Source organism: Parapedobacter sp. GCM10030251 (assembly GCF_042666505.1).
Classification (GTDB): Bacteria; Bacteroidota; Bacteroidia; order Sphingobacteriales; family Sphingobacteriaceae; genus Parapedobacter.
The window spans coordinates 2045-59715 of sequence record NZ_JBHTDN010000006.1 but is presented as its reverse complement, the minus strand read 5'-3'; the positions used below and the strand labels follow the sequence as shown (position 1 = coordinate 59715).

The window sequence follows — 57671 nt, the reverse complement described above, 5'->3', positions numbered from 1 at the left end:
TTATGATGCTAGCACTGCAATCCTGTACCAAATACCTCAATGTGGTGCCAGATAATACCATGACCTTGGAGGATCTTTTTGATACGCGGGAAATGGCTTACGAAGCCTTGGCAAGGGTATATAGTTATATTCCTCGCGATGATAACACTCATACAACCACCTGGAGCTTAGGTGATGAATTTGTTGGCCGACTGGATCTCAACAACGTCGTAGGAAACCTACGAGCTATCCGGATTATGCGCGGGTTGCAGAGCGCAACCAGTCCGCAATTGGGTGCCTGGTCGGGCACTGAGGGAACCAAAAGTTTGTACGAAGGAATTCGCCAATGCGATGTGTTTCTGCAGAACATTTCATTGGTACGTGACATGGCCGAGGCAGAAAAGGCAGAATGGGCCGCTCAGGTTAAGTTTTTGAAAGGTTATTATGCATTTCTATTGGTACAACGGTATGGACCCATTGTCTTAATCAAGGAGATGGTTACGCCTGAGGCGACACGAGATCAACTGTTCTTGCCCCGCTCTAAAGTAGAAGAGTGCTTTGCCTATATCCTGGCGCTCATGGACGAAGCGATCCCCGCATTGACGGAGCGGGCAACCGAAAGCAACCTCGGCCAGGTTGATCAAGTGGCGGCCAAAGCGATCAAAGCGCGTGTGTTGTTTTTTAGAGCCAGTCCGATTTTTAACGGCAATCGGGAATATTTTGGCGACTTTATGGATAAAGATGGGCAGCCTTTTTTTCCGCTTGACTATGACAACGAAAAATGGAAGCAGGCCTTGGATGCAATTAACGAAGCGATTGCACTTTGCGAGCAGAACGGCTTGGGAATTTACCATTTCGAGCGCGAGCCGTTTATATATGACCGCCCTGCATTCGAAGAAAACGGCGAAAATATGCGTACGCTGTATGACTTGCGGATGTTGATTTGCGATCCTTGGAATAAGGAACTGGTATGGGGTTATTCAAACCACGATTATTATAATCAAGGCGAACTCGCTCATTCGACCAATATTCGTCTCCCGGCTGGTTACGGCGACGGGGTAATCAATACGGCTGCTTTTTCCTGGCAATGGATGGCAGCTACCTATCAGATGGCGGAGCGTTATTACACGAAGAATGGATTGCCTATCAACGAAGACCTGACATTCAATGTCAATACCATGCATGAACTCACCCGGACGCCCGGATTGCTGGACCCAGAATACAGGGAGCTGAACGGTATCATGCAACCTGGTGCAGAAACGATCAATTTATATTTGAATAGGGAACCTCGGTTTTACGCCAATCTGGGCATCACGGGCGGTTATTGGAGGGCTCATACGGTACGGATCAATACCATAATGTATGCCGGTGCGGATGGGGGATATAACTCATCCACGCACGCAACCGATTTCTTGTCTACCGGGATCGGCATACAGAAATTGGTGCATCCGGAGTCTCAGTCGAACGCCTGGCAACGGGTCATACGGTATCCGTACCCGCTGATCCGTATGTCGGACCTCTACCTTATGAAGGCCGAAGCGATTAATGAATACAGCGGGCCGACGCAAGAGGTATATGATTTGGTGAACCGCGTGCGTGACCGGGCGGGTATACCCCGTGTTGAAGAGGTCTGGTCAGATCCCAGTTTGGCCCGGACGGTCAATAAGCACCTCACAAAGGAAGGCATGCGCGATATTATTCTGGAAGAACGGTCGGTGGAGTTTGCTTTTGAAGGTCAACACTTCTGGGATATGTGGAGGCACAAGCGAGCCGTGGCCAAGTTCTCGTCACCGGTTTGGGGGTGGACGCATACCGGTACCACCGGCGAAACGTTCTTTGTACTTGAGGTAAAGCAGGCCAGACGCTTTACCATTACCGACTATCTGTGGCCCATCGATTTGAACGAATTGAATACGAACGGAAACCTGATTCAAAACCCGGGATGGTAAGCATCCATAACATAGGAGAGTTATGAACATGAAAAAATATGTTGTAATAGGAATGGCTGCATTGCTAATGATTGGTTCCTGCAAGGAGGAAAATCGGTTTGCCAGCCACGTGACCGATGGTGTGCCTCCAGGTAAGATTACCATTGTTAACCAAAAGCCCCTGTACGGCGGCGCACGGTTTTTCTACAATCTGCCGGCCGACGAGGACCTGCTGCAGGTCGAGGCGGTATATGTCGGAAAGAATGAGAAATCGTATACGTTTTCAGCGTCCTATTTTGTCGATTCGCTGGATGTTTACGGGTTCGGCAGCACCGACCCGCATGAGGTGACGTTGTACACCGTAGATCGTTCAGGCAATCGATCTGAGCCGGTCGTCGTTTCGGTAACGCCATTGGAACCGGCATTCAGCCGCGTCGCCTCGTCCATTGAGGTCAAGTCCGGATTTAGTTCCTTTTTCCTCGACTGGAAAAATGAGCTCGAACAAAACGTCAATGTGTATGTCGATTACAATTTTACCCTCAATGGGGAGCAACGGCAATTAACCACCGTTTTTTCATCCAATTTGGCCGAAGACCGTCGGTTTATCAATGATCTTTTCCTTTCACCGCAGGATCAGGTGCGGGTAAGTGTACGGGTAGAGGATCAGTTCGGTAACATCACGGATCCAATTGACAAGGGGGCTCTTTCTTTGTATGAAGACATCGAGATACCCAAAACCAGTTGGATATTGCCAGATGCCAACGACAGCATAGGCGGGGTGCCGATGTGCTTCGGCGACGGCCTGGAAGGTCGTTCGGCTAAGGTGATCGACGGGATCATCGATCGAGGTGATAACCTCAATTTCATGCATACGCACAGCCGTGGACGGACCGGTCGCACGGCCGACGGGAATATGCCCTGGAATTTTATCATCGATCTCGGGGACTATTATGAATTGAGCCGGATCGTTACCGTACAACGGCACTCCGGCGGCCTCTCTAACATCAACAGGGGGCAATATTATCAGTCGGAGAATGTGGGGATGTATAACATGTACGTATGGGACGACGATACGCAGGAATGGGTATTTATCTCCCAGCATAAAATCCCGGTGCCGGTAGGACTCAGCGAGCTCGAATTTGTGCAGGCTGGCGAGGCTGGCGACGAAGCCTACATGTATCCCAACGATCCGCAGTATACGAAACCGACGCGTTGGTTTAGGTATGAGGCGATCAAAAGTTTTAACGGTAATTACACACTTGAAGACGCAAACTGCTTGTCTGAAATCACCCTGTATGGGCGGAGAGCTGATTAATGGTCCGTTTTTAAGAAAAAGCCAATTGACATGTTAAATAGAATAGTATTTTTCTCCATGCTGGCAGCCACCTTATTTGGTGCCTGCAACGGCATGTACGACAGCCTGGATGAGTATTCCGGCGAAGTCGTCTATCCCGCCAAATACGATACCATTGTTGGGCACATCGGTTACGAGCGGGTCGAGATAGATTTAATGAAGGCCGGCCGGGTTCCCAGTAGTCAGATCAAACTGGGTAAGGCTAAAAAGACAGTGGTGGAATATGACGATCAGGTGATGGTGATTGACTCGTTGGTGTCCTGGATAAACATCACGGAGCTTACCCAGCCCAAGCTGTACCGTTTCCGGATTTATACCATCGACGAATTCGAAAACAAATCGGTGCCGCTTGAGATTGCACTCATCCCTTACACGACGAACGATGTCGCTGGCTTGGCCGTGAATACGCCTCGGATTCTTGCTTCGCCAACTGCGGCGGTGGTCGACTGGCCGAACGGGCTTTCTTCCGTTCTCCTCAACTACATCGGCCTGTCGTTCCGTTATACGGATAAGGATGGAGAAGTGCGAACCGGAGAACGGGGAGCGGACTCACGATTTTTTATAGCTAATTTACAGCCGGGGCAGGCTACCACGGTGGAGGTTACGTATCAGGTCGTGCCTAAGGTTAACAACGTGCCGATACGGGATACTCTCGAACTTGTGAAGGAATTGGTAATCAATGTGCCTACGGGAAGCACGCCCTTTTCGCCTTCCGAGCGTGCAATTTTAGAAGCCAATGGAATAACTGAATTCACGGCGGATGGTGTGTCGCAATTCACCAAGTTGGTATATCCCATGCATGCCAATTCGCTGCAGGATATTTTTTATTTCCCTAATCTGAAGGAAATCGACCTTACGGGAGGAGAACTGTTTGAAATGACCACGTTGAGCTATGATCGCAATGACGTACAAGCCACTGTTGGGGGAGGAGATTGGCTCCCATTTGCGCGGAAGGTGGGCGATTTATCGACGGCGAACGCCCAAACGCTTAAAGATTTCTTAGAGTCGGGCATTATTGAAAAGGTTCGTTACGTGCCGAATTCCATGGGATTGGATGCCCTACTGGCCCCTTATGTGGAAAGCGGTATTGTCGAGCTGGTGGAGACTCCAGATGAGGTCTTGATCCCCATGAATTTCTTTCTTGATGGCGTCGTACAAGACCACGCCTGGCGCATGGACATCACCAATCCGGCGACCGACGCACCGGCAGGCACAGGTTTGCAAAATGTGTTGAAGACAATCTTGCGCGACCGAAGTGCCTCTTTTGTTTTCGCGTTACCACGTGAATACCGGTATAATGTTGAAACCTATAAATACCTTCGGTTCAAGGTGTATGCGCCCGCTAAGAGCTCATTTCAGGGTATTTATGCGCCATACCAGCGGCTTTGGCCCCGGTTTATGAATTACATGTGGTCGTTTTCGCAAAACAGTGATTTCGGACAGGAGCATTGGGATACGGGCCAGGACGACTTCCGGATTAACGATGTGGATCTCGAGAAGTGGACGGATGTTACCGTTGATCTATCGCCGGCACGGGGTAAGCATAACCGGGTCATTGTAATCAACGTAGGCGGCGAACCTTCGCTTACATTTAATCCGCCCCAAGATATTACCTACTATTTTGCCAATTTCAGATTCACGAAAGAATAAGCGGTTGTCAAATACAATGCTATGGGCCATTCCTAACGAAGGAATGGCCCATAGTTATTTTCCCATAACCAACCTGGTTTGTGCGCCGCCGTCGGATTGGCGGATGAGCAACGATCCTTCTTTGCGATGATTCCGGTCTATCGCGAGAGTAATCTGATGCGTACCCTGTGCAAGGGATGTTGTGAGATTACCCTCTTGGACAGAAACAGCTTTTGCGTCCACCCAAGCGATAATGCCGTTTGCATCGTTAAAGCCAAATGTGACCTCGCCCGGTGTAAGTACTTCAATCTGGAACTTCACAAAGCTGTAGCGATTCGCTCCATCTGCCTCTATAATCGGTAATTCGTCGATAGGGAGTGCACCGGAAGCTGTGCTGTAGTGAGGAGGTCCACTCAGGCTCTCGTCCTTGGCAATAGTTTCAATGCCACCTTTCGAAATTTTTTCCTTCACGTTGTCATTCGCTGATACAGCCTGCCAGCGCCTCACAAACCGTTCTGCAGGCACTCTAAAGTTGCCGGATTTGCCCAATTTTGAAAGGAAACTTATCAAATCGATAAACTCCTGCTTATCCAAGCTTGCCGTCAGGTTGGGGGGCATGAGCGAGCCTGGTATTTTTTCCCTTGTCCGGATGTTTTCTTTAGGTATAGCCACCTCATGGCCGGTAACGTCTCTCATGACGATCTCGCTAGGTCTATCGGCAACCAGATAGCCCATCATTTCGCTGTCGTCCGTGCGGACCACGCGTTGCAGTTCATAACCTTCTTTGATCGATTCCGTTGGATACATGACGGATTTGATGATCGTTTCAGCCGGAGAACTTGTTCCGAGGCTGCTCAGGTCGGGCCCTATTAATCCACCCGCTCCGCCAATCGCATGGCAGGTCAGGCATGCAAGCTCCCGTTTACGGAATATCAACTCACCGTGGATGGGATTGCCACTTTTTTCCGCTTCGGCGGCCAAACCTTTGATTTGTTCAGGATTGAGATCCTGCGGCATACGTTCTGCCGGTAATACTCCGCCCGATGCTTCCAAGCCCTGGATCAGTAATTTGACATCGTCTCCTTCCCTCCGGTCCCATGGAATTGATGTTTGCAAATGCTGGCGGGCTGCTACTGCTACGACTTCGGGTATGCGCGAAGCCACCAGTTCTTTGGCTAGCGCGTTGGTCCGCCCGCCATCGGCAAGAAACGCGTCAAATATCCCTTGAGCCTGTTCGGGATTATCGAGTTTGCTCAGTAATCCTACGCCGATTTTAGCCGCCGCCGGCGCATTCAGATAAGCCAATTGTGAAACAGCGATCAAACGAAGGTCTAATGGACGTTGTTCGGAGGCCAGGTTCTTTAGGAGTGTTTGCGCTGCTCCCGGATTTATGGCTCCCAACGCTCCCATAGCAGTTTTTGCATAGTTACGGTTTGCATGGTCCAGGAATTTTTTAAGCTCGGACTCCAGAGACCTCACTTTCAGGGCTCCGGCCAGCTTCATTGCCGCGATGGAAGAAGCCTCGTCGGTACCGGCGATGATCAACCTCAGGCGTTCAAGTTGACGATCTGCTGTCACTTGCCGTTTCGTTGCCGCATCTTCAATGGCGGCGAGTTCCTCTGCCACACTGCGCTTTTGCTTAGAAAACTCAGCGACAGCAACGTCGAGGATGTCATTCAGGTCTTTAACTTGTCCACGTTTCGCGATTGCCGATAGCGCATCTTTCCGATATTGTTCGGGAACTTCGCCTTCTTTATAAAGTTGTGTTAAGAAGGCAATGGCATCGGTACTGGCAGCAGACTTTAGTGCATACGATGTCTTCGCGGGATTCCCGAAGAATTCCGGGTCGTTTTTCAAGCTGGCCAACCATTCAGGCTCAAGCTGGCGTAGGGTTTGCCATAGCGCAAAGTTAAGAAACTCATCCATGGGCTGATCCAACACGTCGAGCGCAGTTTTTGCGGCCGTAGCATTGTTTAATTGCCGGAGCGCAATCACGGCCTCAAGGCGTACCTGCGGATGTGTATCTTTGACGGCCCTTTGGAGGATGGCTTCCAAATTTCCGACTTTTTTATGCCAGAGTTGCAATGACCTGAGGGCTCCGCTCCGTACTTCGTGGCTTTGCGCGTTTAGTAAGCTTTCCAAAAGTCCGCCATTGTACGTATTAATCGCTTGGGATACCCATAAACCCTCAAGCTTTAGTCGTTCATAATCGTCGCTTTTTTTATCGAGTTTGTCAATCCATTTTTGCAATGGCGTAGCCACTTCCTGGGCTCCCTTTTCCTTTAGTAACTGCCGGGCTTGCCCACGTGTCCAATCTTCGGGTGCTTTCAATGCGTCCAACAGATCTTCGACAGATGCGTCCACCAATTTAGGTTTTTTTACCAGCGATCTTTTTTTCGCCGTGATACGCCAAATCCGACCCCGCTCCCTGTCGCGTCGGGGGTCATGGAAGTCAACCTCGCCATGCTGGATAATCGGGTTATACCAGTCGGCAATGTAAATCGCACCATCCGGACCAACTGAAATATCAACTGGACGAAAGGCAACATGGTCCGTCCACAGCACGTCGGGCATCTGTTTCGAAGCATATCCGCTGCCTTGTTCTTCGAGTTGGAAACGGTTTACACGATTAGCCCGGAAATCGTTTGTGATCAGGCTACCCGCCCACGACTCCGGCAAATGCCGTCCCGAGACAATCTCCAACCCCGAATGTTTGGGTTGCCCGGGATTCAGTCCGCGAAGTATTTCTTCGGCTCCCGGAGAAGCAAGGAAGGTAGCGCCCGGGAACGCATAGTTGATTCCTTCTTCGCCGGCGCCGTCGGTGAGAAAAGATTGCCCGTATTGATCAAAGCGTAATCCCCATGGGTTTACAAGCCCTTTTGCGTAGACATCAAGTTCCAGCGTATGCGGCTCCAGTTTCCATACACCGCCACCTTCAAGTCGCCTGATTCCCCAAGGCGTTTCCACATGGCTATGGATGTAAATGGATTGGTTGAAATACAACCTCCCTTCAGGGCCCCAGCGGAAGGTATGGATAAGGTGATGCGTATCTGCCGTTCCAAAACCGCTCAATACCCTTCGTCGGGTGTCCGCCTTGCCGTCGCCATCCGTGTCAGACAAGTGCAGGATTTCAGTGGAGTTCGCAACATAAACCCCTCCATCGCCGGGTAGAATCCCGGTAGGTTGAACCAGGCCCTCTGCAAACACGGTTGATTTATCCGCAACGCCATCCCCATCCGTATCTTCGAGGATAAATACTTTATCGCTGGCTTCCTCTCCGGTTTTTACGTGTGGGTACGCAGTGCTGCTGATAACCCACAACCGCCCTTGCGCATCCCAATTCATCTGAATGGGTTTAACCACAAGTGGTTCCGAGGCAAACAGCGATACCTCAAAACCCTCGGCAATATGGAAAGATTCCAGTTCCTTTCTGGGGTCATCGTTTGCGTACTCCTTATGCTCTTCCTGGTTGACCGAGCAGGTGGTCAAAAACAACGCCGGCACGATAAGTAGCCCCGGGAAGGTCGATAACATACGTATCAATTTCATTAACAGATGTTTATTGATTTGAAAAGTTTGTTCTTTAGTTGTCTCGCAGAATCTGCATGTTCAAACTATTACTCATTCAAGGGAGCGAGTTCGTACTTCTTGACGACCGGTTTCCGATGCAGATTAATTTGTCCTTCAAGCCAGGCGATGATGAAATCCAGATCCTTAAGACCTTGTTGGTGTCTTCCCTGTTCATAGGCTCTGAATCCCAAGATGTAAGTTCTGTTCAACGGACGATACTGCTGGAAGAATAATTCGTTCTTCTTGACAATATAGCCACAGATCTTGGCGGCCTGTTCTTGCGAGACCCCATGATCCAGCACAATACCGTTTTCCCAGTCGCCTGCCGATGCCGTTACCAACTGTCGGCCGTTTTCGGTTAATGTGTAAAATCCATCTTTCAATCCGTTTACCTGAATCGATACAGACGCCTGGGCTGCTGGTTTTCCTGAATCGGTTACGGGGAGTGGCAGAATGGGTTCTTCTAGGCTGAAAGCAACTTTGCCTGCATTGCCTGAAATGATTTTAGCCGGACCGGAAGCTGTTGCGGCAGATTTAGATACATTCACCGTTACTTTTGACTCCCGGGGAGGCCACCCGAAAGATTGTTCAAGCACTTGGGCAAGGTAGTAATAGCCCGCATCGTTCAAATGAATCCCGTTGTCAAGAAAGAGATCACTTTTGCTCTCCACTAAGGGCGTATAAAGATCCACATACCTTTTTTTGCGTTTTGATGCGACCGATGAGATAGCCTCGGCATACAGCTTAAGATTTTGGTTTTGAATGGTCGTGTTTTCCGGGCTGCCCGCAAGTTTTACAGGAATTGTCGACAGGAGGATGGTTTGCGCGCCAAGGGCATCGATTGAATCAATAATAATTTCGAGCCCTTTGATAAAATGGTCGAGACCCTCTTTTCCTTTTTGGGACTCGACGCCTCCGTAGGCTATCAGCACATGATCAGGATCGGTGCTTCTGATTTGCTGGAAAAGCTGTTGGTAGGGGCTAGGGGGCGTTGTAAAGGTGCTCCGTGCTTCGGCGTACACGTTGTCGCCAACCCAGCCAAGGTTCCGGAAGGTGAGATCCTTTTCTGGCCAGCGACTGGAAATCGCAAATTCGAGATACCCTTTTTCCAGCTCATTTTCAAAGAGTGAACCGCCCAAAAAAAGGATTCTTTCACCTTGTTTGAACTCCAGTGAAGCACGACTGCCTAACTTTTGAGCCGGAAGGTCTAAGCAGGTGGCGGCCAGCAGCGTTCCGATTATTGCGCTGGCAAACAAAAATAACTTTGTCTTTAACATTCGGGTTTTGATTAATTGTGTATCTGTAATTTATTGAAGCCCTTCATTGAAAAATACCCAGAGGCCGTCCTTTCCGGCCACAATGACGTCTTTTCGGCCGGAATTTCGTAGGTCCGCAACTTGCATATAAATGCCGGTGCCTTTACCGATGCCCGGAGGACCGTAGGCGATGATATGTTTGGAGAACGACTTACCATCCCAAGTGAAGTAGTACAAACCTACGTCGTCATGGGCGCCCGGGTCACCGTCATTGTGTGCTCGGTAGCGTTTGCCGGTAATCAATTCTGGTTTCCCATCGCCTGTAATATCGGTCCAGACCAGTTCATGATATTGGGAAGCTGTGTTGTCGATCAGGTGCTTTTTGAATGAACGCTTTCCTTCGGCATCTACCCGCTGTTCATACCAATAGATGCCGTAGTCGTGTGCCGTACCTGCAATCAAGTCGTTTTTGCCATCGCCGTTCAAGTCGGTTACGATAATGGGGATACTGGCATGTGGCCCCATGTCAAAATCGGGATGAAACACCCACTGCTTATTTCCCCGATTTTCTATCCAACCGTTTCTGACGACGAAATCGCCCCTACCATCTCCATTTATGTCACCGAAACCAAGGCCATGGCTTTTGTAATCGCCAACCTCGTAACGTATAAACTTGCCGGGGCCCTCCAGTTTAAAATAATGAAGTGCTGAATTAGGGGTATTCGGCACAATTTCGATCTGTCCATCGTTATCCAGGTCCCATGCTCTCACTGTTTCTACGTTACCCACTTTGGCAATTTCGTGAGCCGGCCATTGTTCGTTTGTTCCCGGATTTTCGTGCCAACGTAACGCCTCCCCAAACCAACCACCGGTAACAAAATCCATGCGTCCGTCTTTGTTGACATCTAGCGGAATCGTCGCGAAGTCATCAAAATATTCGGCAAATGCAGGCTGATCTCCCAGTCTGTGCCGCTTACGGAAAATGGTTTTGGCGTCGCCTTCATTCAAATAATAGAAATCGCCCGACACAAGGTCAGGTTTGCCATCGTTATTCACATCTATTACGCCGACCGATTCGAAACTTTCAGCGGCGACAAAATACAGTGTAAACGTTGTTTTTTTGGTTTGTTGGGCCCATAAAGATGAGATCATAACGCTGCATAGAAAGACGCATAATGCAGAAATGCGAACAGACATCCGAGCGGGATCACAAAAAACTTTGAACATATTATCACAAAATAGGTAAAACGGAATTTTCTTCGTTGTTCTTTTTATCAACTTCTTTTTTGGGGATTTACCCGCGTTTATAATTTACTTTTTGATGGCGCCGAAAATACTAAAAAATACGTCACTTCAATGCCTACGGTATGGCCTTTCTATTTTTTATCTAATATTTTACAAGGTAGCGGATTGCAAACCGAATGATCGTTCTATCTTTGTCTTCAATAGGACCGAGCACATGAAGGCAAGAATTTCAGTACTAACCATCGGCGTAGACAATCTGGAACGATCTTTCGAATTTTATCATCACGGACTGGGTTTGCCATCGGCCGGTATTACCGGACAGGAATTTGCTTACGGAGCGGTTGCTTTCTTTGACCTTCAAAATGGCGTCAAACTTGCTATTTGGCCAAGAAAGAACCTTGCACATGATACGGGCATTCCGGTTGGACCATCTTCAGCAACCGAATTTACGATCGGACATAACGTTGCCAGTAGGGAAGAAGTGGATGCCGTAATGGCTCTTGCCGCACAAGCGGGCGCAAAAATAATTAAACCAGCAGCGAATACCTTTTGGGGAGGTTATGCCGGTTACTTCCAGGACCCGGACGCCCATCTATGGGAAATTGTCTATAATCCAGCTTTCGTTCCAGAGTAAGGATAAAAAACTAGTCATTTCTCGGGCTCTTCACGGGGTTCTATCCCTTCGGAACTCGTGACTACTTTTTTGATGGTTCCGTCGTCGTTATAGTACATAACGTCAACGCAAACCGATCTTCGATGGCTGCCCCCATTCGGTAAGGCCCCGTTATGGTAGAAAAAATAAGAATTGCCCTTGAAGTCGAGTGTTGCAGGCCTGTTCGTTTCGCAGTTACCAGCAAGCTCATTCACGATGCCTGCAAATTTCCACGGTCCATGAATATCGTCACTCATCGCATATGCAACACGTTCCGGCGACCCATAGCCATACATCAGGTAATAATGTTCCCCACGCTTATAGACGTGAGCGCCCTCCTGAAAGCGAGGCAGCTGTACCTGTCTGATCTCGTCCTCAACCTCGAGGAGATTTTCGCTGAGCTGTGTATAAAAACAGCGGCCATGACCCCAAAATAAATAACCCCTTCCGTCATCGTCTATGATAACACTCGGATCGAGATTAGACTTCTCTTCTGCCACTACGGGTAGCATGTCACCTGTGATGAGCGCTTTACCCTTCGCGTCCCGGAAAGGTCCGATAGGACTTTCCGAGGTGGCAACCCCGATGGCCTTGCCGGGAATTCTCTTGTGCGAAACCGCCGTAAAAAAATAAAATCTTTTATTATGATAAATGATTTTCGAAGCAAATGCATCTCCTGACGCCCACGTATAATCGGTTGCCGCAAGGGGAGAAGGGTGCGCATTCCAATGCACTAAATCCGCAGATGAAAAGCAGAGCCAGTCGTTCATTGTATACTGCTCAAGTCCCGATGGTGGATCGTCGTGCCCTGTGTACAAATACACAATTCCCTGATGTTCTAAGACGGTCGGGTCTGCAGTAAATACCTGTCTAATGATCGGGTTGTTTTCCTTCATGACCGTAACAATCGGCGTATGCCCTCTATTCAGATAACGGCCATGGCGTAAAAAAGTTTATTTCTATTCGCTTTACGGAGATAGTAAATGCATTTTACGATGAAGGATTGGCTTACGCCCGAAAATTAGATGAGGCCGGTGTGCCTACAACGATTCAGACGTACAACGGGTTTATCCACGACTACGGCCTATTGAATTTTTTGAACCATATCGAGGCGGTGAGACTCGCGACAGAACAAGGTGCTTTGGCATTGCACAAAACATTATTTTCGTAAGGTACGGAAGTATTAGATACCACAGATATACGCTTGCTTCTTCCGGCATTCTAGGTAGTAACCCTGTTTCGATAGTCATAATTGACTGTCACTGGGGTGAATAATTTTCGATCTGTAAGAAAACAAATCACCTCATAGGACGTTATGATAACATTACAATGGAAAATCGAGGAAATGCCAAATGGCAAATGGCTGATGCCAGTGTGTTTTGGGGAGAGGTTGCTCCTGCAGAGCATGTCGTTCAGATTTATGAAAGCGACGAATCTTTTATGAATACTTTGGAAGGCTTCGTTAGCAGCGGCCTTGCTGCGGGGGAATGTGTTGTACTGATCGCCACTGCCGCCCATGTCTCCGCGCTGACCGGGCGGTTGTCGGATAGTGGCTTTGCTGTGGCAGACCTGACCGCAGATGACCAGTTGATTCTCCTGGATGCAGAAGAAGTCTTAACACAATTTATGGTAAATGGCTGGCCAGAAGCGAAGTTGTTTAACCAAACCGTAACGAGGATTATTAGACGTGCTACAGATAGAAACCGCCCGGTAAGGGCCTTTGGAGAAATGGTAGCACTTTTATGGGCCAAAGGGGAAAAATCAGCTACTGTACATTTGGAAATTTTATGGAACCGCTTTTGCGAAACGCAGTCCTTTTGTCTGTTTTGCGCTTATCCTAGGAACGGGTTTACACAGGATATCAACTCGTCGGCCTATACAATTTGCTGCACTCACTCTAAAATGATTTCAGGTGAATCTAGGTCAGCGACCAAAATTTTTTATAAAACAGCGCCAGAACAACTGGCTGGAAGAGTGGTTTAAACAGGTATTTCGACAACAAATACGGAACCTGTGCCGATGCCGCTTTCAACAGTCAATTTTCCTTTATGCCGGCTGATAATTTCCTTACTGATATATAAACCTATTCCCAGACCGGAGATATGCGCATCAAGTCCTTCTGCCCGATAGAACCTCGAGAAAATGCGCTCTTGTTGTTCAGGTGCAATACCTATACCAAAATCCTGTATCCTCACGATGGCTTGACCCGCATCTCCGCTAAGAGATACGTTGACTAGGTCTGCGCCCGGCGAGTATTTAATCGCATTGTTAAGCAAGTTGACAATAACCTGTTCCAGACGCTGTTTATCTCCCGATATCATAAAGGAAGCTTTTTTGCTATAAAAGGCTATGTAATGCGAACGGATGGAATATTGGATCTGTTCGACAAGGTCACGCACCAAACTAACCAGATCAAACGAGCTATATGAGAGAGGTAATTGACCGGATTCTATTTTGGTTACGTCTAATAAATCGCCAATCAGCGCAGATAACTTATTGGTTTGGTTTAAAGCCTTATCGACGAAAGGTTTGTTGATGTCCTGGTCGGTCATTCTCTTGCTGATGATTTGCAAAAAGCCTTTCAAGCTCGTAACAGGGGTTTTCAGCTCATGACTAGCTAGCCCGATGAATTCATCCTTTTTCGCATTAAGGTATCGGATCTCCTCATAAAGTTCTGCATTCTCAAGGGCCACACTGGCTTGATTTGCGATACCAACGACAAGTTTTTCGTGTTCCTCGGTAAACCGGTCTATTTCAGAATGTCCATATGAAAGACGACCAATTACACGTCCTAGTTTTGAAATTACTGGAACTGCGAGGTAGCTTACCAACGGTAATTGACCTTTAGCCACGCCATGAGATCGGTTGCATTCAAACCGTGGATCGTTAGTTATGTCGGCGGACCGTACGGTCTCTTCCAAGCTAAAGTTCGGACTAAAAAGGTCGGAATTGTGTGATGTGCCGATTTTTTCAGCAACTTCCGGCAAGACGCCCGAATAGGTAAACAGTGTATTGGACGTACCATGTCCGTCGAGTCGGTTGTAGAAAAAGGCACCAAATGCTGCACCCGTTACCTTGGTGGAAACGTCGGTCACCCTTTGGAGGATCTCTCCAATGTCAAGGCTTTCCGAGACCAACTTCCCCATGGTATTTAAAATCTCCACATTACTGGTATAACGGTGCATTTTTTCTTCAAGTTCCTTCTGCCGGGTAACATCTTCGGTAAACTGTGTGGTGCAGATAATCCGCCCGCTTCCGTTCCGTACGCTTTCTGTTTTTTTCAGTGCAGAGATATCTTGAATAAACAAATATGTCTGTGCCAAGCCGTTCATATCAACAATCATCTGGGAACTAAGCAGCAACCACCGTTCTTCGCCGAGGGGACCTTGGAAAGTTAACTCCATGTTACTAACCGGTTTTCCTGCCAATAATTTTTTTTGATTCGTTTGCCCGGAGGCGAAGGCACCACCAAAAAAAAGAAATAGCGATTGGCCTACCAGTTGTGCGCGTTCACGGCGCAGTAGGTCATTTGCGGCGGTATTGGCATAGGTAATCATTCCGTCAGCATCGATTGCCAATACAGCCATGCCATTAAGGTTATGGATCTGCTGGATGTCCAGATGCGTAAATTTTTTCATCGCTAATTTAAATTGATAAAAATGACTATCATACCCCAGCGGGAAACAATCAATCAACCGACTTCGTGATCGACGCTAACTAAAAGCCACGTATAAGTTCCATTCATAGGTAGTTCAAATTGTTAACCTGTATATGTAATACGCGTTGCAATGAATAACATATACCATGTCCCGCTGGTTCAAGATATTAACTAAAATATAGCTTCTTGTCAATCCTGCAAATACCCCGCCATTTTTGTCTTGGCTATCCTTCTCCTATAGCGCTACCGGTTTTATTTCGAACAAATAAGGCCACATTTTTCCGGTAACATAAAGTGTGCTGTCCTGATTATTGTATGCGATGCCATTCATTTCGTTATCTTGAGCTTTATGATCGTATATTTCAGTGCCGATAGTTCTATTGTCTAAATAATACTGAATTGAATCGACCCCGATCGGGAGCCCCACAATGTCAAGTCCAGCTCCTCACCCGGCACTCTTTTCTCGCCCTCCGCTATATTTGCAAAACGCAGATTCGGGGATCCAGTGCAGGCAAGAAAGAAAAGAACTATGAGATAGTATACGTTTTTGGTTTTCATCGAAATACATTTAGCTGTTGCCAGAAGAAAAGCAATACATCCCTGCCCATTGAAACTAGAAGCCGAAACCCATCCATTTTTCACTCAGATATCCCATTTGCAGTCAGCCTTAGCGGAGTAATCATCATTGATCCGATTGTTGCGAAGCATTTCCTTAGTCGGCCCATTCCCATACACTGCGATGCTTGTTTAATGAGTCTATGTAATCCAGAAACCCACCGTAAAAATCGTGGTGTCCTATGGTGCTACTGTCTCCAATCACAATCAGCTTTTTCTTGGCTCGGGTCATGGCGACATTCATTCGCCTTGTGTCGGCCAAGAAGCCGATTTCCTGTTTTGCGTTGCTTCTTGTCAAACTGATATAGATTACGTCTTTTTCTTGGCCTTGGAAGCTGTCAATGGTGTTCACTTGCAGCCCTTTTATGAAGGGTTTCAACCGATCGTCCAGCGCAATGATTTCACGCAGGTAAAGCGACTGGGCCCGGTAAGGCGTAATGATGCCGATGCTTGGAAAAGCCGGGTCCGCAAGTGGCATGTTTAAGGTTGTTACAAAAGAAGCGAGGTGGTTGCATAAAAAGTGCGCTTCTTCATGATTGGAAATGGCGTAATCAATGACGGTTTCCTCAAATCCGGCACCGGCAGTGTCAATGAACATAATCGGGCTGTCATCGTTGTGCAATGTCCATTGCGCTACGGTAGGCGCTGCCCGTAACCGGTCGGCGTAGAACGCCAGAGACGGGTATTTCATGATTTGGGCATTCATCCTGTACTGCACATCCAGCAGCGATACATGCGTGGGGTGCTGTGCAACCAATTTCTCGAACAAGGTATGGTATAATCCCGCTGTCGTTTGATGGCTGGATTTGACTGTTGGGGGCAGTTGGCAATGGTCTCCCGCCAGAACGACGCGATCAGCTTTCAGGATGGGAATCCAACAGGCAGGTTCCAGCGCCTGTGCGGCCTCGTCGATAATAACCGTTTGGTATTGCCTATCGCGAACGGTATAATGGTTTGCACCCACTAAAGTGGCCGTAATCACTTGGGCCTTGGTAAATACATCCTCAGCAATGTAATCCAGCATCCGATCAATCTCTTTTCGGATTTTCCGGGCTTCGTCAAACAACGCTTTCCGTTGATCCCGCTCTGCCTTGCTGAAATTGCGTTTGTATTTATGCGCCATGTCGATATATGCTCGTGCTTGCTTCTCCAGGGATTTGATGGTTTTAAAGGAGGCGTGGTTGTCCACCCGGGCATCCAACGTGAGCTTTTGTAAGTGATCCGAGACCTTGACCGGATTGCCGATGCGAACCACCGATACGCCCACTGCATCCAGGCGTTCGGTCAGTACATCTACGGCCGTATTGCTTGGTGCGACAATGAGGACCTGTTGCGGCCGCTGTTTCAAGAGCGCTTCTACGGCGTAAATTAGTGTCGTCGTTTTACCGGTGCCGGGAGGCCCATGCAAGATGGATAAGAAATTTTCACTCAATATATGGGCTATCGCCTTATTTTGGCTGGGGTTCAGGTTATCATTTTCAAAGGCCGGGCTGAGAAGGGACTTCCGAACATCGGTTTCGCCCAAGAGCTTCTTTACCAAGTTGCCTTGCGTTTTGTCAATCAGCGCCAGATTCGCTTCGTCCAATGCACGATGCATTTCTTTGTACGAATTTTCATCGAACAACAGGTCAATCCCGAGCCTGCCCCCACGGGTCCATGCAGGAAGTTCGTCTGCCCGGAACGAAATCCGCATGGTGTCCCGGCCGGCAAATGCGACGATCCCGTGAAGTCGGTCCTGCTGCGGATTATGGTTTGAAAACAGGGAGACAGGCATCCCGTATCTAAACTGGTGTCCTTCTTCTGGGTGATTGGTCTTGTTTACCGTGATGGTTAGGTAATCACCCCGGCCTAACTCGCTATTCGTGATCGTAATGGGAAACCAGGTAATACCAAGCGTAATCCGTTCCTGAACGGACCGCTGTAGTAGTAATGCTTCATGCTGTGCTTTATCGAAAGCTTGTTCCTGATTCAGCCACGTTGCCAACTCGTTAAAATATTTCATAAGGGAATCTACGATAACAGCGCCCGCAAAATACGGTCTTTTTTACGAAACAGTCGTATAACATCGCCTTAATTGAAGCATTCTATTCGACGACAAATTATTTCTGAAAAAAAGCAGCGCATGAGCGTAGCCAGTTTTTGAGGTCTCTAAGTTACGTAAATGACCCTGTTATGAGCAAAAGGTTGACGATCCCCTTATAAGGCAAATTCGCGTTATGTGGTCGTCAATAATTTAATATAAGGGTTATATTTATAAAAGAGCTGCTATCAATCCGATTTCAATGCTACGTCTGTTTAATGGCGGTATCAATGCCGGCGCAGATAAAGCAAAATATCGGTATTATTGCTTGCTCAAAATTCTTACGCATATGTATGAGTTTATCGCAATGGGTATTTAACTTATCGTAATTACAGATACAAAAATTAGAAATGAATCCAAAGGACTTATTATTTGTGGGAGTTTTATTGTTTGTAACTTTGAATTTATCAGCACAAACCTTGTCGCCGCGTTTTGGGATAAAAGCAGGCCTCAGTTTGTCATATGCAACGGTAAACGATGCAAGGGGTACCGATTCAAAAACTGGTTTTCATATTGGCGGCACGTTTGAATACCCGCTATCGCCAAGGTTTCTTATTCAATCAGGTTTGCTTTTCTCAACGAAAGGGTCGCAAGTACACGTTCTCAACGGTAGCCACTACATACCCTCACCGCCAGACGACACGCATACGTTTAATGAATCGTATTTAATGCTGCCCCTATATGGGGCATACAAATTAAATCTCACAAGTGATTTCAACATTACGTTTGGCATCGGACCTTATTTGGGATACGGTATTGGAGGGAAAACTAAACAAAAATTAAATAGCGGTTCTTGGTCAGACGGAATTACAGAAATACAGTGGGACACATTTGGAAATGGCATTTATGACGAAAGCCGGGATTGGTTGCGCGGCACTACGTTAAAGAGAACGGATATAGGTTTAGGGGCTAATATTGATTTTGAATATCGTAGATTTATTTTAAGTGTCGGATACGAAAAGGGGTTGAGAAATATAGCCGCCCAAGAAAACACTCACGGTTTATCATACAGAAACAACACGGGCCAGGCTTCTATCGGATACAAATTATAACGAAATAAGACATTATTTCACGTTTCCGCCCGATTCATGCCACGGCTATCGGCGGCTGACCCTGCCGGAGATACCTTAGGCAGGTGCCTATTCTTCAATCCGGTGTTTTCGTTTGTTAATTCAAACTTGAAGTCATCCACGAATTGCTGGAGGTTGCTGTTAAAAGCACGTCGGAGACTATAAGAAATGCAACGTTTCAAGATCGAAAACGCTGTTGATTCACAGTAATTTCTTATTTTAGTCTTGAAAGTTCAATGGCAATGTTTTGTAAAGAATTACCCGTCATTCCGGCCCTAAGGGATTTGGTGCATTGCCTGCTTTTTATTCAACAAGAATCTCCAAAGGACCGGGCGTTGTTTTACTTTCATCCACCCACTCCACAATCCGGAATATGTTTCCATTTTCAACAATCGATTGCGATTTATGAATCCGCTACACAAACATTTATCACCCAACCGCAAACGGTGGTAGTCGGCCCGCAAGTCAATCCAGTATTGATTCATTCCCAAGGGGGATACCGATCCGTGAGGGTGGGATTGCTGCCCGGTGCGTTATACCGGCTCACGGGCATACCCCAAGATCAGATGCTGGATCAAAGTTTTGACGCTGAACTTATTTTCGGGGATGAATTAAAAACGTTGAATCAGGTTTTGGAAAAAACCGCATTTCCAGACGCCGCTTTGCATCTCATAGAGCAGTTCCTTTTAAATCAATTATCAAAATGCCGCGCAAAGCACTCCTTCGATGGTGTGATGCATCATTTATGGTCGCAACCCGAGGTGCTAACGATGCGGCAACTGGCTACGGATAGTGGGTTATGTATCCGTCAATTTGAACGAATCAGTCAGCAGCGCATAGGCATGCATCCCAAGCTTTATTACAAAATCATACGCTTTTCTAAGGCTTACCAAATGGTAGAGAAAGGGGCCTACAATAACTGGACGGACCTGGCTTATAAAAATAACTATTACGATCGGCAACATTTAAAAAAGGACTTTAAATATTTCACCGGCAAAAGCCTGATTGACCTCCATCATGAAGTTATAAATGCCTCTATGCTGATCCAAAGCAAGTTGCATTACGAATGATTTTTTTAAAAATGTCGCTTTTTTACCCCTTTTGAAGCCGGTTGGACGTTAATTTTATCGCTAATTAAAACCAACCCATCATGTCAAAAAAAATAGCGATACAGGACAAACGCTCTTCGCAAACGAAGAGGGTAGAGACGCTGGAAATCAAGAACCAAACCATAGATACAAAAAAAACAAAGATAGCGAAGGTAAAATCAAGCTTACAGCGCGTGGAACCAACATTCAATTTTTCTAAAATAAAATTGAATTTGCTCCACATGCACAAAATCAATTTCAGGGAGAAAGATTCTGTTACCCTCAATTATGGCAGAGACTTAAAGCCTTACACAGAAGTAGCTATAAATAGAATCGGCAACGAAAACGCGCCGGGGTGGAAATGCCATGTTGATAGTACCAACGGCATATGGTCATCAAACCAGGTGGTAGAGATCAATAACGCGATCTCCAAGATATTTTTGGGCGGTGTGTATACCATGAAAGAGCTGGCATCCGGCAATGCGGCTACGGTTCCGTATGCAAGAAAGCCATTATACGTTTTGGTAGATAGCCATCATTTCGAAGATGCAACCGTTAAAGTGGATAACCCCTACAAGCATGAAATGAGAGCAGCCATTAATAAAATTATCCGTAGCAAAGACATGCCCGACATCGCTTTTACCAACGGCAGCATTAAAGAGTTCCATTCTTATTCATCTTTGTTGACTAACTTTAGCGGTAGTGGGCATTTTTTGGGATTCGGCGGTAGCCATAATATTGAATTCGACTCCAGGAAGAAAACGCATAAATTTTATCTGGAATGTAAGCAGCTGTATTATACGGTAAGTGTCAGCAACACCGTCGCTGAGCCGGAAGATTTTTTCTATATCAAAGAAGAAGATCCCGACGTAGATGACGCAGTGAATAGAAGCACGATAGACCCCAATTGGGTCTTCGTAGACTCCGTGGGTTACGGACGTATGTTGTATCTGATTTTTGAAAGTGATGAGAGTTATGAAGGCATGGATATGGATTTAGCGCAGTATGCGGATTATTGGTTGGCGGCTGTTGAATTGAATGAAACAGTAAGGAAAAGAGTCGAGAAAAAAAATGTGTCGCTGCAAGTTCTTGCCATCGGAGGCTCCCCGTTGATTGCGCTGAACTTAACGCAGCGCAACCCTAGCGATATTAAACAAACAATTGCTGACTATATAAAAGGCACCAATGATGAAGTCCCCATCTCTTACTCGCTTTGTACGTTAGACATGCATGCCGTGGGTACCAAGATGTATGTAAATTACGAAAGCCGCAAATGTCATCCCACACCCACTAAGTATAAGGTAATCTGGGAATATATAACATGTGTAGTAAATGATGATGGCGGTGATGGAGAACAGGTACAGGCAAGAGTACGCATCAGAGCGTTTGACAAAAACAATAAAGATGTTATGGATGAAGACCGATTGAACAAGTCCATCGTCGAACACGCCAATTTGGCGACCGGATTTCAATCCAATTTCTGGACGTTCATAAAGGGGAACTCCGATAATCCGCTTTTTTTGAAAGAACGCGCAATTATTCCAATGAATAAATCGATCCGTTTTCCGATGAAGGAAAATAAGGAAATTGTCCGAATCGGTATCCGTGCAGATATCACGGAATATGATTCTGGACCCAATGATAATTTTCTGGATGATGACGTAAGCCTCTTGATAAACGAAATAGATCCCGATACGCCTTATACTTTGACCTGCAGGCATGATGCTTCGGAAATCCTTTTCAGCTTTAAAATAGTGCCGATGTATGACTAAATAATGTTTCGTGTATACGAATGATGTTCCGTATGCTCAAGGCTTTGCTTTCTTCAGGGGAACGAAGTTTAGTTTGCTTTTAGTCATCGTATGGTCTTTTTAACAAAACTTAGCAAATTCGCTGTAATAATCCGGCGCGATCATGCGTTATATAGCCAGTTGTTAGATTTGTCTTTTCATAATTTAGGTTTATAATTGGTTAGTTTGAAAGCCCCGATTCTCCCGCTTCGGGGCTTTATTTTGTCAGCCGTCGCTTTATTGGCTATATCCCATGATTTTACTTTTTTAGGGCCGATAGCAATTCGTCCAATTGCTGAAAATCCACCGTCATACCTTCTTTGAATCCCATTGCTATTTCTTTTTCAAGGTCAGCGAGCGTATCATACGTTAGCAGAATGTCCACTTGTACTTTATCACCTTTGGAGGTAAAGCTGTTCTTCCATAGATTTTGTGGAAACTCAGGATTTATCGTGCCATTTTCATCGCAAAAACCGCCGTGCATTGTAAAAGAACTATCCTTCTTGATGGCAAGAAAGTCGGCTTTGCTCCAGTGCTTTTCGCCTTCCGGGCTTACCATCGCGTAGAGCCAAAAGCCACCTTCACGAAAATCCATCGTCTTGGTTTCGGCTCTCCACGGTTGCGGTCCCCACCATTGGTCGAGTAGTTCAGATGTTGTCCACGCCTTCCAAACCAATTCAAGATTCGCTGCAAATTCACGCGTAATGTGGATGGTTTTGTTTTCTTTGTTGACAATGAAGTCAAATGCTAATGTCGGGTTCATTTTATTTAGTTTTTAATGTTAACAATAAGCTTTATTCTCCCTATGTACGGAAAAGTCAAACAAGGGATTGGTACTCATGGATTCTGTTTTTTGATGGTTGTCAATAAATTATCCAGTTGATTAAATTTCGTTTCCCAAATTTTGCGGAATTGATCTAACCAACGATCTATTTCTTTCATTTTGTCAATTTTTAATTGATAATAGATTTCCCTGCCTTTGTATTCCTGTTTTATCAGTTCACATTCTGTCAAAATACGCAAATGTTTGGATACAGCTTGCCGGGTCATATCAAAGTGTTCGGCGATGGCGTTGGGTGTCATTGCCTGGATTGCGATTAAAGTGATAATCCCCCGCCTCGTCGGGTCTGCAATCGCCTGAAAAACATCTCGTCTCATGTCCGTTCATCTGAGTTTAAGAAACCAATTGATTGCAAATATATATGCAACTTTTCGGTTTCGCAAATTTTTTATTTCTTTTAGTCATCGTATTGTATTTTTAACATATCTTAACAATTCCGCTGTAACAATCCGAAGCTTTCATGCGTTATATAGTCAGTTAGTAAAATTTGTCTTTTCATAATTTAGGTTTATAATTGGTTAGTTTGAAAGCCCCGATTCTCCCCGTTTCGGGGCTTTATTTTATCGGCGTTTGTCTTGTGCTTTTTGTAGTTTCGCTAATCATAACATAAAAAAACACAATGAAGGCATTTAAACTCATCGGACTAAAATTAAACGGAAAAACAAAAAACGAAAACGAGCAATCAGGGAAAGATTGCGGCGAATTGTGGCAGAAATTTGAAGTCGACAAAATTTCCGAACGGATTCCAAATAAAATATCGGACGCTGTTTATGCCGTATATTACGATTATGAAAGTGATGAAAACGGGTTGTTTTCCTACTTCATCGGCTGTCCGGTAGCAGACAATACCAAAGTCCCGGACAATTTAGACGAACTTTTTATACCCGAACAAGTATACCATAAGGAAACAGCCAAAGGTCAGATGACAGGCTGTATTACCGACACCTGGAGAAGAATCTGGCGTTCAAACCTCAACCGGAAATTTGGATTTGACTTTGAGGTTTACGATGAAAGAAGCTACGACTGGGAAAATGCTGAAATAGATATCTATCTTTCTGTAAATGATTAGATCTGTAACGATCCACGCCTTCAATGGTGGGAAGCGCTAGCGTTGGACTTGATCCATTTAGTTCCACCTACCTCATGATGTCGGTGTCCACAGGGGTATATCCCAGATGCCTACTTAGTGATAAAATCTGACCTTTATGGTGGTACTCGTGAGTAATCACATGACTAAATAATTTGATAGGTTCTTCAGACCTTTTCGCACCATTTAGTTCAAATTCTATTTCACCTTCCGCGTCATTCATACGATGCATAAATTCGTCCATAAACAGATCAACATAATCGAATAGGGAGACCACATCCCGAATACTTTTATGCGCCTCGTATTCCGCAAAATCGACCTCTCTGCTTAGAGCAGCTTTTGCAATCCAGAATTCATAGGTGTTAGCAATGTGTACAAGCAAATTTCGTATACTTCCACCGCGACCAAAAGAAGGTGATTCCCTACGGAAATCCTCAACTGAAATTGTTCTACAATAATCAAAAAGAATTTTTCGGGATTCCTGAACGTATGCGTACTGCTTTCTTATATACATGCTTGATACTTGTTGCTTAAATACCTCGTTGAGTTTAAGGTCAATGCAGCTAAACCGGCGATGTTTGTGACATTTCCAATTTTGAGCATTAGCCAATAATCCCTATCTTCGTCTCAGGTTTAGGTTGATAGCCCCTAACCCCATTGGGGCGGATTCCCGTTATCTTTCAGGTAACGGGTTTCTTTTTTGCTGCCTCTTCCTTCGGGAACCGGTAAATCCCCGTACATCACCGCTCTCCCACGTCACAGCCGCCTTGTTTCGCCCGTATGCGTTTGCATTCCTCAGAATCGCAGGCTCGCGAGCTCGATGGATCGCTCCGCCCACACTACCACCGCCCAGCAACGAGGTATTTGCTACGTTTACAACAGCGTCTATCCAAAGTTGTGTGGTATCATCTCTTAGCGATATCCTTTTCATGAGGATAATCGGTTGCTTTTAATGACGTACCTTTTTAACACGTCGGGATTAATAGTATATTTGTATCAAATAAGGGAATACGTTTAATGGTTATAACTTAGTAAGACGACGCCAGGCGCATTAAACTATTCGTATGTACGAGGCCTTTTTTAACTATCTGAATAAATTTAGTTCCGAATCCATTTCAGAAGACGAAGATGAGTTAATCAGACGAGCCTTCACACCCGCTAAGTTAAGAAAAAGGCAGTATTTTTTGCAAGCAGGAGACCAATCCAAGAATTTTGCGTTTATAGTAAAGGGAGCAATGCGTCAATATTCCGTGGACGACAGGGGCGTCGAACATACCGTGAGGTTAGGTGTTGAGGGCTGGTGGATGGGAGATCGTGAAAGCTGGGTTATGCTTTCTCCAAGCCAGTATCACATCGACGCCTTGGAAAACACCGAAATGCTTTTAATCAACAGGGCTAATGCCTTGGAACTCATTAGGAGGGTGCCCGCATTCTGTGAAATGACACGTCAGCTCGACGAGAGAAATAACATTGCCAATCAACGCCGGCTAACTTCATCTATAAGTGCAACGGCGGAAAAACGTTATACGGATTTTATCGCTTGTTATCCCGAGCTAGCAGAACGTTTTCCACAGCATATCATTGCGTCGTACCTTGGTATCACAAAGGACACGTTAAGCCGCATTAAACGTCGACTCTTACAAAAATAACATCGTTAACAAAATAGACTTTTGTCTACTGTTTTTTTCGACCTATATCATCTTTTTCTTTGTATGCGGTTGCTGACCTTTGTGTTTTCAGTTTAAAGCAAAAGACTTTTTTTAAGTCTCCGAACTATTTTGAAAGGAGTAAGTCATGGAAACAATAACATATAAAAACGGGGAGATCACCATCCTATGGAAACCGAAAGCCTGTATTCATTCAGGAGTTTGTGTAAGAACATTGCCGGATGTTTACGATCCCAAGGCCCGCCCCTGGATACGCATAGAGAATGCGACCACGCAGGAATTGATTGATCAGGTCGCCAAATGTCCGTCCGGGGCACTGAGTATTATGAAGGATAACCAAAATAACGGAGTGATCGAATGATGGAAATAGGCATAGACAGTTTCGCTTCAGCAATGTACGGCAGCAATGAGCTGAGCAGCGAAATGGCCATGGAGCAGCTGCTGGATAGAATAGTTAGGGCAGATGAAGCCGGACTGGATGTTTTTGGCATCGGCGAGCACCACAAAAAGGAGTTTCTGGACTCGGTTCCTGCAGTGATATTGGCGGCTGCAGCTGCCCGTACCAAAACGATCCGGCTCATGAGTGCGGTTACTGTATTAAGCACTTCGGACCCTGTGCGGGTGTTTCAACAATTTGCGACACTTGATATCATTTCCAAAGGACGTGCTGAAATTGTGGCCGGCCGGGGTTCAGCGACGGAGGCGTTTCCCTTGTTTGGATATAACCTGAATGATTATGACGCCTTGTTTAAGGAAAAACTAAAGTTGCTGGTGCAGATTCGGGACGAGGAATTTGTGACTTGGTCAGGCCGGTTCAGACCAGAATTAAAAAACCAGCCGGTATACCCGCGCCCTTTGCAGGAAAAGTTACCTGTCTGGGTTGGTGTGGGCGGGACACCTGAATCCTTTGTGCGCGCCGGTATGCTGGGGCTTCCGCTAATGGTGGCGGTCATCGGGGGCGACACGGGGCGCTTTCGGCCGCTGATCGACCTTTATAGAAGATCCGGGGAAGAGGCCGGCTTTGGACCGGATCAACTAAAGGTAGGTCTTCATTCTCCTGGTTATGTCGGTGCGACCAATCGATCCGCTGCCGCAGATTATTATCCCGGTTTTGTGGCGTCTTGGACCAAAATAGGAGGAGAGCGCGGTTGGCCACCAGTTACCAAAGCGCAGTTTGATGCGATGGCCGCACCGAAAGGCGCCCTGGTTATTGGCTGTCCGGAAACGGTCGCAGAAAAGCTATTAAGGCATAGCAAGGCCCTCGGAGGTGTCGATCGTTTTACATTTCAAATGGATATTGCGAGCCTTACGCACCGGCAGCTGATGGAATCGATCGAGCTCATCGGGTCTGAGGTGATACCGCTGATCCGGAGGAATGGCTGATGGCGTCCCATAATCACACGGAGCAATCTTGTTAATAGTTTGAAGAAATCTTAAATTTGAAAGCAGGTTACAAATCACTGCTTTACAAAAACACAGCACGACACGACTATGGGTCTTTCCTCTCCAGCGCAACATATTTTCAACCAAATTAACAATAAAGGCACCAAGCTCGGCGATTTGCGGAACCTTGCCAAAGATATCGGAAAAGACCACCGATTAGCTATGGAACTCTGGGCAACGGGGGCTTATTTTGCGAGGCAGTTGGCGATCCTGATTATGGACAAAAAGCTCCTCTCGCAAGAAATTATCGATAATTTGGATAGGGATATTCAGCAGCATGTGCCGGAGGAACAAACCCAACTGATCGATTGGCTTATGGCCAACCAACTCGTTAAAGATAAGAAGACTGTTGCGTTGATGGAATCCTGGGTAGATAGTTCTTCGTCATTGCAAAGACGGATTTTTTGGTATTATCAAGCTCGACTACGTTGGGTAGGGCAGACTCCTCCTGCCAATAGTGATTACCTACTTTCGCTAATTGAAAAGCGAATCGCATCGGAGAAACCCGAAGTTCAATGGGCGATGAATTTTACTGCAGCTCAAATTGGGATTTTCCAGGAAGAATTTCGTTCCAGATGTATCGCTCTTGGAGAACGAACAGGCCTTTACAAGGATGAAATAGTGGCAAAAAATTGTACACCCAACTATTTGCCAGAGTTAATCGCTATACAAGTTGCTAAGTTGAGGAAATAGCATTGAGTTACCCCTTTCGGTGGGAGACAGTCTTCACCGCTGTCTCTTCCGCCCCCATAGCTTGTCTCCTTTTCCCAGCGTAATTGCCAGGTAGCGGTGTTATCTTTGTACAAACGACGATTAAAACAACACAGCATGGGAAAAATAATTGCAGGAATTAACATAACGCTTGATGGGGTTTGCGACCACAGGTACGGGATTGCAGATGACGAATTGCATCGGCATTACAGTGAACTGCTCAGCAGTGCTGGCACCGTTCTATACGGAAGGATAACCTACCAGCTGATGGAATATTGGCCACCCATCGTTAAAAATCCCACCGGTAACCATGCAATTGACGAATTCGCCGTGATTATGGACAGTATTCCCAAAATTGTTTTTTCCCGGACGCTAAAAAAAGTGGATTGGGAAAGTGCAAGAATCGCAACGCGGAGTTTCGAAGAGGAAGTTTTGGCACTTAAACAACAATCGGATAAAGACATTTTGATAGGCAGCCCGAGTTTAATTGTAACCGCTACGGAACTTAATTTAGTTGACCAATATCAACTCTGTATACATCCTATTATCGCCGGAAAAGGTTTGCCATTATTTAAAAACATAAGCGATATGAAGTTTCTGAAGCTTATAGAGACCAAAGTGTTTGGCTCCGGCGCCATAGTGCTTTATTACGAGCCAACAAAAAGCGCTACCCGATCAGAACATGAAGGATAAATTACGTACCTCGTGCACCGCGGCATTAATCCTCTTTTATTGCCTTGATGGGGTTGCTGCTAGCCGCGATGAAACTACGGACGAAAACGGTTGTTCCCGCGATAATGAGGGTGGCCAGCAATCCTACCATAAAGTGTAGGGGAGTAATTTTAATCTGATAGGCAAATTCCTGCAACCAGCTATTCATTGAATACCAGGCAACGGGTACAGATATGGCAAAGGCTACGAAGATCAATATGACAAAATCCTTTAAGAATAGCATCACAATATTTTGTACCGTTGCACCCAAAACTTTACGTACACCGATTTCTTTGACGCGCTGAACCGCCATTAACGATACCAGTCCAAGTAGACCTACACAACTGATGATAATAGCGACGGCTGTAAAAACCTTAAACGTATTATAAAGTGTTTGCTCCTGTTCATACAATCGGGCAACCTTGTTATCGAGAAATTCATAGTTAAATAACGATTCAGGATTGAGGGCTGACCATTCCTTGCCAATGGACGCGATGGTCTGTTTTATATTATTGGATTGAAGTTTCACGCTTGCCTGATGAAATCTCTCCGGATTGTAATGCAGAAAGCAGGCCCTGATTTTTTTATGCTTGGATTCACTTTGGAAGTCGGCCACTACACCCTGAATTTCCGCCCTGCGGTTACCTACCGTCACTTGTTCTCCTAGGGCATCTGCCGGATTGCCTATGCCCAAACGCGCTATAAACGTTTTATTCACAACGATTTTTAAGGTGCTGTCTGAAATTGCGCTCTTGGCGATGGGCAAACCAGCCAACATCTTAATTTTAAACATCGGTAGATAATTTTCATCCACTACTTTGGCTTCCGTTACATCCACTTCGTTCATGCCCAGATGGGGGGCAGAAAATGGCATATAGTTGATGTTATAAGCCGGTGCAACCGAAGCAAAGCTGAAGTCTTTAACCCCCGGTTGCGTTGAAAGCAGCTGGCGTAGCCCCTCGGGATTTTTTCCTATATTAAATGTTATAATCGATTCTTTATCAAAACCGAGGTCCCGGTTAAGGAAGAAATCCATCTGGTTGGCAACAATAAAAGTACTTATAATAAGTAATTGAGTTACCACGAACTGAATGCCGATCAATCCTTTTTTTAAGGCCGTGTTTCCTTTGGCAGCCGTTGAAAACGACGACTTTAAAATTCGTATTTGGTTGAAGCGCGCCTGTATCATTGCGGGATACAGCCCCGATATCAAGATCGCAAATAGCGAAATAACAAGAAGACCTATCAATACATCAACCTGTAGCAGCTGGGTAGGGGAAATGCGCGTGCCAAAGAATAGTTCTGTATAGGGAATAAATAAGAGCAGACCGCCCAGTGCCAAGACCAACGCAATGATTACCTGCAAGGCTATTTCCGAAAGCGCACTGTTAATAATTTGAATCGACTTGGCCCCGATCACTTTTCGGATACTGACATCTTTAGAGCGCTTGATTGCAAATGCGGTAGCCATGTTCACAAAATTTATACAGGCTATCACCAAGATAAACAAGCCAACGACCGCCAAACCGTAGATGCTCTTTTTTGAGCGGGGCATACTGGTTTGGTTGAGGTATCGTTGGTCGTAGTGAATTTCGGTTAGCGGCTGCAATAGTAGTTTGCCTTCTTTTTCAACCGCATCACCCCAATGCTTTTTAATAAACGAAGGAAACTTTTGCTCAATGTTGCGTGCAGATATATTATCAGGCAGGGTGACGTAGAGGTAACCGCCCTGTATCGACCAATAATTTGTTGTTTGATCGTGGAATGTCGCCCAGGAGACTAACGATTTACAGGTTAGATGGGTATTGCTGGGAAGATCCTTGATAAGGCCGGTTACTTTCAGCTCCCAATCATTATCCATACGGATGGTCTGTCCCATGGGATCCTGGTCTCCGAAATACTGTTTTGCCGTACTTTCGGTAAGCACAATCATATTCGGGGCCTCCAATGCGGAGTTAGGATCGCCCGCCAACCACTCTAAATCAAATATCTTTGCAAATTCGTTATCTGCCGCTCCGATGTCTTTTAGTATGTAACGCTCGTGATTTATTTCGATCATGCTTTCCTGCCAATAATAATATTGTGAAACATGTTCCAATTCCGGAAAATCATTTCTAAGCGCCGGAGCAACGGCAAATGAAACACTGGGATTATAATCTAACCCAAGCGATGTAACCCGATACGTTTTATGTGCGTGTTTATGATAACGATCGTAACTAAGTTCGTTCCTAACAATGAGAAAGATTAATATGCAGGAGGCGAGTCCCAAGGCTAAGCCGAAAATATTAATTGCTGCGTAAGATTTATAGCGGGCTATCGATCGTATCGCCATGCGAAAATAATGCTTGAACATATCCTGTTAATTAGATAGATAAACAAGGCTCAAATAATAAACCAATTATACAAACGGGTCAATAAGGCTGTTCAAGGCCTGTTTTACTTTAAAGCAGTGTTCGAATACGAACAACTGTTGTCCGTTTTTGAACATGACAAATGCGCACTCATAAGATCTTTATCTGATGCCGCCATTCGGGAAATTACATCTTAAGTCCCGCAACATTCTGGAATCTTCGCTGTTTCTCAGGGGTGAATACGAAAAACAGGACGAGGGTTTTCGGGAGGAACTGGCCGCGTTTATAGATAACCGGTAGGTGATGCGTTACCAAACTCAATACCCGTACCGCTTCCCGATTAAATGGTTCGGATTCCGATTGTTCAAAATGGATCGAATCCGGCCGTCCCTGTTCGTCCGTTTCTACCCATAGCACCACTTTCATATCTTTCTTGATGGGCGGGAGAGCCGACCAGTTGATGAGCGAGTCAATCGCGGAAATCAGATTACGACCATCCCACATAGTCCCTGCTGGGGTATTCTAGGACAAAGAATTGTCAAAATATTTCTCGTCTACCTTGCGCCCTTCGACAAATACGAATTCCCACTCATGCTCGTAGATCGCGGAAAACCCCGAATGTTCGTAAAAGATCAATTCACCGCTATAGGCGGTCACCGTATCTGAAAACCAATCGGCATACATGCGATCATCCTGCACTTTTCCCGGAAATAACGTATTCAAGTCTGTCTTAGCGCCCCGGTTGCAGTTGTAAATATTGGTCAGGTACAGCCGGTTGTCTATCACCTCCCAATACGCAATGTATCCGCGCCAGCACGCGGTGTTTATTTCCAGAACGGAATCAGGGAAAAATGGTTTTTGCCAATGGTTTCGTGCTTTCCATTGTTCGAGTGGCAATGCATGCAGGAGCAACGTGTCCTCACCAATCACCAAACGATCCGGAGTCTGTTCGGTGGCGTAACCGGGAAATGAGGCGGTGATCATGCCTAGCATGAATGATAAACCGCCGATAACCGCCGCCCGGATCATCCGCCGAAAAGCGAGCGGACCCCCGCAGTGAACGATGCCGGATGCACAATGGCAAAATAAGCCATTTTAAGCAACCCGGGAATGACTTCCAATGCAGGGACAAGCACCAGCACCAGTAAGTAGGCAATCTTTTTTTGCGGGGGAAAGCGTACGGCGCGTATTGCGGTGATTTGTCGCCATGCTGGCCCGAGGTGCTGTCGGTAATGCCACAATAGCAATCCGACCTAGCAGATGTATGCCATGAGCCGAAAAAAAAGGCCAGTTTGAATGCGTAGGGCATGATCGTCAGGTCGATGATCAAGATGTTGGCGACGATCGGGACAAGCATCAACGCACCGATGACCATCGTACGATTAAAGAGCAGCAGTAGCGAAGCGACAATCTGGGAAATACCGATAAAGATTTTGAAGGGCTGGTGATCGAACAGGTACCACGCGATTTTGAATAGACTGAGTTCCTGGATGGGCGTGGCCAACTCTTGCACCGTCAGATTCCGAATTGGCTGCCAAGTAACTTGGAGGTGCCATACGAAAGGAAGATTAAGGCCAGTAGGATCCGGATGGATAATACCACAAGGTCTTGTGCGGATGATGTTGTAGCTTTTGATGTCATGGCGTATGTACAATGCTTCTGTCTTGCTAGTTGGATGCGAATTATTCCTGAATTCCATAACATGCATCGATCTCCCTGCCGGCTAACTGAGAATCACAGCGATCAAAATAGGTTCAGATTTTTAAATCAATTGAAATCGTGTTTCTGAAAGTCGAAAGGTGCGATTTCGGCTAAGAAAAAAGAGCCATGCAGGCAAACAGATCGAGCCATACAGGCAAATTGCCGATTGCTTTTTGCCACATCTTTGTATCATGAAAACAATTGTTATGACAGGCGCAACATCCGGTATTGGCAAGGAGGCCGTTCAGTGGCTTGCGCAACAGCCCGGTACAAGAATTATCGTCGGTGCGCGCGGACGCGGACGCATTGTACCGGAAGGGACAGAAGTCTTTCCGTTGGACCTCACGTCGCTGGAAAGCGTCCGATCCTTTGCGGCCAGCGTGAAAAAGCAGCTCGGAGACACCACGATTGACGTGCTGGTGCTCAACGCAGCGGTACAAGCAAAAGACAACCAACAGCAGAGTGCAGACGGTTTTGAATTGATGTTTGCCGTCAATCACCTGTCACATTACCTGCTTGCAAGATTGCTCTGGCCCCACATGACCGCTAGTGGCGTCATCGTCTTCACCACCAGCGACACGCATGACCCTGCACTCATTCCGTTCGCGCCCAAGACGCTAGACCCACACAGGCTCGCCAATCCTCAAAAGAAGGAGTGGGGTATGCGTGCGTATGCCGCATCCAAGCTATGCAACTTGTTGACAGCCAGTTCTTTTGCGGCAGTCAGCAAGCGCGAAGGGAGAGATATTAGCGTTATCGCATACAACCCCGGTCTAACCGGAGGCACCTCGCTGACCGGCAAGCCATCCCGGTTCATGCGAATATTGCTGCCCTTGGTGCTCCGCCCGCTGTCCCGCGTGGTGAGCCTGTTCAAACCTCCGTTTTTTGTCGGTACGCCGGAATGCGCCGGTAGTATATTAGCAGACCTAGCGTCTGGAAAAATCCGGTTGCCTGAGGGGCGGGTGTATGCTTCATTGGTTAGAGGAAAGGTTACATTTCCCAACCCTTCCCAGCTCGCCCAGCGCGACGAGGTAAGGGATTTGCTATGGCGAGCGAGTGCCAAGATGGCCGGGTTGTCCGAAAAATAATATCGCGTATCTTTATCCTGATGAAGTATTCTGCTGAAATAGTGCCGGGCCGCATGGTCTATTCGTTCAATACAGAAAAAGAGCGAATACGAGACGGTCTCATCCCCGAAAGCCTGCTGGTACTGCAGATTTCCGGACAGTTGATGCTTGAAACCTCCGGTGAGAAAATGCTAACCCAGGCCGGAGACATGCTGCTCATTCGGAAAAATCAGTTGGCCAAAGCCACCAAAATACCAGGTGAAGACGGCGCGTACCAAACGATACTGTTCGTGCTGAACGGCGATACGTTGAGAAAATATGCGCTGAAGCATCAGGTGGAAGCCACGCATAAATACAAGGGGGCACCCAATATATTTATACCCCAGAATGATTTCCTGAGAGGCTTCTTCAAATCGCTCATACCCTACGCCAATAACCCGAAAGCACCCGCCGCGTGCCGGTTAGGTAGGCTGAAAATCCGAGAGGCCGTGGAGCTCCTACTGGATACGCTGCCGGAACTGAAGCACTTTCTGTTTGATTTTTCCGAACCGTATAAAATTGATCTGGAAAGCTTCATGTGGCAGCATTTTCAATTTAATGTTCCACTGGAGAAATTCGCACGGCTGACAGGGAGAAGCCTTGCCAGCTTTAAACGCGACTTTCATAAAGCGTTCGGCGTGCCCCCGAGGCAGTGGCTGCAGGAAAAGCGTTTGGAGGAAGCCCGCCGTCAACTTGAACAACCGGGGAAGAAGCCTTCCGAGATCTACATGAACCTGGGCTTTGAAAGCCTGCATCACTTTTCGAATGCATTTAAACGTCGGTTCGGAGTGCCCCCAAGGAAGTATAACAGGTGCGCTATTACACGTCAAACGTAAGCAGGGGAAATAAAGCCCGCCTGTTGATAGGTGGCGGACCAATGTTCAAAACAATCCGAGTAAACGAGCGATACTGGGGACCTCCGGCCGACGGAGACGAACCGTTCAACACCTCAAAGCCTATGTTAGGAGTATAGTATACCGAAACAAGTCCTTATCATCCGATTGTCTTTTTAACATATCTTAACAATTCGGCTGTAACAATCCAGGGCTTTCATGCGTTATATATGCAGTTAGTAAATTTGTCTTTTCATAATTTAGGTTTATAATTGGTTAGTTTGAAAGCCCCGATTCTCCCCGTTTCGGGGCTTTGTTTTGATAGATTTTAAAAGCAGACAATTGGAGTTCGGCAAACAAACATTGATGCCAAACGTATCTACGGCGTTGGAGAAGTCGTACACTACTTTTCTTTGATAATTTTACGGTGAAGCAATCCCCATTTTAATAACTGTTCGGCCATGGGGACAAAAGACTTGCCGTATTCGGTAACGATGTATTCCACGGTTACCGGTTTAGTGTCGTGTACTACACGATGAGTTTCCACTTCCCTCCCCAAATCTCAATATTGTCCCTTATTGCAAGCATCGCATCGTTGCATTGTTCAGGCGATACAATTTGATTCACACAATGGGTAGAGTATCCAAAAATTCGAGACCGCGGCAACATTGATTCATGGTTGGACGAGGTGCGAAAAGCATTTATGATTTAGAAAATTTTCTATCAATTTACCAGTGCTATTTCTATTCGAACCTAAAAAAAACACGATTGACCATGCTCAGCCGATTGGGCTATTTTTGTTTTCGAAAAAACATCTACTATCTATATGAGTTATCTGCTATTCCTGCCAGTATTTATTGATCCTAGAACAACTAGTTAACTTGCTATGAAAAAAAAAATACTTGCGTGTCGAGATCTTTCTGTTACGATCAACACCATGAAACCGGTTATTATTCGATGGGAGGCTTATATAAACGTTCTAAGCGGAATTTATGCAACGCTTTTTTCCGAAAGTTTGACAAAGTCCGTTCATCAATATGACAGAAAGCGGTTTTCCAGAGGCAACCAAGGAGAGTAACATAAAGACGGTCATCGTATTTTATTTCCTAGTCAAAAGGTAGCGGACTGTATGTACGGAAGGACAAAGTTGAAAGGTTCTTAAAATAATATTAACGGTGGAGCTAGAGGTAGAAAGCAATAGCTCCTAAACGTTTGGGCAAAGTTAAACGACCATTTAAAATCTAACGCGATTAATCGATTTTCTTATACACAGCTAACTATGATGTCTAAATTAAACACTGTTATTATTGCTGATAATTATGGTATCATGAGGAGAGGCTTGATTGATATCATCCGCGAAAATTGGGGGCATGTCAATATTTTGGAAGCGAAGACGTTTGACCAGGCCTTGCTTTATCTAAAGAAACCAGTGGACTTGCTTATTCTCGACATTAATATGCCAGGATGCAATAGAGTTACGATGCTTGATATGTTAAAAATACAGTCCACAACCAAAATTAAAATCCTAATGTTTTCGTCTGATGACGGAAAGATATTTGCACTCCGATACATGCAGGCAGGGGCGAACGGTTATTTAAATAAAAATTCAGACGAACCGGAAGTCATACTTGCCATACAGACAGTGATGGATGGGCGAAGGTATGTATGCAAGCAGATGAAAGATTATATGCTTAACTCCTTTTTAGCGAATCGTGAACAAAGCACGAATCCGCTGTATCTGTTGTCTGCCCGCGAAATGGAGGTTGCCCATCATCTTTCACAGGGTAAGGGGGTTCTCGAGATTTCGGTGATGTTGAACTTAAAAATGGGAACCATAAGTACGTACAAAGTTCGCACATTTGAAAAGCTTGGTGTAAGAAGCACAGTCGAACTGGCTGAGAAATTGAAGCTTTATGCTGTATTTTAAATGGGGCAAGCCGACAAAATATGGGCATGGTACCTTCCCATATATCAGTTTTGGACTGTCTTTGTATATTGTAACAAATTTGTTGTTGTTAGATACAAATTTTTTTTATATTGTTAGTCATTAATCTGGTTTTCAAATAAATGTGAGTTAAATTTTAAGAATTGACCCGATGTATATAACCAGCGATACGAGTTTGTCTAATTAATACTACAAGCGAAGTTTTTCTGCTGTTATAACTTTACTTCCAATTCTTCTACCAGAGAATCGAAAAAAGCGTAACGACTTTCAATTTAATTAAAACGTGTTAGTCATAACCCGATTTATATGAGACAATTCTACATGAAAAACGTGCTTAACGGTAATTACCCCGTTTCTGGCGATAACGTGCTTTTTAAAGCAGAAAGCGGTTTTGGCAAAACCATGAAACGTCGTCTCCGGATGCTTATGCCTTACGTAACATATATCCTTTAAACGCGGCCTGAGAAGTCAAAGTATAAAGCATTTATATACATGGAATATGTAGGAAGTATTTCATGACATTTAACTAGTTGCCAGATTAACAGGCTGTCGGAAAGCCTAAAGCTTGCAGCGGACACTACCTTATGCATCTACAGATATGAGTAAGCATGTATTTTACCATTTATTGATCAATTGCTATAAGTCAATTGATAATGCGCTGGTTTTTAAGAAATCATCGTTAAAGACGAGCGCCATTTATAAGCGTATATGCTTGATTGTTGTGGTATTATGCTCCGTGAGCCATCAAATGGCTTATGCTGACACGTTTCCCGTCACCAATACCAACGATGCCGGGCCGGGTTCTCTCCGACAGGCCATTCTGGATGCAAACGCGGCAGGAGCGGGGCCTCATGAGATCGTGTTCAATGTGCACGGGCAGATCACCACACAAAGCTCCCTGCCCACCATCACGGCAAAGAAGCTGCTGATAGATGGTAAAAACAGGATCACCATTAACTCGCCTTTTACAAATGCCGTTAACAATCCTTTTGTGATCAACGCCGATAGTGTAACTGTCCGCAATTTCACTTTGACCAATAACGGTGATATCAATGTTGATATTCTCGCTGGTACTAAAGGCGTTACTATTGAAAATATCCGCGCTTACAGCACGGTCGGCAATTTCCTGAACGCGTTCATGCGGGTGCGGGGCGCATCCACCGACTTGACGGTAAGAAATATTCATTCTACCGATGTGGAGCCAGCCGGACCAAGTCCTTATATCGGGCGGGCGTTTTATTTTATGGACGGGATCCAGACCAATTTAGTGATGGAGAATATCCGGCTTAGTACCGCAGGCAATGCGCGTGGAGCTGAAGGAATCGTCTTTAGGGATGCATCAGTAAATGGTTGGACCCTGACCAACAGCGATATCAGCGGCTTTATAAACGGCATCGTACTTAGTACTACGGGCGGGGCCGTTGAGACTGCTAATAACATTACCTTGGATAACGTTACTATTGACTCCCTTCATGCAGCAAACGGTAACGGTTTTTTCTCAAATTTTGTCAATACCAATATCACCATAAAGAACAGCACCTTTGACATGGATGTGGTTACCGGAGAGGATGATGCCGAATATGGGATCCGGTTTGAAAACACAACGAACAACATCATCCTGGACTCTGTATACATCAATGAGAGCGATAGTCATGCGATTTGGTTCAACGGTGCAGCAAGTAATATCACAGTAAACCGTGCAACGATTGAAAATACGGAGTCAGGGCTTTACGGCGGTTCCTCGCATATCAGGTTTGAAGCTGCTGCAAATGGTGTTGATATCAGGAATTCAGTTCTGAACGGCGACAAGCTTGGCAATGCGGATGATGCGGACTATGGGATCTTTTTTGTCAGCAGTTCAAGGGATGTAACTATCGACAATGTCTCCTTCAATGAATTTGATGCCGATGGTATAACGGTAACCGGGGCAGCGACCAACTTCCTGGTCAACAACTCTATATTCACCAATAACAACGACGGTATTGAATTCGGCGGCAACTTTGCCCGCACCAATGTAGACATTGTCAATTCGTCTTTCAGAGACAGCAAGCGGTCGGGCATCGTGCTCAATAGTGCAAATGCCGTATCAGATTATGACCTGACGGGTGATACGATTGCCAACAGTGCCAATCACGCCATCTGGTTTTACGGCGCTGCGGCTGTGACGGATGCGGAGGTGACCGGCTGCGTGATACGTGATAATGGCGGCGCAGGGGTGTATAGTGCTGCTTCCAGCAACGTTGTGATTACCGGTAATTCTATATATGATAACACAGCGCGGGGCATCTATTTCGATACCGGTAACTGTTCTTACACCGCCGCAGCAGGCCGCACGCCGGTATTGGTATCGTCCAGGGCGCTGGGAGGTGGGCAGTACGAGATACAGCTTACCGTTCCTAACATAACAGCAGGCGCACAATACACCATAGATATTTATGCCAATGACCCCGCTACAAGCAAAACAAGCGGGCAATACTTCGTTACGAGCCTAACAGGAGTAGCTGCAGGCACATCTACCCATACCATCACGTATAATACAGGCCCCGGTGCTAGCGGCATCGGTTTCTGGACGGCTACCCTGCGGATTCCTGCTAACAATTGCGGCACTTCCGAATTCGGCAACAGCATCCCAATGGCGATTACCGGCCCGGCTTGTGTGAACAGTGCGGTTGTGGCCTGGTACCGTGCCGACCAGGCGGTGAACGGATCAAACTGGGGCGATATCTCCGGTAATGCCAACCACATGACCGTGATCGGTGATCCGGATGCTACCACCGGCATGGTGAACTTCAACCCCGCTTTCTATTATGACGGTAATGATGCCCACCGTGTACCTGCAACCGCCGCTGAGAACAGTGCTTATACCCTGATGGGTATGGGCCAGCTGGAAGGCTCGCAGACCGGACGCGTATTTACCAGCTCTACCGGTAATAAATTGTTCGGCTGGCACAGTAATCTGGAGAACCGGCTGTTCGTAGAGGCCTGGCTGAATGCCGGAAATGCCATCACCGAAAAATCCAAAATATATTCTTACGAAAGAACTGCCTCCGGAGCTTATGAATTTAGGGGCAATGGCGCGGCAATAAAAACCGGTGCCACTTCTGATGCCGGCGTATGGACCCTCGATGTAGGCGGCGCCTACAACGGGGAATATTCAAAAGTGCTCGTGCCCGAAGTGTTTATCTACGGACGCGACCTGATGCCGCAGGAGATGCAGCGCATAGAATCCTATATGGCGCTGAAATACGGTATTACGCTTAATAATGGTGCCAGCGATTATGTTGCAAGTGACGGCACCGTGCAAATGTATACTGCTTCTGCCAATACCGGCTACGGAAAACGTATCACCGGCATAGGTCGCGACGATTGCACCATACTGAATCAGAAACAGTCCCTGAGCCAGGATCAGGGTATTTTGACAATTGCACTGGGCGATGCCATTGCGCTTTCCAATGCCGCCAATACCTCGGCTTTCACCAATGACAAGTCCTTCCTGGTATTCAGCGATAATGATGGCACAACGAATTATTTTACGGCGATAAGCGGTACAGATGTGACGCACCGGATGGGCCGCATCTGGAAAGTGCAGAAAACAGCGAGCTGGGATGATAGCCAGCAGATAACACTGAAGCTGGATGGCGGCAACCAGGACAACTACCTGGTGATCAGTACCGACGCCGCTTTTGGCACCATAACCCAGGAGTTGAAACTGGACAGCAGGGGACTTGTTACCCTGTCCTCTGCTGATTTGGCCGACGGCGCCTATTTTACTTTTGGCAAGCAGCAACGTTTCCCCGGTGGAGTAGCTACCAATTTGCAGGCATGGGTGAAGGGCGATGCGGGCGTAACCGCGATTGACGGCAAGGCCACCAAATGGACGGATCAAGCGGTGCAAAGAGAATGGCCGGTGGCTAATGCTAATGCGCTTACCCTGGTGCCGAACGCAATCAATTATAATCCGGCCATCCATTTTGCCGGCAATAACTATTTTACAGTACCGGGTTTTGCACATACCTTTACACAGGGTGAGATATTCTCGGTGCAGTTCTCCACCCTGGCGACCAACTCCACGGTGGCAAACTTCCCTTTCGAGTTTGGAGGAGACCCGGCCAATGCCGCGGCGCAACATTATCAGTATAGCAACGGGTATCATTATACACACTTCGGTATCAGTTCCCGGCCGGGTTATTCACTTGGTGGAATTAATATGCAGCGGGCTCACGTGTTGAACAATTGGAGTGCACCGGGCAACTGGGCTGTAAGCTTCGATGGTAAAACAATTGGTAGCAGCACCGCGTACACGGTTGATTTTCGGAGAACGACAACTGGTAATATTGCTAATAATGCCATCGGTGCGGGACAAGCTTCCTACTTCACAGGCCGCATTTCCGAAGTGATCCTGTATAACAGGCGACTGAATGACGACGAGCGGATACGGGTCAACAGCTACCTGGCTTTGAAATACGGATTGACCTTACGTAGTGCAGCAGGGGCGCTCACCGATTATATCGCCAGTGACGGCAGCACCCGGATGTGGACCGCTTCTAAGAACAGCGGATATGGCCAGCGCATTACCGGTGTCGGCCGGGATGATAACGGCACCCTGTTCCAAAAACAAAGCCGTTCCCAGGAGGTCGGCGCAGTAGTAAGCATTACCACAGGAACCGCCTTTTATCCTTCCAATGCAGACAACCCCAGCACGTTCAGCAATGACCTTTCTTTCTTCACGTTTAGCGATAATGGACAAGCTGATACATATACAGAGGCGGTTACCGGCCTCGGCAATATTACCCTGCACAGCGCACGCATCTATAAGATAGACCGTACCAACTGGGCCAAAACGATGATGCGGTTGGCGCTGATGGATGCAGACAACTCAAAATATCTGTTGTTAAGCGCTGACGAAACGTTCGGTGCCGGCGACCAGGTTTACCAGTTGGACGAGAGAGGGCTGGTGACGCTTGACAGCGACCTGCTGCCGGATGGCGCCTACTTTACTTTCGGTACGGCACAAGCTGCTCCAGCCGGTATCGCAGCCGGCCTCAACGTATGGGCCAGGGCAGACACCGGCATTGTAGGCGGCAACAATGTTACGCAGTGGAAAGAGGTAAGCCCCTCTGGCCGCGTATGGCCAAAGGTCAATACCGCCGTGGCAGCATGGAAACCGGCATCTTTCAACTTTAACCCGGGCATCGGCTTTGCCGGCGGAACATATTTCACTGTGCCAGAATTTGCCAATACCCAGACAGCGGGTGAAATATTCTCCGTTCAGTTCTCCAACGTCGATAACAACAGTGCCACTACACACTATCCTTTTGAGTTCGGCGGAACATATGCGAGCAACCAGTCCGTATATACCTGGAGTAATAATAATCACTATACCTATTTTGGCTCCGGCACCGCGCGACGCAACTTTGCCTATCCGGCTACTGTCAATGTGCGCAACCCCCATATGCTGAATATTTGGAGCGCGCCGAATGACTGGGCAGCCGGTATTGACGGCAAGGTTTTGTTAACCGCTGCTGCAAACACGGTAAGTTTCGTTTCTCCTGCAGGCGCCAAAAATTATATCGGGGCAGGACATCTTTCCGTTTTCAACGGTGACATCTCCGAGGTGATCATGTACTCCCGCAAGCTGAGCGTTTTGGAGCGCCAGCAGCTGCATTCTTACCTGGCATTGAAATACGGACTTACCCTAGGTATCGGCACCCCAACAGACTACATTGCCAGTGACGGTACTACCCTCATGTGGTCTGAAGCCGACGGCGGAAGCTACGCCAACCATATCACGGGAATTGGTCGAGATGACAGGGGCTCGCTCTACCAGAAGCAGTCGGTGAGTGTAGACGACAAAACGCTTACCATAGCGCTGGGCCCTGTACTGGCTGAATCGAACAAAGCAAATAGCAGTGCTATCAGCAATGATCTTTCTTTCCTGACCTTCGGTGATAACGGCGCTGCTACCACATACCTTACACCGGTAAGCGGTATTGATGAGGTGAGCACGCGTATGGCCCGTATTTACAAGATACAGAAAACCAATTGGGCCGACCAGGATATTACCTTCAAACTGGCTGGTGCAGCAGATGCAGAAACCTACCTGTTAGTAAGCAGTGATGAGACCTTCGCTGGAGGCGACGCCGCGTATAAAATGAACGAAGACGGCACCATCACCATCGGCAGCAACTTGCTGGCCGACAATGCCTACTTCACCTTTGCCCGCCTAACCCGGGGTCCGAATGGCGTAAAAGACGGCATCACTTTCTGGCTTCGTGCAGACGACGGCAGATCGAGCGGCGGCCGTTGGAGCGACTTTAGCAATTTCGGCAATAACGCCCTCCAGGGCGTAGTGAACGGTCAGCCCGTTACCGATGCGCGCGGCCTGAACTTTAACTACAGCCTCGTGTTCGATGGTACAGACGACTTTTTGGATATCAGCACTACCCGTATAGATCCTGCCAACGCTACCGTATTTGCAGTTGCCGGTGGCTCCGGACTGAATGCCGGCCGTGACCTTATCAGCAGCGGTGCGGTGGGTTCGGCCCAAGGCATGGAATTCCGTATTGGGGCTAACTTCTTGCAGTACTTGGAAAATGCGGCAGCGGTTTCAGCTGTAGCCGGTACTAAAGCGCCCGTAACTGATCGGCCATATATTTTCAGCGCTACGCAGACCAATGGTACTAACGGTGTACGATTGTTTCAAAACTATGCGCTGGATAACCAGGGTACCATTAACCTAACGCCGACTACGGCCAACCTCGTTTCGATCGGCTCGCGCACCATTGGCGCTAGGGCGTTGTATTGGATGGGTAAAATAGGAGAGGTGATCGCCTATGACCGGGTGCTCAACGATACAGAGCGACAGACGGTAGAGTCCTACCTGGGCCTTAAGTACGGTATTACGCTAAACAGTGGCGCTACCAATTACCTCGCTGCAGACGGTACCACCTATTGGACTGCCAATGCTACCTATAAGAATCGCATTACCGGTATAGGTCGTGACGACGCAACTGCGCTGAACACCAAACAATCGCTCAGTGTAGACGAAGGCGTAGTGACGATTGCCTTAGGCGATCGCGTGGAACTGACCAATGAAGAGAACAGCAATACCATTACCAACGATAAATCGTTCCTGGTATTCGCAGATAACGGCTTATCTACCACTTCTTATTCCAACACGGTCGCCGGCACCAATATAACGCGCCGTTTGCCCCGTGTCTGGCAGATACAGAAGACCAACTGGGCCGATCAGAATATCACGTTGAAAGCCAGTGTAACAGGCACAGACGTATACCTGCTGATCAGCGACGATCCTACATTTGCCTCTATTGACCAGGAACTGCCACTGAATTCGGACAAGATTATCACCCTAAACAGCAGCCTGCTGCCAAATGGGCACTATTTCACCTTCGGCGCCCCTGTGAAATACCCGGGTGGCGTAAGCAGCGGCAACCTGATATGGCTGCGTGCCGATATCGGCACTTCCGCTACAAGTGATAACACATCTGTAAGCGGCTGGAATGATCACAGTCCGAACGGAAACGATGTCTCGCAGGCTACAGCGGCGAACCAACCACTATATCTAAACAACGCCGCCAGCAACCTGAACTTTAACCCAGTAGTGAAGTTTAATGGTAGTAACAGCCAGTTAACAGGCGCCTCCTTCCTGAAGAGCGGTACCTATAATGCGGCGTCTGCCTTCGTGGTAAGCAATCAGCAAACTGCTAACCCTGCGGTTATTTTTACCGAGCCTGCAGGTACCACACAGTTTACGCTACATGCCACCTGGTCTGATAATGTCGTTTACTGGGATGCTCCCTATGTTAGCAACAGGCTTACGTATGCGGCCGGAAACATCAACAACCAGACCGTCCTTTGGACAGCCACAAGCGATATTACACTCGCAGCGAACAGGCAGGCCATTTACAAAAATGGTTTCAGAGTGGCCACAGGCAACAATACCAGCGTATTAACCGGCAGTAATAGTCCCTTCCACGTAGGCCGCAATCCGACTACAACTCCGTACAACGGACGTATGGGTGACCTGATCATTTATGCGAATGCGCTTACACCGCTTGAACAACAGCGCGTAAATACCTACCTGGCTATTAAGTACGGTATCACCCTGAACAATGGCGATACCGACTACCTGGCTACCGACGGTACTACAAAAGTATGGGATGCTGCCGCCAACAGCGGTTATAAGAATAATATAGCCGGTATAGGCCGCGACGACGCCGAAGACCTGCAGCAGAAACAAAGCCGCAGTATCAATACCGGCATGCAGCTGGCGATCGGTCTTGATGCCCTGGCAGAAACCAATTCGGACAATGCCAGCAATTTCTCTGCAGATAAATCCTACATGGTCTGGGGAGATGACGGCGCCAGCACCTTGTTCAAAACAGCGATCAGTGGCAACCCAGCGGTGAATTACCGAATGAGCCGTATCTGGAAGGTGCAGGAAACAGGCACTGTCGGCAATGTACAGATAGCAGTGCCTTACGATGCCTTGCCAAACGCGTCAGGGACATACCTGGTTTTGAGCAGTGATGCTACCCTCGACGGCACAGATCAGTTCCTGCCGCTAACAGAGATCACACTAAACGGCGTAAAACATTTTGCTGCAAGTACTGATTTAACCAACGGGCAATACTTTAGCTTTGCTTCTTCTATCAAAGCTCCGGGTGGCGTAGTAGGCACTAGCCTCTGGCTGCGGGCAGATGTAGGTGCTTCCACTACTACGGACAATTCGCCTGTAAGTGGTTGGACAGATTACGCATTTGATTTGAACAATGCTGTTCAGGCCGCTGCGGCCAGCCAACCGGTCTATAAGCATAACGCCGCCGACAATGTAAACTTCAACCCGGTTATGGCCTTTGACGGCAGCAACGATTATATGGACATCGCCAGCAACCTGGGAATCACTGGCACCAATGACTTTGCTTTGTTCGGAATGACTACCAGGGGCTCGACGAATACCAACGATGCCTTTTTCAATCAGCAAGGAAACACAACGGGTGGCCTTTCCTACTATTGGGTGCCCGATGGCAGACTGGTCCTGGCCCCTGTCAATCTTGGCCAGTACGGTGTCGTCACCACCAATAGTTATAATGTCGGTGTTCCCTATCTTCTCTCCGGTATTCGCCGAGGAAATGCTCTCAACCTGCACGTAAACGGGTTGCCGGATGGATCGAATCCAAATACCACTGGCTTTACCCTGAACAACAGCAATTATCGCGTAGGCGACCGGGGGCTTGCTGCCGACCCTTCCAATATGACTTTCCACGGAAACATAGGCGAAATCATTGCCTACGCCAATCCGCTGACCAATGAGGAGATGCAGCGGGTGCATACCTACCTAGCGATCAAGTACGGTATCACCCTGAACAATGGCACTTCCGACTATCTGGCTACTGACGGCACTACCAAAGTATGGGATGCCACCGCAAACGCTACGCATAAGAATAATATTGCCGGTATCGGCAGGGATGATGTAGAAGGCTTAAATCAGAAACAATCCCAGAGCATCAACCCCGGTTTCCAACCCATAGTGGGCCTTGGCGGCATTGCTGAGAACAACCTTGCCAACACCAATGCTTTCACGGCAGACAAGTCATATTTGATATGGGGTGATGACGGTGCCAGCGCTTCATTCACAACCACCATCACTGGTAACCCTTCCGTAAACACCCGTATGGCGCGATCATGGAAGGTGCAGGAAACCGGCACTGTTGGTACGGTTACCATTTCGATTTCAAAAGAACAGATCCCGTTGAGTGCGGGTGCGCCTTACCTGGTCGTGAGCAATGATGCCACATTTGATGGGGCGGACCAATTCATCCAATTATCTGAAGTGGATGTAAACGGTGTTGCCAGCTATTCAACCACCACAGATATTACGACCGGGGAGTATTTTACGTTTGCCAGCCACGTAACCTCACCGGGCGGCGTGCCGGGTGAAATGCTGTGGGTCAAAGCAGATGCGGACCTACAGGTGAACGCGAGCGACCAAGTGGAACAGTGGCTGAACCAAAGCGGCGCCATGGTGACCGAACTGCGTGCCGCCCACCCGGGTCATACCGATGCGATGGTCGCTTCGGCAGACATCGTACGTGTAGCCAATGGGATTAATTTTAATCCAGCGGTTGACTTTTCCGGAGCGTTAGGCAAATCCCTTAAGGGAAATGCGGCGAGTGTTTGGAATTCAACAGCGGACTTATCGATATTCTCTGTGAGTGCTCCTGAAGGCCCTATAGCGAGCTCCATAAGCGGCATCTTCACCACTGGAGGTAGTTGGGCTGCAACGGGTTATACTGGAAGGGGGCTTCTGATGACGAGCCCCGGTAACTATGGGCTTGACGGTGCTGGTTGTGTCGTAGCACAATCCACACCTTCTTATGCCGGACCGATCATTGCCAGGGGTGTGTATGTAAATGCCAGCAATGCATTGGGCGGCAGTACTTGGTTGAACGGCCGTCAAGGACCTCTTGGCACAAACTGTGCACCGGGCGCAGACGGCTCGTTCTTTGAACTTGGCGGCCGTACCGGCGATGGCGCTACATTTGACAACCGGATCTTCAACGGTAAGATCCCGGAAGTGATCGTGTACAAATCGGCACTTACTACAACTCAGACGCAGCAGGTTGAATCTTACTTGGGCATTAAATACGGTATTACGCTCGACCAGACTACACCACAAGACTATCTAGCTACAGACGGCTCGGTAATCTGGAATGCGACGGCCAACAGCACGTATAAATATAACATCTTCGGCATCGGCCGGGATGATGCCGAAGGGCTTGTGCAGAAACAATCCCGCAGCATACATGCCGGATCCATCCTTACTGTTGGAATTCGTTCCATTGCTGCCACCAATGCAGAGAACACCAATACATTCGTTGCCGACAAGAGTTATATGCTATTCGGCAGCAACACCGACGCCCTTACGGTGAGTAATACAGACCTGCCAGTTGGCAGCTGTATTGGCGAGCGCCTGACGCAGGAATGGAAAACACAGATCACCAATTACGATATCACCGCGCAGCCTCTCAGCCTGCAGTTCGATCTGAATGGCATGACCGTCGCGGGAACGGTGGTTGAAGATTTCACGATGATGATTGACCACGACGGTGATGGCGATTTCAGCACCGGAACGGTTACCGAAATACCTGCCACCAGTTTTGACGGAGGGATCGTAAGTTTTGAGAACGTAAACGCGTTGACAGATGGTGTGGTGTTTACCTTAGTTACCAGTTACCCCGAACGCACTGCGAACTTGGTGCCTGACGCAACGGTAAGCACAGTGATTTCTACGTGTATCCTGGATGGAATGCTTTATTTCATTGATCCTTCCGATCCAAATAGGTATATCGCCTCGATCGATCTAAACGGCAACACAATGGATGTATCCGAACTGTCTGCGGTTATAGACGTGAACAGAGATATGGCTGGAGAACTGGGCAGCAATAGCGGTACCGATTATGGCACACAGCTAATGCGCAGGCTTGTACAGATCGCTTACACCGGGGCAGACCTAACGGTTAACGGAGGTGTCACTTTAAGGCTCTTCTGGGACCTTAATGAAAAGGCCAATGCAGAAAGTGCGCTTCGGGATACCCGCGGGGTAAGTGGTCCTCAGCGCTGGGTGTGGTTCAAGCATAGCGGCGACATTGCCACTACACTGGCAGACTTGGGGCCTGAAGGCCTTGCAAATATAACGGAACTTACGCCTACAATGGGTCAGCAAGATGGGCTGGATTATGTGGAGTTCAGCGGTATACAAAACTTTTCTACGTTCGGAGGCGCAACAATTGCCAACCAGGTGCTGAGTGTGCACACGGTACAGGACGGCACCGAAGGCAGCCAGGACGGTGCGTTCAGCATCAGTCTGCCTACCGGAGTTACTGCGACCGAGGATATTACGGTCAACTACACGATTACGGGTACCGCCACTAACGGGGTAGATTATATGGCCCTTAACGGCACCGTAACCTTCCCAATTGGCAGCAACGCCATGACCCTTCCGGTGGAAATTACCGACGATAACGTTATAGAAACAGCAGAGGACTTAACTATAACACTCGACGCGGCCACTGGTGTGACCAGCAGCAGCGCTTACAACATCAGCGCTACACAGGCGTCTGCGACGGTCAATATTACGGACAACGACAACACCGCTGACAACACAGTGCTGATCATAGAAAAACTGTCTGATGGGTCAGAGTCGGGCACCAATCCGTCTTTCAGCATCAGCCTTCCTGCAAATGTAACGGTAGTCGAGCCGGTTACAGTGACCTATACGGTATCCGGTACAGCCATCGATGGGACGGATTACACCGCTTTGAGCGGAACAGTTGTCATCCCTGCGGGCCAGAATAGCATTGCGCTTCCTGTGATGGTGATTGATGACCAGGTGATAGAGGATCTTGAAGTGGTCGTCCTTACCCTCACTGGCGGCAGCAGCACCAGCTTCAGTTTTACGGCAAGTACAACCGATAATACCACCGGTGCTGTTATTACAGACAATGATAATACGGCCGCCAACCGGGTGATCAGCGTATCGAAAACTGCAGACGGGGCAGAACCAGGTTCCAATGGCGCCTTTAACGTAAGCCTTCCTGCAGGTTTAACGGCCTCACAAGACATAACGGTAAACTATACAGTAGCCGGTACGGCCACCAATGGTACTGACTATACCGCTTTGAGCGGCACAGTTATCATTCCGGCCGGAGACAATGGTGTCGCCGTACCGGTGACGGTTTCAGATGACCAGATCATTGAGACAACAGAAACGGTAATATTGACCGTGACCGACGGCACAAGCCCAACGCTGGGCAGCTTTACAGCAAGCCCTAGCGCAGGTAATGCCACGTTAAATATTACAGATAACGATAATACGGCGCTGAACCGAGTATTAAGCATCGCTAAAACAGTCGATGGGGCTGAGCCCACTACGAATGCGGCCTTCAGTGTCAGCCTGCCTTCCGGGGTAACTGCATCAGAAGACATTACGGTCAATTATACGATCGGTGGGACCGCTACCAACGGCACAGACTATACCACGTTAACCGGTAGTGTGGTGCTTCCCGCGGGACAAAACAGTGTTCCTGTTACCGTTACAGTAAGCGATGATCTGATCATTGAGAGCACCGAAACGGTTGCGCTGGCCATCACCGGCGGCACATCCACCAGCTTTAATTTCACAGCAGATGCTACCAACGGCAGCGCAACCGCGAACATCACAGACGATGACGACACGCCTGCCAACCGGACATTGAGCATCATTAAAACCACCGATGGGTCAGAGCCGGCTACCGGCGGTGCATTCAGCATTAGCCTGCCAGCAGGTATTCTCGCTGCTGAGAACATTACCGTGAGCTATACCGTTGCCGGAACAGCAACGGCAGGAACAGACTATGCTGCCTTAAGCGGCGCCGTCACCCTTTTAGCCGGTCAGAATAGCGTGGCCCTGCCGGTAAACGTGATAGACGATAAACTCATTGAGCAAACTGAAACCTTAGTGGTCACCCTTAGCGGGGGTACCGGCGGCAGCTTCAGTTATACAGCCAGCAGTACAAACGGCAATGCCGAGTTAACGATTTCAGATGACGACAATACACCTTCCAACCGCGTGCTGCGCATTCAGAAGCTTGCTGATTTGGAAGAGCCTTCAACCAATGGCATTTTCCGTATCAGTCTTCCAACGGGCATCAGATCGTCCGAACCGGTCACGGTGAATTATACGGTCGGCGGCACAGGCTCAAATGGTACTGACTATGCCACTTTAGGCGGCAGTGTGGTACTCGCCGCAGGGCAGAACTCAGTGCTCCTGTCAATAGATGTGATAGACGACAAAATCATCGAGGGCACAGAAACCGTAATGGCAACCCTTACAGGTGGCACTTCTGCCAACTTTGCGTTCACGGCAGCAAGCGCACCGGATCACGAGGCAACGGCCAATATCCTGGATGATGACAATACCGCTGCCAACCAGGTGCTAAGCGTGAGCAAAGGACTTGACGCGGCAGAACCGGGCACAAATGGTGAATTCACGGTCAGCCTGCCTGCAGGGTACACAGTGGCGCAGGATGTAACGGTAAACTATACTATCGCAGGTACTGCAACCGCCGGCACCGATTACACTGCCTTGAGTGGCACGGTAATATTGCCTGCCGGTCAAAACAGCGTCGCTGTCGAGGTACCGGTGCTCAATGACCAGTTGGTAGAAAGCACCGAAACGGTGATCATGACCCTTACGGGTGGAACAGCCACTGACCTGACCTTTACGGCGAGCACGACCAATGCCAGCGCTACAGTAGAGATAGCCGATGACGAGAATTCGGCAACTAACCGTGTGCTGCGTGTGAGCAATACGGGCAATGGGGCAGAACCCGGCACAAATGGCCAGTTTACCATCAGCCTTCCTGCGGGGGTAGTCCCATCAGAAGATGTCAATGTGACCTATACGATCAGCGGCACGGCCATAGGTGGCACAGACTACACAGCCCTTAGCGGCAGCACGGTACTCCCTGCAGGGCAAAACAGCATTACCCTGCCTGTAACGGTAGCCGATGACCAGATCATCGAAGGTACCGAAACGGTGATCCTTACCGTAAGCGGGGGCAGCAGCGCTAACTTTACTTTTGCAGCAGATGCTACGAATGGCAGTGCTACAGTAGACATTACTGATAACGACAACACCGCTGCCAACCAAGTGCTGAGTGTGAGCAAAACCGCAGATGGGGCAGAGCCGGGTACCGATGGTAGTTTTGCGATCAGCCTTCCTTCAGGGATTACCGCTTCAGCAGACATTGATGTTACGTATAGTATTGGCGCGGGCACGGCTACAAGTGGCACGGATTACCAAGCCATTACGGGCACAATCGTGATCCCTGCAGGCCAGAACAGCGTAGCAATTCCGGTCAGGGTGGTCGACAATACCATTATAGAACCGACGGAAACGGTAATCTTGAACATTACAGAAGGAACCGGAACGAACGGCTTTACCTATACGGTAGCTACCGCGTCAGCAACCGTAGACATTGCGGACAATGACCATGCGGGCAACAGCAACGTGGTGCTGCTCACTAAGGTGTCCGATGCGGTTGAAGGCGGAGCGAACGGGCAGTATCGGATCTCGCTGCCACCTGGGGTGACAAGCTCAGAGGATGTGGTGATCAGCTTTACGCTAGACGGTACCGCGACGGATGTCTTAGACTACACACTGCTAACCCTGAGTGGCGGCAACATCGTGATCCCTGCCGGTGCCAATGAAGTGTTCATCGATGTAGACGCAGGCACCGATGACATTGTTGAAGGCCCGGAAAATGTAGTGCTAAACTTGACCAGCGCTGCCTCAGCAAGTTATCCCTTCACCATTGATCCTTCCGGAAACGGCGCGGTAGTGAACATTGTGGATGCCAATGCCGCCGACCGTAGCCCATTGGAGGTTCTGGCTGGCAATAATGCAGCCGAACCCGCTACGAACGGACAGTTTACTGTGAAGCTGGAAGGTATTACTACTTCAGCCTGGCCAGTTACGGTAGGTTACAGCATATCAGGTACGGCCATCTCCGGTGTAGATTACCAAGCCTTGGGCGAAGTAACCATTCCGGCCGGTGAAAACAGTGTATCGGTGAATCTGTTTGTAATGGATGACCAGATCATCGAGCCCACCGAAACAATGACCTTCACCATTCTCTCGGGCAGTGCCATAGACGACGGGGGCGATGCTTACATCTTCCCTCCTGATCCGGTAAACAACGCCCTTACGGTGGAAATTGCAGACAACGATGCCGATCCTGCGAACCAGGTGCTGAGCGTTGTAAAGACAAACGATGCAGCAGAGCCAGGTGCGAGCGGATCTTTTACCGTCAGTCTTCCGACCGGTTATGTATCAGCCACTGACATCGCCCTGGATTACACGCTTAGTGGCACAGCTGCCAGCGGTACGGATTATGCGGTAAACACCGTTACCCTGCCTGCTTACCAGAACAGTGTGACCATACCGGTAACGGTGACAGACGACAAAATCATCGAGCCAACGGAAACAGTCGTGCTAACGCTGAACGGCGGTACGGATGCGAATGCCTTCGCCTATACGGCAGATCCGGGCAGCGATATCGCAACGGTTAACCTTGCCGATGATGACAATACAGCAGCAAACAAAGTCCTCGTGGTAACCAATACTGCAGACGGTGAGGAACCGGGCACTCCCGGCGAGTTTACCATCAGCCTGCCTGCCGGTTATACGGCATCTGAAGACATCACCGTGAATTATACCGTGGCAGGTACGGCCACGTCAGACCCAACGCCTCCATTTGGGCCGGATTATACGGCCTTGAGCGGAACCCTGGTGATTCCTGCAGGCGATGGCAGTGCTACAGTTGCAGTTCCGGTTCTGGACGATATAAACATCGAAAACACAGAGACCGTGGTGCTGAACATTACAGGCGGCACTTCCCCGGCCCTGGGTGCTTTTGGTCCTGCCAGCGGCGGCGGTAGCGCAACGGTAAACATCAGGGACGATGACAATACCGCAGCCAACAGGATGGTCCGTGTAATCGCCCAGACACCAAGCAGGCGTGAGGATCAGCCCTTCCCGGCGAATTTCCAGATACAGCTACCTGCCGGGGTCCGCAGTGCCGAGCCTGTGACGGTGCGATATACAATGAGCGGTTTGGCTGTCAATGGCACCGATTATACCACGGTAAGTGGTACTGTGGTTCTTCCTGCTTACAACGATTATGTACCGGTGGGCATTATTCCTGTAAACGACCAGATCATCGAAGGCACAGAGCCCGTGATTTTGACCATTACCAGCGCCAGCTCGCCCAGCTTTACTTTTGCTGTCAGCCCAACCGAAGGTAGTGCCTCAACGGATATCCTCGATGACGACGATACCGATGCAAATAGAACGCTCAGCATCGCCAAGGTAAGCGACGCAGCAGAAGCTGGCACAAACGGCACCTTCCGTGTAAGCCTACCTGCCGGGGTAACGGCATCCGAGCCGATTACCGTGGATTATACAGTCGCAGGAACAGCCACTCCGGGCGCAGATTACAGCACACTGACCGGTAGCGTCATGCTGCCGGCAGGTCAAAACAGTGTACTGATACCGGTAACGGTTATAGACGATCAGGTGATCGAAGGTACAGAAACCGTTTCCCTTACCTTAACCGGTGGCAATTCTACCAGCTTTGCCTTTACGGCAAGTGCTACAAATGGCAGTGCTTCGCTCGACATTACAGACGACGACAATACCGCTGCCAATATGGAACTAAGCGTGGTCAGGACCACCGATGCGGCAGAGCCCGGCACCAATGGGGCCTTTAGCATCAGCCTGCCGGATGGCATTACGGTTGCTGAACCAGTAACAGTGAATTACACCGTAGCAGGAACTGCTACCAGCGGCAGCGACTACAGTAGCCTAGGGGTCTCAGTGGTCATCCCCGCGGGACAGAATAGTGTAACACTGCCTTTAACGGTCATCGACGACCAGGTAATTGAAGAGACTGAGACCGTGGTGCTGAGCATAGTCGACGGAACATCTGCCACCTTTGCCTTTACAGCCAGCGGCACAAACGGCAATGCGTCAATGGATATCGTAGACGATGACAGTACACCGCAGAACCGGATATTGAGCGTCGTGAAGACCAGCGATGGCGCAGAGTCTGGAACAGACGGCCTATTTACCGTCAGCCTGCCTACCGGAGTGACCACAACCGGCGACATCACGGTAAATTATACCATTGCTGGTACGGCCACAGCGGGCAGCGATTACACAGCACTTACCGGCTCGGTGCAGATCCCTGCGGGTGAAAACAGCGTCACCATACCGGTCGCTGTCATCAACGATCAGTTGATCGAGAATACCGAAACGGTAATTCTGAACTTAACCGGCGGCAGTTCGGCCAGCTTCAACTTCACAGCCAGTGCAACGAATGGCACTGCCACGGTGAACATCGGCGATGACGACAATATCCCTGCAAACCTGGTGCTGAGCGTCACAAAGACAGCAGACGGCGAAGAGCCGGGTACCAACGGAAGCTTCAATATAAGTCTTCCTACAGGGATCGCAGCCTCCGAGCCCATCACCGTAAATTACTCGATAGGCGGCACGGCCCTTGCTGGCACCGACTATACGGCCCTAAGTGGCACCGTAACAATCCCTGCCGGCCAGAACAGTATTGCTGTACCAGTAGTGGTGAGCGACGACCAGATCATCGAAGGCACCGAAACAGTGGTGTTTACTTTGGTTGGAGGAAGCTCAGCAAGCTTTACCTTTGCGGCGAGCACCACAGATGGCAGTGCCACGGCAAACATTATCGACGATGAGAATAGTGCTGCAAGTAATCTGCTGAGCGTTACAAGCACAGCAGACGGCGAAGAGCCCGGCACCAATGGAAGCTTCAGTATAAGTCTTCCTGCAGGGATCACGGCCTCTGAACCGATCACAGTAAGCTATACCGTGGCAGGATCAGCTGGCAGCGGTACGGATTATACCGCTTTGAGCGGCAGTGTAATTATTCCGGCCGGGCAGAACAGTGTTTCTGTTGAGGTGGAGGTCATCGACGACCTGGCCATTGAGCTTAACGAAACGGTAGAACTTACCCTTACCGGAGGCAGCTCAACCAGCTTTACCTTTGCCCCGGATGGCACCAATGGCACTGCCACGGTGACCATCAAAGATGACGACAACATCCCAGCTAACCTGGTGTTGAGCGTCACTAAAACAGCTGATGGCGCAGAGCCCGATATTGCCGGCGCCTTCTTGGTGAGCCTTCCTGCAGGAGTGATTGCGCTGGAAGATGTAACGGTAGACTATACACTCTCGGGTACGGCGGCAAATGGCACAGATTACACGCTTCCGGGCACGATTGTAATTCCTGGCGGAGCAAACAATGTTACAGTACCTGTGTCGGTAACCGACGACCAGGTGATCGAGAACACCGAGTCTGTGATCCTTACTTTAACCGGAGGCAGCTCAACCAGCTTTACCTTTACGGCCAGCACGACTAACGGCAGTGCTACGGTGAACATTGCAGACGACGATAACACCGCAACAAATAAAGCATTAACCGTACTTAAAACAGTAGACGCGGCAGAACCGGGTACTAATGGCGAGTTCACCATCAACCTTCCTTTGGGGATTACCGTCTCGCAGGACATCACGGTGACCTACACGGTAAGCGGTACGGCCACAGCGGGTAGCGATTACACCGGCCTTACCGGCACGGTAACCATCCCTGCCGGAGAAAACAGTGTTGTGGTACCAGTAGCGGTGAGCGACGACCAGGTGATCGAAGGCACCGAGACGGTGATTCTAACCCTGACCGGGGGCAGCTCAACCAGCTTCGCCTTTACGGCAAGCGGCACAGATGGCAGCGCTACGGTAAACATCACGGATGATGAAAACACACCTGCAACGCTTGTGCTGAGCGTTGCAGGTACTACTGACGGCGCCGAGCCGGGCACTGATGGGGCATTTACCATCGGCCTGCCATTAGGAGTAACCGCAACCGAGGACATCACGGTGACCTATACGGTAAGCGGTACGGCCACGGCAGGTAGCGACTACACCGCCCTTACCGGCACGGTAACCATCCCTGCAGGCCAGAACAGCGTAAGCGTACCAGTAGCGGTGAGCGACGACCAGGTGATCGAAGGCACCGAGACGGTGATTCTGACCCTGACCGGAGGCAGCTCAACCAGCTTCACCTTTACGGCAAGCGACATGGCGGGCAATGCTACGGTAAATATCATCGATGATGAGAATACAATTGAAGGCAAAACACTGAGGGTAGTAACCACTGTCCACGGTGCAGAGCCGGGCACCGATGGGGCATTTACCATCGGCCTTCCTTCCGGGATAACGGCAACCGAGGACATCACGGTGACCTACACGGTAAGCGGTACGGCCACGGCAGGCAGCGACTACACGGCCCTTACCGGCACGGTAACCATCCCCGCAGGCCAGAACAGCGTAAGCGTACCTGTGGCGGTGAGCGACGACCAGGTGATCGAAGGCACCGAGACGGTGATTCTGACCCTGACCGGGGGCAGCTCAACCAGCTTCACCTTTACGGCAAGCGGCACGGATGGCAGCGCCACGGTAAACATCACGGATGATGAAAACACAGATGCAAACCGGATATTGAGCATTACCGGTACGACGGACGGTGCAGAGCCGGGCACTAATGGTGCCTTCAGCATCGGCCTTCCTTCAGGGATAACGGCAACCGAGGACATTACGGTGACCTACACGGTAAGCGGTACGGCCACGGCAGGCAGCGACTACACGGCCCTTACCGGCACGGTGACCATCCCTGCCGGAGAGAACAGCGTAAGCGTACCAGTGGCGGTGAGCGACGACCAGGTGATCGAAGGCACCGAGACGGTGATTCTGACCCTGGCCGGCGGCAGCTCAACCAGCTTCACCTTTACGGCAAGCGGCACGGATGGCAGCGCCACGGTAAACATCGCGGACGATGAAAGCACCGTGCCAGCGAACCTCGTGCTGAGCATTACCGGTACAACGGACGGTGCAGAGCCGGGCACTGATGGTGCCTTCAGCATCGGCCTTCCTTCCGGGATAACGGCAACCGAGGACATCACGGTGACCTACACGGTAAGCGGTACGGCCACGGCAGGCAGCGACTACACGGCCCTTACCGGCACGGTGACCATCCCTGCCGGAGAGAACAGCGTAAGCGTGCCAGTGGCGGTGAGCGACGACCAGGTGATCGAAGGCACCGAGACGGTGATTCTGACCCTGGCCGGAGGCAGCTCAACCAGCTTCACCTTTACGGCAAGCGGCACGGATGGCAGCGCCACGGTAAACATCGCGGACGATGAAAGCACCGTGCCGGCGAACCTCGTGCTGAGCATTACCGGTACTACTGACGGCGCCGAGCCGGGCACCGATGGGGCATTTACCATCGGCCTTCCTTCCGGGATAACGGCAACCGAGGACATCACGGTGACCTACACGGTAAGCGGTACGGCAACGGCAGGTAGCGATTACACCGCCCTTACCGGCACGGTGACCATCCCTGCAGGCCAGAACAGCGTAAGCGTACCGGTAGCGGTGAGCGACGACCAGGTGATCGAAGGCACCGAGACGGTGGTTGTGACCCTGACCGGGGGCAGCTCAACCAGCTTCACCTTTACGGCAAGCGGCACGGATGGCAGCGCCACGGTAAACATCGCGGACGATGAAAGCACCGTGCCAGCGAACCTCGTGCTGAGCATTACCGGTACAACGGACGGTGCAGAGCCGGGCACCGATGGGGCATTTACCATCGGCCTTCCTTCAGGGATAACGGCAACCGAGGACATCACGGTGACCTACACGGTAAGC

General features: G+C 48.5%; 34 protein-coding genes (1 of these 34 cut by a window edge). 18 read left to right on the top strand and 16 right to left on the bottom strand.

Translation table 11 applies throughout. The features are described from left to right. The 3 genes in view from ACFQRK_RS16530 to ACFQRK_RS16520 are tightly spaced (at most 30 nt apart) and all read left to right on the top strand, a layout consistent with a single transcriptional unit that may run on beyond the window. Positions 1-1928, top strand: the 3' portion of a protein-coding gene (locus ACFQRK_RS16530; RefSeq protein ID WP_379008702.1) for a RagB/SusD family nutrient uptake outer membrane protein. It extends 46 nt beyond the left edge of the window; 1928 of the gene's 1974 nt are visible here — the last part of the coding sequence; its start codon lies off the left edge, out of view; it ends in the stop codon at positions 1926-1928. A 22-nt stretch (positions 1929-1950) separates the two neighbouring features. Then, complete coding sequence (locus ACFQRK_RS16525; protein ID WP_379008700.1) at positions 1951-3222, top strand: DUF4959 domain-containing protein; 1272 nt, start codon at positions 1951-1953, stop codon at positions 3220-3222. 30 nt (positions 3223-3252) lie between these two features. Continuing rightward, a complete protein-coding gene (locus ACFQRK_RS16520; RefSeq protein ID WP_379008698.1) occupies positions 3253-4911 on the top strand; it encodes a DUF4998 domain-containing protein in 1659 nt (552 codons plus the stop codon). 54 nt (positions 4912-4965) lie between these two features. On the opposite strand, the gene ACFQRK_RS16515 is transcribed toward ACFQRK_RS16520, so the two are convergent. The 3 genes from ACFQRK_RS16515 to ACFQRK_RS16505 form a co-directional block, all read right to left on the bottom strand. Next, positions 4966-8439, bottom strand: a complete 3474-nt coding sequence (locus tag ACFQRK_RS16515; RefSeq protein WP_379008696.1) for a PVC-type heme-binding CxxCH protein — start codon at positions 8437-8439, stop codon at positions 4966-4968. 68 nt (positions 8440-8507) lie between these two features. Continuing rightward, positions 8508-9737 carry a GDSL-type esterase/lipase family protein gene (locus ACFQRK_RS16510; RefSeq protein WP_379008695.1) on the bottom strand — a complete coding sequence of 410 codons (1230 nt, stop codon included), beginning with the start codon at positions 9735-9737 and terminating at the stop codon, positions 8508-8510. 30 nt (positions 9738-9767) lie between these two features. Further along, complete coding sequence (locus ACFQRK_RS16505) at positions 9768-10868, bottom strand: FG-GAP repeat domain-containing protein (RefSeq protein WP_379008693.1); 1101 nt, start codon at positions 10866-10868, stop codon at positions 9768-9770. 307 nt (positions 10869-11175) lie between these two features. On the opposite strand from ACFQRK_RS16505, the gene ACFQRK_RS16500 reads away from it, so the two are divergent. After that, entirely contained in the window at positions 11176-11595 is a 420-nt protein-coding gene (locus tag ACFQRK_RS16500) for a VOC family protein (RefSeq protein ID WP_379008691.1), read from the top strand. A 14-nt stretch (positions 11596-11609) separates the two neighbouring features. Here ACFQRK_RS16500 and ACFQRK_RS16495 read toward each other — a convergent pair whose 3' ends face one another. Beyond that, complete coding sequence (locus ACFQRK_RS16495) at positions 11610-12509, bottom strand: glycoside hydrolase family 43 protein (RefSeq protein ID WP_379008690.1); 900 nt, start codon at positions 12507-12509, stop codon at positions 11610-11612. Positions 12510-12942: 433 nt separating this feature from the next. Here ACFQRK_RS16495 and ACFQRK_RS16490 point away from each other — a divergent pair, with 433 nt between their 5' ends. Next, the gene (locus tag ACFQRK_RS16490) at positions 12943-13596 is read left to right on the top strand and encodes an MEDS domain-containing protein (protein WP_379008689.1); all 654 of its coding nucleotides are present in this window, start codon (positions 12943-12945) and stop codon (positions 13594-13596) included. On the opposite strand, the gene ACFQRK_RS16485 is transcribed toward ACFQRK_RS16490, so the two are convergent. The 3 genes from ACFQRK_RS16485 to ACFQRK_RS16475 all read right to left on the bottom strand — a co-directional run bounded on the left by ACFQRK_RS16485 (position 13593) and on the right by ACFQRK_RS16475 (position 17888). Beyond that, positions 13593-15251: an ATP-binding protein gene (locus ACFQRK_RS16485; RefSeq protein ID WP_379008688.1), complete on the bottom strand. Its 1659-nt coding sequence runs from the start codon at positions 15249-15251 to the stop codon at positions 13593-13595. The two genes, ACFQRK_RS16490 and ACFQRK_RS16485, sit on opposite strands and share 4 nt — an antisense overlap. Before the next feature lie 255 nt (positions 15252-15506). Further along, positions 15507-15698: a glutaminyl-peptide cyclotransferase gene (locus ACFQRK_RS16480; protein WP_379008686.1), complete on the bottom strand. Its 192-nt coding sequence runs from the start codon at positions 15696-15698 to the stop codon at positions 15507-15509. 285 nt (positions 15699-15983) lie between these two features. Further along, positions 15984-17888 carry an AAA domain-containing protein gene (locus ACFQRK_RS16475; protein ID WP_379008684.1) on the bottom strand — a complete coding sequence of 635 codons (1905 nt, stop codon included), beginning with the start codon at positions 17886-17888 and terminating at the stop codon, positions 15984-15986. Between the two features lie 428 nt (positions 17889-18316). Between ACFQRK_RS16475 and ACFQRK_RS16470 the strand changes: the two genes are divergently transcribed. From ACFQRK_RS16470 to ACFQRK_RS16460, 3 genes are all read left to right on the top strand, one after another. Then, on the top strand, positions 18317-19018 hold the full coding sequence (locus tag ACFQRK_RS16470; protein ID WP_379008683.1) for a porin family protein: 702 nt from the start codon (positions 18317-18319) through the stop codon (positions 19016-19018). 260 nt (positions 19019-19278) lie between these two features. After that, positions 19279-20106, top strand: coding sequence for a helix-turn-helix domain-containing protein (locus ACFQRK_RS16465; RefSeq protein ID WP_379008681.1), 828 nt, complete (start codon positions 19279-19281; stop codon positions 20104-20106). An 80-nt stretch (positions 20107-20186) separates the two neighbouring features. Continuing rightward, entirely contained in the window at positions 20187-21896 is a 1710-nt protein-coding gene (locus ACFQRK_RS16460; RefSeq protein ID WP_379008680.1) for a thiol-activated cytolysin family protein, read from the top strand. A 277-nt stretch (positions 21897-22173) separates the two neighbouring features. Here the strand turns inward: ACFQRK_RS16460 and ACFQRK_RS16455 are convergent, their stop codons facing one another. Both ACFQRK_RS16455 and ACFQRK_RS16450 read right to left on the bottom strand, forming a co-directional pair. Further along, the gene (locus ACFQRK_RS16455) at positions 22174-22677 is read right to left on the bottom strand and encodes an SRPBCC domain-containing protein (protein WP_379008678.1); all 504 of its coding nucleotides are present in this window, start codon (positions 22675-22677) and stop codon (positions 22174-22176) included. Between the two features lie 74 nt (positions 22678-22751). Further along, positions 22752-23072 carry an ArsR/SmtB family transcription factor gene (locus ACFQRK_RS16450; protein ID WP_379008676.1) on the bottom strand — a complete coding sequence of 107 codons (321 nt, stop codon included), beginning with the start codon at positions 23070-23072 and terminating at the stop codon, positions 22752-22754. 302 nt (positions 23073-23374) lie between these two features. Between ACFQRK_RS16450 and ACFQRK_RS16445 the strand changes: the two genes are divergently transcribed. Further along, on the top strand, positions 23375-23824 hold the full coding sequence (locus ACFQRK_RS16445; RefSeq protein WP_379008675.1) for a GyrI-like domain-containing protein: 450 nt from the start codon (positions 23375-23377) through the stop codon (positions 23822-23824). Between the two features lie 67 nt (positions 23825-23891). On the opposite strand, the gene ACFQRK_RS16440 is transcribed toward ACFQRK_RS16445, so the two are convergent. Both ACFQRK_RS16440 and ACFQRK_RS16435 read right to left on the bottom strand, forming a co-directional pair. After that, positions 23892-24356, bottom strand: a complete 465-nt coding sequence (locus tag ACFQRK_RS16440; RefSeq protein WP_379008673.1) for a DinB family protein — start codon at positions 24354-24356, stop codon at positions 23892-23894. Between the two features lie 159 nt (positions 24357-24515). Further along, positions 24516-24773, bottom strand: coding sequence for a macro domain-containing protein (locus tag ACFQRK_RS16435; protein ID WP_379008671.1), 258 nt, complete (start codon positions 24771-24773; stop codon positions 24516-24518). Positions 24774-24906: 133 nt separating this feature from the next. Here ACFQRK_RS16435 and ACFQRK_RS16430 point away from each other — a divergent pair, with 133 nt between their 5' ends. From ACFQRK_RS16430 to ACFQRK_RS16410, 5 genes are all read left to right on the top strand, one after another. Beyond that, complete coding sequence (locus ACFQRK_RS16430; protein ID WP_379008669.1) at positions 24907-25491, top strand: Crp/Fnr family transcriptional regulator; 585 nt, start codon at positions 24907-24909, stop codon at positions 25489-25491. A gap of 145 nt (positions 25492-25636) precedes the next feature. Beyond that, positions 25637-25870, top strand: coding sequence for a (4Fe-4S)-binding protein (locus ACFQRK_RS16425; protein WP_379008668.1), 234 nt, complete (start codon positions 25637-25639; stop codon positions 25868-25870). Then, a complete protein-coding gene (locus ACFQRK_RS16420; protein WP_379008666.1) occupies positions 25867-26892 on the top strand; it encodes an LLM class flavin-dependent oxidoreductase in 1026 nt (341 codons plus the stop codon). Before ACFQRK_RS16425 ends, ACFQRK_RS16420 begins: the two co-directional genes overlap by 4 nt. Before the next feature lie 108 nt (positions 26893-27000). Further along, positions 27001-27645 (top strand): DNA alkylation repair protein, encoded by a 645-nt coding sequence (locus tag ACFQRK_RS16415; protein WP_379008665.1) that lies wholly within the window; start codon positions 27001-27003, stop codon positions 27643-27645. A gap of 135 nt (positions 27646-27780) precedes the next feature. After that, complete coding sequence (locus ACFQRK_RS16410) at positions 27781-28356, top strand: dihydrofolate reductase family protein (RefSeq protein WP_379008663.1); 576 nt, start codon at positions 27781-27783, stop codon at positions 28354-28356. 25 nt (positions 28357-28381) lie between these two features. On the opposite strand, the gene ACFQRK_RS16405 is transcribed toward ACFQRK_RS16410, so the two are convergent. The 4 genes from ACFQRK_RS16405 to ACFQRK_RS16390 form a co-directional block, all read right to left on the bottom strand. Continuing rightward, positions 28382-30727 (bottom strand): ABC transporter permease, encoded by a 2346-nt coding sequence (locus tag ACFQRK_RS16405; protein WP_379008661.1) that lies wholly within the window; start codon positions 30725-30727, stop codon positions 28382-28384. Between the two features lie 184 nt (positions 30728-30911). Next, positions 30912-31229, bottom strand: coding sequence for a hypothetical protein (locus ACFQRK_RS16400; protein ID WP_379008660.1), 318 nt, complete (start codon positions 31227-31229; stop codon positions 30912-30914). A gap of 18 nt (positions 31230-31247) precedes the next feature. After that, a complete protein-coding gene (locus ACFQRK_RS16395; RefSeq protein ID WP_379008658.1) occupies positions 31248-31709 on the bottom strand; it encodes a hypothetical protein in 462 nt (153 codons plus the stop codon). Beyond that, complete coding sequence (locus ACFQRK_RS16390) at positions 31645-32424, bottom strand: hypothetical protein (protein ID WP_379008657.1); 780 nt, start codon at positions 32422-32424, stop codon at positions 31645-31647. Before ACFQRK_RS16390 ends, ACFQRK_RS16395 begins: the two co-directional genes overlap by 65 nt. Before the next feature lie 193 nt (positions 32425-32617). Here ACFQRK_RS16390 and ACFQRK_RS16385 point away from each other — a divergent pair, with 193 nt between their 5' ends. Next, positions 32618-33514, top strand: coding sequence for an SDR family NAD(P)-dependent oxidoreductase (locus ACFQRK_RS16385; RefSeq protein ID WP_379008655.1), 897 nt, complete (start codon positions 32618-32620; stop codon positions 33512-33514). A 20-nt stretch (positions 33515-33534) separates the two neighbouring features. Beyond that, positions 33535-34368, top strand: coding sequence for a helix-turn-helix domain-containing protein (locus tag ACFQRK_RS16380; RefSeq protein WP_379008653.1), 834 nt, complete (start codon positions 33535-33537; stop codon positions 34366-34368). A 400-nt stretch (positions 34369-34768) separates the two neighbouring features. On the opposite strand, the gene ACFQRK_RS16375 is transcribed toward ACFQRK_RS16380, so the two are convergent. Then, entirely contained in the window at positions 34769-34912 is a 144-nt protein-coding gene (locus tag ACFQRK_RS16375) for a winged helix-turn-helix transcriptional regulator (protein WP_379008651.1), read from the bottom strand. A gap of 732 nt (positions 34913-35644) precedes the next feature. On the opposite strand from ACFQRK_RS16375, the gene ACFQRK_RS16370 reads away from it, so the two are divergent. After that, on the top strand, positions 35645-36292 hold the full coding sequence (locus ACFQRK_RS16370; protein WP_379008649.1) for a response regulator: 648 nt from the start codon (positions 35645-35647) through the stop codon (positions 36290-36292). A 616-nt stretch (positions 36293-36908) separates the two neighbouring features. After that, on the top strand, positions 36909-57671 hold a 20763-nt coding region (locus ACFQRK_RS16365), incomplete at its 3' end, for a Calx-beta domain-containing protein (RefSeq protein ID WP_379008647.1).

Excerpts from the sequence above, each read along its gene's own strand:
- ACFQRK_RS16525 (WP_379008700.1), top strand. The coding sequence starts at position 1,951 with ATGAACATGAAAAAATATGTTGTAATAGGAATGGCTGCATTGCTAATG.
- ACFQRK_RS16520 (WP_379008698.1), top strand. The coding sequence starts at position 3,253 with ATGTTAAATAGAATAGTATTTTTCTCCATGCTGGCAGCCACCTTATTT.
- ACFQRK_RS16515 (WP_379008696.1), bottom strand. The coding sequence starts at position 8,439 with ATGAAATTGATACGTATGTTATCGACCTTCCCGGGGCTACTTATCGTG.
- ACFQRK_RS16510 (WP_379008695.1), bottom strand. The coding sequence starts at position 9,737 with ATGTTAAAGACAAAGTTATTTTTGTTTGCCAGCGCAATAATCGGAACG.
- ACFQRK_RS16505 (WP_379008693.1), bottom strand. The coding sequence starts at position 10,868 with ATGATCTCATCTTTATGGGCCCAACAAACCAAAAAAACAACGTTTACA.
- ACFQRK_RS16500 (WP_379008691.1), top strand. The coding sequence starts at position 11,176 with ATGAAGGCAAGAATTTCAGTACTAACCATCGGCGTAGACAATCTGGAA.
- ACFQRK_RS16495 (WP_379008690.1), bottom strand. The coding sequence starts at position 12,509 with ATGAAGGAAAACAACCCGATCATTAGACAGGTATTTACTGCAGACCCG.
- ACFQRK_RS16490 (WP_379008689.1), top strand. The coding sequence starts at position 12,943 with ATGGAAAATCGAGGAAATGCCAAATGGCAAATGGCTGATGCCAGTGTG.
- ACFQRK_RS16485 (WP_379008688.1), bottom strand. The coding sequence starts at position 15,251 with ATGAAAAAATTTACGCATCTGGACATCCAGCAGATCCATAACCTTAAT.
- ACFQRK_RS16475 (WP_379008684.1), bottom strand. The coding sequence starts at position 17,888 with ATGAAATATTTTAACGAGTTGGCAACGTGGCTGAATCAGGAACAAGCT.
- ACFQRK_RS16470 (WP_379008683.1), top strand. The coding sequence starts at position 18,317 with ATGAATCCAAAGGACTTATTATTTGTGGGAGTTTTATTGTTTGTAACT.
- ACFQRK_RS16465 (WP_379008681.1), top strand. The coding sequence starts at position 19,279 with ATGTTTTGTAAAGAATTACCCGTCATTCCGGCCCTAAGGGATTTGGTG.
- ACFQRK_RS16460 (WP_379008680.1), top strand. The coding sequence starts at position 20,187 with ATGTCAAAAAAAATAGCGATACAGGACAAACGCTCTTCGCAAACGAAG.
- ACFQRK_RS16455 (WP_379008678.1), bottom strand. The coding sequence starts at position 22,677 with ATGAACCCGACATTAGCATTTGACTTCATTGTCAACAAAGAAAACAAA.
- ACFQRK_RS16450 (WP_379008676.1), bottom strand. The coding sequence starts at position 23,072 with ATGAGACGAGATGTTTTTCAGGCGATTGCAGACCCGACGAGGCGGGGG.
- ACFQRK_RS16445 (WP_379008675.1), top strand. The coding sequence starts at position 23,375 with ATGAAGGCATTTAAACTCATCGGACTAAAATTAAACGGAAAAACAAAA.
- ACFQRK_RS16440 (WP_379008673.1), bottom strand. The coding sequence starts at position 24,356 with ATGTATATAAGAAAGCAGTACGCATACGTTCAGGAATCCCGAAAAATT.
- ACFQRK_RS16435 (WP_379008671.1), bottom strand. The coding sequence starts at position 24,773 with ATGAAAAGGATATCGCTAAGAGATGATACCACACAACTTTGGATAGAC.
- ACFQRK_RS16430 (WP_379008669.1), top strand. The coding sequence starts at position 24,907 with ATGTACGAGGCCTTTTTTAACTATCTGAATAAATTTAGTTCCGAATCC.
- ACFQRK_RS16425 (WP_379008668.1), top strand. The coding sequence starts at position 25,637 with ATGGAAACAATAACATATAAAAACGGGGAGATCACCATCCTATGGAAA.
- ACFQRK_RS16420 (WP_379008666.1), top strand. The coding sequence starts at position 25,867 with ATGATGGAAATAGGCATAGACAGTTTCGCTTCAGCAATGTACGGCAGC.
- ACFQRK_RS16415 (WP_379008665.1), top strand. The coding sequence starts at position 27,001 with ATGGGTCTTTCCTCTCCAGCGCAACATATTTTCAACCAAATTAACAAT.
- ACFQRK_RS16410 (WP_379008663.1), top strand. The coding sequence starts at position 27,781 with ATGGGAAAAATAATTGCAGGAATTAACATAACGCTTGATGGGGTTTGC.
- ACFQRK_RS16405 (WP_379008661.1), bottom strand. The coding sequence starts at position 30,727 with ATGTTCAAGCATTATTTTCGCATGGCGATACGATCGATAGCCCGCTAT.
- ACFQRK_RS16400 (WP_379008660.1), bottom strand. The coding sequence starts at position 31,229 with ATGTGGGATGGTCGTAATCTGATTTCCGCGATTGACTCGCTCATCAAC.
- ACFQRK_RS16395 (WP_379008658.1), bottom strand. The coding sequence starts at position 31,709 with ATGATCACCGCCTCATTTCCCGGTTACGCCACCGAACAGACTCCGGAT.
- ACFQRK_RS16390 (WP_379008657.1), bottom strand. The coding sequence starts at position 32,424 with ATGGAATTCAGGAATAATTCGCATCCAACTAGCAAGACAGAAGCATTG.
- ACFQRK_RS16385 (WP_379008655.1), top strand. The coding sequence starts at position 32,618 with ATGAAAACAATTGTTATGACAGGCGCAACATCCGGTATTGGCAAGGAG.
- ACFQRK_RS16380 (WP_379008653.1), top strand. The coding sequence starts at position 33,535 with ATGAAGTATTCTGCTGAAATAGTGCCGGGCCGCATGGTCTATTCGTTC.
- ACFQRK_RS16370 (WP_379008649.1), top strand. The coding sequence starts at position 35,645 with ATGATGTCTAAATTAAACACTGTTATTATTGCTGATAATTATGGTATC.